Below are 56,408 nucleotides of genomic sequence, written 5' to 3' on the forward strand. Positions count from 1 at the left end.
GAGATCTCGAGTTCAAGGGGACGGAGATCTCGAGTTCAAGGGGACGGAGATCTCGAGTTCAAGGGGACGGAGATCTCGAGTTCAAGGGGACGGAGATCTCGAGTTCAAGGGGACGGAGATCTTGAACGTTTCGATGACGTTCAAGATCTCCGTCCCCTTGAACGGCCGAACGTTTCGATGACGTTCAAGATCTCCGTCCCCTTGAACGCGCTCGACGCGACCCCGGCCGGTCAGCCCGCGCGACGCGCCCGCACTGCGTCCGCCAGCCCGGCCAGCACCGGCGCCGTCTGCGCCCAGCCGAGGCACGCGTCCGTGATCGAGACGCCAGCCGCCAGTGCCCGACCCGGCACGAAGTCCTGGCGCCCCTCCTCGAGGAAACTCTCGAGCATCACGCCCATGATGCGCGCATCCCCGCCCGCGATGCGACGCGACACGTCGGACGCGACATCGAGCTGGCGCCGGTGCTGCTTCTCGCTGTTCGCGTGTGACGCGTCGATCATCACCTGCTCGCGCAGCCCCGCCGCGCGCAGGATGGCGCAGGCTGCCTTCACGTCCGCGTCACAGTAGTTCGGCGCACTGCCGCCGCGGAGGATCACGTGGCAGTCACGGTTCCCGCGTGTCTCGAAGATGGCGGCCTGCCCCATCTTCGTCATGCCCATGAACGCGTGCGCCGAGGCGGCCGCCACGATGGCGTCGGCCGCCACCTTCACGCTGCCATCGGTGCCGTTCTTGAACCCCACCGGACAACTCAGGCCCGAGGCGAGCTGGCGGTGGCTCTGGCTCTCCGTGGTGCGCGCCCCGATCGCACCCCACGCCACCAGGTCGCTCAGGAACTGTGGACTGAGCAGGTCGAGGAACTCGGTGCCCACCGGCAGCCCCAGCTCGACGATCTCGATGAGCAGCCGCCGCGCCCGCGCGAGCCCCTCGTTGATCGCGAAGCTGCCATCCAGGTGCGGGTCGTTGATGTAGCCCTTCCATCCGACCGTGGTGCGTGGCTTCTCGAAGTAGGTGCGCATCACGACGAGCAGCGCGTCGCCCGCATCGTCGGCCGCCTGCTTCAGGCGTCGCGCATACGCCAGCGCGGCCTCGTGGTCGTGGATGGAGCAGGGGCCCACCACCACGAGGAGCCGGTCGTCGTGTCCGTCCAGCACGGCGGCGATGCGGGTGCGTGCCTGCTCCACCAGCGCCAGCGTGAGTTCCGAGCCCGGCAACTCCTCCATCAGCAGCGCCGGCGTGATGAGGGGGCGCACCGCCTCGATCCGCGTGTCGTCGATCCGCGTGCCGTCACGGGTGCCGTGGCGTCGCCCGACTTCACGATCGTGGCGGTGGTCGTCGAGCGTGCTCATGGAGGGACCGTCATGCGGGGCGTGGCCGGTGGAACGGCAGCGGGAGTCGAACGGGATGCCGGGTCCACCGCGCCGACCTCCACGCTACAAATGTTGCCGGGGGTGGAAGGCGCGCCAGCGCGCGGTGCAGGAGCCTGACGGTGCGCCGCCGGCCAGGGGACGCCCGCACGACCGGGCCGGCCGGGCGAACAGCACCGGTGCACCATGGTCGGGAAGCGCCCGCGTCGTGTGCATCGCGGCATGACGATGCGTATCACAACGCACCACTGCACCACGCCACCTGTACCACTTCGCACCAGCGCAACACGCATCGTGCATCACGCACACACCGGCGCAGAACCGGCACACAACCTGCGAATGCCCGGGTGTTCCCGCAGTCCCCGCGATACCGAGTCGCGCACGTGTCAGGTGATCGCCGACGGGCCGGTGCAATCGAAGTGGTGACAGGGCCGGCGTCTGCATCAGCGACAGGTTTTCGATCGGGGAGCGCACGCATGCGCATGCGGCGCGGAACGCCGTCATTCGTCACACTCCCACCCACTCCCCCATGCCACAGAAACGGAACCCGCTGGTGCCGGCGCTGGCCCCGCTGCTGGTCGCCGTCATCGCCACGTCGTGCAGCGATCGCGATGTCACCACACCCGGCGCGCGTGCGGCATCCGATCCGGACGTGCCGCAGCTCGCCGTGCTCGCCGGTGTCACCCACCCCGGTCGTGCGCTCGCGGCGAACTGCTTCCAGTGCCACGGCACGGATGGTGTCGCGTCGGAACTGAAGATCGCCGGCGAAAGCGCGCGTGAGATCGAGGGCGAGCTGAACGAGATGCGCACGAAGACCCCCGGGCGCAACATCATGAACGTCCATGCCCAGGCCTACACTCCCGCGCAGATCGCCCTCATCGCCGACTACTTCGCCAAACAGGGGAAATGACCATGGATCGCCGAATCTTCCTGCAGGGGCTGGGGATGGCCGGGCTTGGCCTCACGGCGTTCCGGTCGGCACTCGGACAGCCGATGGCGCTGCCGCGCGGCGCAACGGGACGCGTCGTGGTGGTCGGCGGCGGCATGGGGGGCACCACCGTCGCGAAGTTCCTGCGCCTCTGGGGTGGGGCAGGGGTCGACGTGACGCTCGTCGAGCCGAATCCGACGTACTACTCCAACATCTTCAGCAACATGGTGCTGACGGGTGAGCGGTCGCTGACGCAGCTGGGCTTCAACTACGCCGCGCTCAGCAGCAGGTACGGCGTGCGGGTGGTGGCCGCGTCGGTCACGTCGATCGATCCCACCGGCCGCAGTGTCGCGCTCTCGAATGGCAGCAGCCTGCCGTACGATCGCCTCGTCCTCTCACCGGGCATCGACTTCGAGCCGCTCGCACTCAGCGGCTCGGCCGCGAACACGGCGAAGATCGTGCACGCCTGGAAAGCGGGGGCACAGACCACGTCGTTGAAGGCGCAGATCCAGTCCATGACGCGGGCGGACACGTTCATCATGACCATCCCGCCGAAGCCCTACCGCTGCCCGCCCGGGCCGTACGAACGCGCGTGCGTCGTGGCCGACTACCTCAAGCGCACCAAGCGCGGTGGCAAGGTCATCATCCTCGATGCCAACCCGGGCATCCAGGCCGAGCCGGTGAACTTCACGCGGGCGTTCACCAGCACCCACAAGGGCACCATCACGTACGTGCCGAATGCGCGGGTCTCGCACATCGATGCGAACACGATGACGGTCACCACCGACACCGCAGGCACCTTCCGCGGCAAGGTCATCAACGCCATCCCGACCCACAAGGCGGGCAGCCTGATCACGGCGTCGGGCATCGGGCTCGCGAATGCCCCCGGCGCGAACGGCGCACCAGGCAAGTACGCGGGTGTGGACGTGCTCACCTACGAGTCCACGGCCGTGCCGTTCGTGCACGTGCTCGGCGATGCGTCGGCCACGACCCAGCCCAAGGCGGGCCATATCGCGAACGCCGAGGCGAAGGTGTGCGCGGATGCCATCATCCAGCTCCTCAGCGGCGGCACCGTCAATCCGTCGCCGGTCACCAACTCGTCGTGCTTCACGCCCATCACGCGCACCACGGCCTCCTGGCTCTCGGTCGTGTTCCGCTACGACCCGGCCACGCGCACGATGGTGCCCACGGGCAGCGGCGTCACGGAGTCGGTCGATGCGAACAGCGAGAACTACGAGGACATGCTGAAGTGGTTCACGAACCTCATGTCGGACACGTTCCGGTAGCCCGTGAGGTGCAGTGGGCCGGCGTCGGGGGACCGGAGCGATCCGGTCCCCCGCGTCGTCCAGGCCCGGCGTGGCCGAAACCGCGCCGCCGGCGCTGCGTACGGGGACCCATGCCTCAGCGTCCCCACACCGCCGTCATGCCACGATCCCGTCCCGTCACCGCGCGCCTTCGCCGGATCGCGCGCGCCAGTGTGCTGCTCATTGCAGCCGCCGTCATCCCGGTGCACCTCGACGCCCAGACGACGCTGCGTGAGCACCTCGACCCGGCCCGCCTCCACGTGGGGCGCGACTCGTTCGTGGTGATGATCCAGGGCCAGCCGCGCGGCTGGCAGCGACTGACGGTGGAGCGCGCCGGCACCGGCTGGACCGTGGGCGACGCCATCACCATCGACTCGCTCGTGACGCAGGGCAGCCGCATCACGCTCGATGCGGCGCTCCACGAGCAGTCGCTGCGCCAGGAGGGGCGGATGCGCGGCCGCGACATGCGGATCGTCCTCGACTTCGCCGGCGGGCGCGTGCGCGGCTCGGCACTCACACCGTCGGCTCCCGCGGCACTCCAGGTCGACACGGTCGTGGCGGCCGGCACGGTGGACGACAACGCCGTCGCCCCGCTGCTGGCTGCCGTGCGCCTGCGCGACAGCCTCGACATCTCGTTTCCCGTGCTCGCGAGCGGCAAGGGTACCGTGTCACTCCAGCGTCTTCGCGTGACCGGCCGCGAGACGGTCACGGTGCCGGCAGGGACGTTCGATGCCTGGCGTGTCGAGCTCACGGCCGAGCGCAGCCGTGTGCTGTTCTTCGTGTCGCAGCAGGCGCCCCATCGTGTCGTGAAGATGAGCAACGGGCCGGCATTCGAGATGTTGCTGTTGCCGTGACGGGCGTGCGGGTCGCGGCCGTGTGTGACCGCCGGCTGGTCGGTGAGGTCGGTCGAGCGCGGTGATCGTGGCCCGTGGCACACGACCAACAGCTCACCCGCGGCGACGCGCTGTCGTGTTGCGCCGACAGAGCGGTGCACGGGAGGCAGGCCATGGCGGTCCCGGGATCCTCCCCTTGAACGCCCTCGCCTGGCCACCCATGATCCCCGGCATCCGTCCTGCGCCGTTGCACGCCTGCCACCCCCCGTCGTGACCGATCCGCCGCCGACACCGCCGCGCCTCGACCCGGACCTGCTCCGGCGCCTCCTGCGCGCCAGGGACCGGATGGATGCCGCCTCGCACGAGGAGTGGCCCGTGCGACGGCTCGCGCAGGTCAGCGGCGCCTCGGCGGCACACTTCGCCCGGGCCTTCCGGGACGCCTTCGGCGCTCCCCCGCATCGCTACCTGCTCACGCGTCGCATCGAACGCGCCACCGCCCTCCTCCGCGACACCGACCTCCCCATCACCGAGATCGCCTTCCAGACTGGGTGGCAGAGCCTCGGCACCTTCGGGCGCACCTTCCGCGACATCACCGGCGAGAGCCCCACCCAGCTCCGCGCCCGCGCGCAATCCGTGCCGAACGCGCTCGCCGTCGCGCCGGCGTGCTTCGTCAGCGCGGCCCAGCGACCGGACCTCAGGTCCGCAGTTTCGGAGAAGCGGCGGCGGGACGCCGCCGGATAGCCTTGGCGCCGGGCCACCCGGGCCCGGTCCACCTGCAACGGAGGCGTCATGAGCCAGGGAGTCGAGGTCGTCGGCGTGTATGTGCGCGACCAGGAGGAGGCCGCGCAGTTCTATGTCGGGAAACTGGGGTTCCGCGTGCACACCGATGTGCGCAACGGCGACTATCGCTGGCTCACGGTGCAGCACCCGGAGCAGCCGTCGTTCCAGCTCGGCCTCTTCCGGCCGTCACCTCCCACGATGGATGAGGCGACCGCGCAGGTGGTGCGCGAGATCGTGGCCAAGGGGGCGATGCCGCCGCTCGTGCTCACGGTCACCGACTGCCGCGCCGAGTACGACCGCCTCGTCGCGCGCGGCGTGGAGTTCACGCAGGAGCCCATCGCGCGCTACGGCAGCGTGGATGCCGGCTTCCGCGACCCGTCGGGCAACGGGTGGAAGATGATCGAGGCGCGACGGGGGGGCGCTTGAGCGGCGCCAGGCGCGCGCGTGCGGTGCACCGCTGGATCTCCGTCGCCTTCACGCTCGGCGTGGTCGCCAACCTCGTCGCCATGGCACTCGAGAGCCAGACGGTGTGGGTGGGCCTGGTGGCCCTGCTGCCCCTGGTCGTGCTGCTGGTCACTGGTCTGTACCTCTTCGTCGTGCCGTATCTGGCGCAATCGCGCCGCGACCTGCATCGTCGAACGTAGGGTCGATCCGGCGCTCCGGCCGGTGCCAGCACGCGATGCCGCGCGCGGCACCGACCGGCGACGCCTTCCTCATCACCGAGCAGGGAATGCCACGCGGCACCGGTCCCCGTGCGCCCGTTTCGAGTCGCATCGCCCTGCGATGGGTGCCGATCTTCACGCTCTTCGAACTGCACAATCTCGAGGAGCTGCTGCTGGACATGCCGGCGTGGGGACGGCAGCACCTTCCCTGGCTGCGCGACTCCCGTCTCGGCGTCGGCACCATGGTCATCGCGATCGCGCTGCTGTCAGCGGTCCTGTTCCTGGTCGCCTGGCGCATCCGCCAGGACGATTCACGCACGCGCTGGCTCCAGCGGCTCTTCCTCGGCGTGATGCTCGCGGTCTTCGGGTGGCACATCGCGATCAGCCTCTGGGCCGGTTCGCTGCAACCCGGCGTGCGGACGGCGGTGCTGTTCCTGCCCGTCTATGCCTGGCTGCTGCGGGCGCGACCGGACACCGGCGGCGACACGCCGGGTCGCTGACCGAAGGGGGGTTGACGAACCGCCCGTGTCGTCTCATCATACAACCATATGGTTGCACGAGCCCAGCTTTCCGATGCGGAACTCGACCGCCTCTTCCGCGCCCTGGCGGACACCACCCGCCGCGACATCGTCGCGCGTGTGATGGCCGGTGAGGAGGCGTCGGTGAGCGTGCTCGCCAGCCGGTACGACATGTCGTTCGCGGCGGTGCAGAAACACGTCGCCGTCCTCGAGGAGGCCCGGCTCGTGACCAAGCACGCCAACGGCCGCGAACGCATCGTCCGCGGCAACCCGGACCAGCTCGCCCGCGCCCGTGAGCTGCTCCTCCGGCTCGAACACCTCTGGGTCGAGCGCTTCAGCCAGCTCGACGCCGTCCTCGCCGATCCCCGTCCACGCAGGAGTTGACCATGCCGATCACGTCCGTGGCGTCCGACGCCAGCACCCTCACGCTCACCGTCACCGGCGAGTATCCCGTCACGGTCGAACGGCTCTGGGATGCCTACGCGGATCCGCGCCAGCTCGAACGGTTCTGGGGACCGGTCGAGTGGCCGGCGACCTTCACGCGTCACGACATGGCCGTCGGCGGCATGTCGCACTATCACATGACCGGGCCCGACGGCACGCAGGCACGCGGGTGGTTCAGGTTCCTCGCCGTCGAGCCGCACCGCCGCTTCGAGGTCGAGGACGGCTTCGCCGACGCAGCGGGTGCCCCCGATCCGCGGATGCCGACGATGCGCATGGTCTACACCTTCGCTGCCACACCCACCGGCTCCCGGTGCACGAGCGTCACGCACTTCACCAGCATCGATGCGATGGAGCAGCTCGTCGGCATGGGGATGCTGGAGGGCATGCAGTCTGCTTTGGGGCAGCTCGACGCACTCCTCGCCGACCTGCGCCGCTTCGCCTTCGATCGCACGACCGAGGCGCAGCTCCTGAGCGACACGCAGGTGCGCGTGAGTCGCGTGGTGCGTGGCACCGTGGCGCAGGTCTGGCACGCCCATCACGACGCCGCACTGATGCAGCGCTGGCTGCTGGGTCCCGACGGCTGGACGATGCCCGTCTGTGAGGTCGCGACGACGGTCGGCTCGTCGTACCGCTACGAGTGGGAGTCGGCCGACGGGTCGCAGCGATTCGGCTTCGAGGGGGAGCTGCTCGAGCGGGCCGCGCCGCACCGCGCCGTCACCACCGAGCGGATGATCGGCATGGAAGGGCCGGGCACCACGAACGAGCTCACCCTCGTCCCGGTGCAGTTGGGGACGCTGCTCAGCATCGTCATCACCTACCCCAGCAAGGAGCTGCGCGACATGATCCTTGGCACCGGCATGACGACCGGCATGGAGGCGAGCTACGCGCGACTCGAGCAGGAGTTGCTGACCGCGGTGTAGGCTGGCCGGCGCCTGGTCACGGCGGGCTCAGGATCGCGGCGCGCAGCCGCCCCGCCGTGGCATCGATCTCGCGATAGGCCAGGACGAGCGGCAGCGTGTTCCCCTCGGACGCCGTGAGCGCCGGCGCGGCGAGGCCGCTGTCGATCGTCTCGTGCGTCCACGATTCGCCCGGCAGCATGGTGGCGTGCCGGATGAGCCCCGCAGTGTTGTCGCCGTAGGCCACCGAGAGCCTGCCGTTCCAGATGCAGGCGCGTGGGCCGATGACGTTGTTGCGCGTGGCGCCGCGCCGGCCGCCGGCACCATCGAGCACACCGAAGCGCCAGGCCTCGAGCGAGTGGTCGCCGAGCGGGCGTTTCGCCCACCGGATGTTCGCATTCGTCATGTCCCCGTAGAACAGATGCACGGCGCCGTCGAAGATGACGGCGCTCGGGAATGAGCCGACGCGGGCCGAGGTGGGTCCCGTGCCGGGAGGCAGCCCCACGCGCGTGCCGCCGCCGTCGATCACGCCGAAGTCACTCGGCACCGTCGCACCCGGACGCATGAGGCAGCGGCGCAGCGCGCCGTTCGTCCGGTCGTAGTAGTACGCCTCGATCGTGCCATCCGGCAGCACGAGTGCGGCGACCTGCGGCTCGATGACCGTGAGCAGCTGGCCGTCCGGCCCGTCCACGTGCCCGTCGGCGGGCTGGTGCACCCAGCCCGTGGTCGGGGTGAACCGCGCATGGCGCAGGTTGTCGCGCAGCGACTGGTCGGTCGAGCCCGCGGTGCCCGTCTCGAGGTAGAACGCATGCAACTCGTCCACACCGCCCACGAAGCGGGTGACGATGGCGCTCGCGGCACCGCAGACGCGCGTGCCGTCACCATCGATCACCACCATGGACCCCGTCGGCGCGGCAAGTGACGACACCGGCAGGCTGCGGTGCAACAGTCGCCCGTCGCAGTAGAGCACGTGGATCAGCGGCCCGGCGCGACAGGCGGAGACCTGGAACGAGATGGGTGTCAGTGGCGCGCGCCGCCCGGCGCTGGCGTCGAGCGTCACGCTGGTGCTGTTGGGCGCGTTGCCGACGAGCGTCATCACCAGCCCCGTGTCCGACGACGTGAACACCGCCGCGCCGGTGCCCGGGAGCGGCACGCTCGTGACGCCCCACGGCGCGCTGCTGCCGGTCATCACCGGCGTGCCGATCACGCCCGCCTGCCAGAATGCGCGCCGGCTGCTGCGTGAGCCCACGTTCACCACCTCGGCCCCGCGGATGAGGGCCACGCGCACCATCAGTTCGCTGCCGTTCCCGAATGCCGCGAGTCCGGCAGAGTATCCGTGGGTGATGGCGAAGCGCTGCACGGCACGCATCACGATCCCGACCGCGTCCGGATTGGCCAGGTCGCCGGGGGTGAGGGTGGGCGCGCGACCGGTGTCGGAAGGGTGGCACGGGATCTGGTCCACCGGCACCAGCGCGACCCGTACATTTGGATTCGCGGTGCCCGCGATCGGGCGGCGCAGCTTGACGATCGCCATCTGCTTCCGCCGCAGCGGGCCCGGCCCCACGCTGATCAGGCAGGTCGGAAACGCACCCCAGTAGACGTCGGTCCACACCGCGCCCGGCGCGAGTTCCGGTGCATTGACATGCAGGCTGGCGGTGGGGTCGAGTGTGAGCCAGCCAGCGCGCGAGAAGAGGAGCGGCAGCGTGTCCGTCTCCACCGCCTGCAACTCGGCGGGCGAATTGCCGAATGGCACCAGCACCACCTCGGCCGCGGACCGGCGCAGCACCACGAGCTGGCGGATCTGCTCGCCCGTTGCCGACACCGAGTCGTCGAAGGTGGGATAGGCGGCGACCGGCGGATCGTTCGGCACGTCCGGGACGAGGGCCGCCAGGCTGCGGTCGTTCGCGTCGGCGAAGCGCGCCTTCTCCACCTCGTTGGCGTAGACGCGGGTGTGGACTTCCGCGCCGTTGCCGGCGCCACCGGTGTCGACGACGATGCGTCCGTCGGCGGTGAGGATGAGCTGCTCGTCGGCACGGTGGATCGCGCCGGGGAACTCGATGTACGGCCCCCAGAAGGAGCCGACCTTGAGCTCCATCTTGAAGGTCGCATCCGGGTGGGTGACGGGGCCTGCCGCACCGGCGGCGATCTCCCCCTGCGCGACGCCGAGTCCGTAGACCGTCTCGCCGCGGTTGAAGGTGCGCCAGAAGACGGCGGTGCTGCGCTGGTTCGTGATCCGCATCGGAGGAGCCCCGGGGGATGGGCGGTGCCAGCGTGAGGGGGAGGTGCATCGCCGGTACGTCCGAAGGACGTGGTCGGCATCTGGTATTTCTCACCGTCCGGCAGGCTCGACCGTCCGGTTCAAGCGGACGCGTTCAAGGCACGTTCAAGGGGACGGGGATCTTGAATTCAAGGGGACGGAGATCTTGAAACCCTCCCGGTTCAAGGGGACGGGGATCCCGAGTTCAAGGGGACGGGGATCCTGAAACCTCTCCGAATCCACGTCCCGTGTCGAACGAGTACCGGCGCTAGCGACGGCTACGGCTCCCACTTGTACACGTACATCATCGTGCACATCACGAAGCGTCCCCCGGCGTGCACCGTGATGAATGCGTGGTCGGCGCCGGAGCCGCGAGACACCTTCCATACCGCCGGTCGGTCTTCCAGGCTCATCGCTTCGCGAGTGGGCAGCCCACGCGACACATCCACCGTCATCCACACGGCGCCGGTCACCGTGAGTGCCAGATCGGTGCCCGGGGTCAGTGTGCCGCCCGGTGCGGTCCAGGACCCACGTTCCGACGTGGGCTCCGGTTGGCGGGGATACAACACCTCCGCCGCGTATGATCCGTCGCTGAACGAGTGACTGCGCACGCGTCCCGGATCGAGCACCGAGTCGACGCGTTCCGTCCTGATCCGCACCCACCGGCCACCGGTGGCTGGCGCGGGCGCCGGTGCGGCGATGGTCGGTGCGCGCACCGGCACCTCGGCCTCGTCCACCACCACCAGGCACCGACCCTCCGACGACTTGGCGCCGAGGCGGTCCACGGCCACCACCGTGAGTACCTCGCCGCGCGTGGCGGTGCGTCGCAGGGTCGCGCCGCTGCCGGGCAGGCGGGCACCGTCTGCGGCCCACTCATACGTGTAGAGGCGGGTTCGTCCCTTCTGTCGCGACGCATTGAACGCCCCGCCGACCGTGGCCGCCGTGACCGTGAAGACCTCGCCCGGCTTCACCACGACGCGATACGGCGAGACGCTCGTCGTGAAGTCCACACGCACGAGGATGCGGTCCAGCTCCGTCGTCCGCTGCGCGTGGGCGGCCGTCACCTCCGCCAGCGTCTTCCCGTCGGCGAACCGCATCGCGCCGAAGTGGTTCCCCGGCAGTTCGTACTCGCTCCGGTACCGCTCGAAGGCGCGCATCAGCTCACGCACACGCGTGGCCGCCTGCTCCCGCTCCCGCTCCGTGGTGGCGTTGCGCAGGATGTTCTCCTCGTGCGCGATGAAGTCCCGGTACGTGTCGAAGCCCACCCGCCACGCCTCGACCTCGCTGGGATGGCCTCCGCCGGCCAGGTTCTGCAGCCGCGACGCGCCCTGCGCGAAGTGCGACTGGCCGAGGTGCACCCGTTCGTGCAGGAGGGTCGCGGCCAGGTCCGCCAGGGCCCGGTGCCGCTGGGTGGCGTCGCGGGTCCGGGTCTGCTCGCCGAGTGCGGCGTTGACGAAGACGCGGTCCTGGCGGTCGATGCCGGTTTCCGACGACGGTGTGAAGTAGATCTTGCCCGCGCGGAACTGCCCGACGATCCAGGCGCTGTCACTCGTGCGACCGTAGCGTCCGAGCAGCGCGCCGACGGAGTCGATGGACTGCCGCTGTTCGAAGGTGGGTTCCTGGGCGCTGAGCAGCACCGGCAGTGCCAGCGCGATCAGCAGGTGTGTGCACCTGCCCGTGGTGAGTCGGGTCATGGTTCGGACCTCCACGTCACGCTGCATGGCTGCGTGACGCGAGCCTATCCGGGAGGAGACTCCATCTGCGTCGGTCTTTGCCGGACAGGCCGGCGTCGGCTCATCGCAGCCGGTGCGCGAGCAGCACGGCGAGGATGGCCGGCACGATCCAGATCGCCGCGTGGAAGAGCAGCGCGCCGTTGGTGTCGGCGCTGTTGAGGCGCGGGAGGGGTGCGAAGTAGCGCACGCGCAGCGTCGAGCCGGGCGCGACCTGCCGCGACGTGGAGCCCCGCCCGCGCCACTCCGCGCCCGCCGCGGTGAATCGCCACGTCGTGGCGAACACGCGGTTCCGGGCGCCCCGGCTGGCGACGACGTTCTCCACCACGGCGGTGGTGGGCGTGCCGGCGGCGAGGAGCAGCAGGGGCCGTGCACCGGCCAGGCAGGCGAGCAGCGCGAGGATCAGGACGATGCGCGACATCCGTCCATGTGGCCTGACGACTGCTGTCCGTGTCGTGGGCATGACCACCTCGGGTGGGCCCGGTCAGATCCGGTCCTCGGGATGGATTCTACACCGGATGGGTCAGAGGGGGAGGGCGCTGCGGATCACGGGGAGAGCCTTTCAAGGGGACGGAGATCTCGAGTTCAAGGGGACGGAGATCTTGAAACTCTCCCGGTTCAAGGGGACGGAGATCTCGAGTTCAAGGGGACGGGGATCTTGAACGCGTATTCATGGGGACGGGAATCGTGCACACACCGACCGGCGCCCCCGCCACGACGGCGGCGCCGGACTCCGGGCGAACCCCTACACCGCGCGCTGCCGCAGCCGCCGCCGTCCGCCCACCAGCGTCACCACCAGGCCGGCGCCGAGCAGGCCGACCGTCGCCGGCTCGGGCACGACGTCCGACACCGGGGTCACGAGCACCGAGATTCCGCCGGCGTTGTCGGGCAGGTAGTAGTCACGCAGCGTGAAATCGATGGTGGTGGTGGTCAGGAGCGTGAAGAAGTCGGTGAAGTCCTGCACCTCCGCCAGCGCCGCCACCTCCGCCTCGGACGAGCCGCGGCCCGCCTCGAAGTACTTGATGACGTTCCGCGTGTCGTCGTTCACGATCAGGAAGGCCCAGCCCCACCCGTTCGTGGTGGTGTTGTAGCTCCAGGCCCGGTGCAGCGCCCCCATCTGACCCCATGCGTTCGTGACGCGATAGGTGCCCGGCCCGAGGGTGAGTTGCTGCAGCGGCGATCCGAGCAGCGTGACGTGCTCGCCCGGTACCGGAGCGGGATTGCTGTTCCCCGCCGCGTTGGTGTAGCCGTACCGGCTGTCGATGTTCACGATCTGGGCCGGCGCCGTCGTGGCGAGCAGCAGGGTGGCGGTGGCGAGCAGGCTGAGACGGTGTCGCATGACGGACGCTCCGAGTCGGGGAGGCGACGCGCACTGCCGGATGCAGGGCGTCACCCCCTGTGACGGAGAAGTGCGGCGGAACCGGAAATCCCCTGGCGGGCGCTGCCGTGCGATTCGCGCATGGCGGCGATGTCCCGCCGGAAACCTGCGAGCCACGGCACTGCGCTGCCGCGCCGCCGCATGTCCGTACCGGTTGCCTCACGACGCCTGCACCGCGCCCGCCTCGCCGGTAGTATCAACGGCGAGCATCATCACCCGGTCGCGACCTCCGCGCCATCGCGCGCGACACGGAACCCTTCCTTCGCCGCACGATGCGCACGTCTGTCCAGCCGAATGCCCGCTGCCGTTGCTTCGCCGCCGTGGCCTCCGTCTCCCTCCTCGCCGCACCGGCCCTCGCGCAGGCGGTGGGCGGGACCGTCCCTGACACCTCGACCCGCGCGACCGCGGACTCGACCGCGCGTGCCCGCGTGCCACTGGCCCAGGTGACCGTGATCGGCACCGTGCCCGGGGCGTTGCGCGGCATTCCCGGTGCGGCTGTGACCGTGCCGCTGGGCCAGCTGCAGGTGCTGGCGCCACTCAGCATCAAGGAAGCGATGCGTACGGTGCCCGGCGTGCACGTCGTGGACGAGGATGCGTTCGGCCTCAACCTGAACATCGGTGTGCGCGGCCTGCCCCCGCGTCGCTCGTCGCGCGTCCTGCTGCTCGAGGACGGCATGCCGATCCACCTTGGTCCGTACGCCGACCCGAGCTCGCACTATCACCCGCCGGTCGATGCGCTCGAACGGGTGGAGGTCGTGAAGGGCTCGGCCCAGATCGCGTTCGGGCCACAGACCACCGGGGGCGTGATCAACTTCGTCCGGCGTGCCCCGCCGGTGCGTCCCGAGGTGCGCCTCGCACTGCAGGGTGGCGCGCGCGACCTCGCCATGGGTCGCCTCAGCGCCGGCGGCACCTGGAACGGCGTCGGCCTGCTCGTGAGCGCGGCACGACGCGAGGGCGATGGCACGCGCGTGGGCCAGCACCACCGCGTGCAGGAGCTGTCGCTGCGTGGCACGATGCCCGTCCCCGGATCGCAGCAGCTCTCGCTCAGCGGCGGGCTCTATCGCGAAGCGTCGCGCTACGGCGAGGCGGGGCTGTCGCAGGAGGAATTCGACGCCGATCCCTACCAGAATCCGCTGCCGAACGACGTCTTCGACCTCACGCGGCAGTCGCTGCAGCTGGTGCACGACGCGGCGTTGCCCGGTGCGGCGGCGCTGCGCACGCAGGTCTACGGCCAGCGCATCGTGCGCACGGCGTGGCGGCAGGGCAGCACCTCGGCCGACCGGTTCGGCACGGGGAGCTACGCCACCACCTTTCGCTGCCAGGCCGGCGCCACGTCGGTGGACCAGTGCGGCAACACGGGACGCCCGCGCGAGTACGCCTTCGCCGGTATCGAGCCACGACTCACCCTGCCGCACGCCGTCGGTGGGTTTCCGGCGACGCTGGAGACCGGCGTCCGGTGGCACGAGGAGCGGATCGAGCGCCGCGAGATCAACGGCACCACGGCGAACGCGCGCAGTGGGACACTCGTGCGTGACAACGGCATCGACCTCCGCGCGTTCTCCGCGTTTGCGCGCGAGCAGATCCGCGCCGGTCGGGTGACGCTGACGCCGGGTGTGCGGATCGAGCAGGTGCGCGCCGTGAACCGCAACGAGATCGCGGACACCCGCAACGCCGACCGCTACACCGAGGTCCTGCCGGGTGTGGGTGCCTCGTGGAGCAGCACACCCTCCGCCACCGACGCACCGCTGACGATCATGGCGGGCCTGCACCGCGGCTTCGCGCCGCCGCGGCCTGCGGACATCCTCAATCCCGTGCCGGGGCAGGGGATCGTGCAGGTGGATGCGGAGGTGTCATGGACATCGGAGTTCGGTGCACGCTGGCGCCCCACCGACGCCGTGCGGTTCGACGCCACGGCCTTCCGCCTCGACTACGACAACCAGATCATCACCGGCTCGCTGGTCGGTTCGGCACAGCGGTTCGTGAACGGCGGTCGCACGCTGCACCAGGGCCTCGAAGTGGGCACCTCGGTGCTGCTCGACCGGCTGTGGTCGCGTCGCCGTGGCGCGGGCACGGTCACGGCCGACGTGGCCTGGACCTGGCTGCCGACGGCGCGCTTCACCGACGATCGCACGAGCACGATCGATGCCACGCAGACGGTGCTCGGCCGTCGCCTGCCGTTCGCACCGAGGCACGTGGTCAACCTGGGAATCGGCGTCGAGTCCGGGTCGGGCGCCTCGGTGCGAATCAACGGTGACGTGGTCGCGTCGCAGTTCGCCGATGACCTGAACACGGTGCTGCCCTCGGCGCAGGGGCGGCGCGGCCGGCTGCCGGGATACGCCGTGTTCAATGCCAGCGCGCGCGTGCCCCTGCGCCCCATCGGGCGCGGCGCCGTCGCCAGCGTCTCGGTCAAGAACATCGCGAACCGCGTCTACATCACGGACCGCCAGGAGGGGATCATGACCGGGATGCCGCGACTGGTGAGCGCCGGGCTCGAGGTGGTGTACTGAGCGCCGGCGGCGGCTGGTGTGGTGTGGCCACCAGCCGTCGCGGGTACCTCAACCCAGGCTGCGCATGGCGTAGAAGCGCTCGTGCGAGCTCGTCCCGGGCCGCTTGATCATCTGCCGGTAAGGCCGGCGGATCCGGTTCGTGTCGAGGCCGCGCCAGAACGCGTGGTCATGGAACGTGCCGGCACTCCCGGTCCGCATGCACTCGGCACGCTCACCGCTCCAGTGCCAGGCGCCGAGCCGGAGCCCGGCCTGGTCCGTGAAGTGCTGGCCCACGAAGCTGGTGTGCGACCAGGTGGGGTGCGCATCCTGGTATCGCAGCTCGACGATGGCACCGCCATCCGAGTCCGCGCGGGCGGTCAGCGCCACCTCATCGAACTCCAGTCGCAGGGATGGCTCGAGCATCACCGGCGCCGCGATGTGCTCGAGATCGGCCGCGACGAACGCCTCGGAGTTCGACCAGACGCTGTGGATCAGGAACGAGAATTTCGCATTGGGCATGGGGAGTGAGAGGTCCGGCGCCACGTGGATCACCGTGAACAGCTCGTCCATCGGTGCCACGCCCGAGGGCCGCGAGTTGTCCGTCATGCGCACCAGCCCCACGCTCACCAGCCCCATGCCGGGCCGGACTTCGACCACGGCCAGCGCGGGTGGCGCCAGGCGCTCCAGTGCGTCGAGGTCGGCCTCGAACGTGAAGAAGCGCTGGTGCGTGATGCGCCAGTCCAGCACCAGCGCACCCCCGCCGAGGATCGTGTACGGTGCCGTCACTGCCGCATCTCCTGCCGGCCGAAGCCGAAGTGCTGCGCCGCAGCCGTCAGGTTCGCGGCGCACTGCCGGATCTGTGCGTCGGAGTGCTCGCTGGTGACGAAGAGTCGCACGCGGGCCTCTCCGATCGGCACCGCCGGGAACTCCATCACGCTGCCATCCTGTCCATGCCGCTGCAGCCAGTCGCCCAGCGGGATGCTGAGCCGTTCGTCGCCGTAGATCACGGGAACCACCCAGCTCTCGCTCGGGCCGAGGCTCACGTGCGGCGCCAGCAGTGTGCGGAGGAGGCGTGCGTTGTCCCGCACACGCTCGCGGCGCGCGCGTCCATCGGGTGTCATGGCCAGCGCCAGTCCCGCGGTCACACCGGCGGTCACCGCCGGGTCGAGCGCGCAGGAGAACATCCGGCAGCGTGCGTACCAGTCCACGTACCGACTCACGTCACGGTGTGCGACGAGGGCACCACCCACGCCGCCGAGTGCCTTGCTGAACGTCAGCACGAGGTAGTCCACGTCGGCCAGCACGCCCTGCTCCTCGGCCACGCCGCGGCCGTTCGGCCCTGCCACGAGGAACGAGTGGGCCTCGTCCACCAGCACCTGCGCGCCGTGCGCCTTCGCGATCGGGACGAGTTCCCCCAGCCGCCCGAAGTCGCCGTCGGCGCTGAAGACCCCCTCGGTGCAGACGAGGGTTCGCGTGGCCGCCGGCAGCCCCGCCAGCACCGCCCGCAGGCTGTCCGGGTCGTTGTGCTCGAAGTAGTGGATGTTGGCCCGCGAGAGCTGCGCGCCCTCGAGGATCGACATGTGGACGGACCGGTCGAGGACGATGTTGTGCCGCCGCTTCATCACTGCCGAGATGGTGCCCGAGTTCACGCCGTAGCCGGCGGAGAAGAGCGAGACGCCGCGATCGGGCAGCCCGATGAACTCGAGGAGCCGCGCCTCGAGCTCGCGATGCAGCTGCAGGGTGCCGGCCTGCACGGGTGAGCTGCATGCCCCGAGTCCGTACTGGTCCAGCGCGCGCTTCGCGGCGGCGATCACCTCGGGATGGTAGCCGTAGCCGAGGTAGTTGTACGAGCAGAAGTTCAGGAGCTGCATCCGCTCCCCGGTGGTGCGCTGGACCTGCACGCTCGGGTGCTGGGCGCCCAGGCGCGCCGTCTCGAAGGCGTAGCGGCCGTCCTGTTCGACGGCACGCACCCACGCGGCGAACCGTGTCGCCTCGGACAGTTCGCCGTCGATGCTGGACAGGAACATGTCGTACGAGTAGTCGAGATAGTCGTCGGTCATGGACCCGCCGGTGCGGTGGTGGCGTGGTGGCGCTCGAAGACGTGCGAGATGCCGTCCGAGAAGACGTTCCCGTGGTCCACCGTCACGGTCTCGCCGGTCACGGCGTCGAGCAGGCCGCTCGCCAGCGCGACCGCGGCCTGCGCGACTTCCTCCGGCGTCACGAACCACGCCGGCGGCACCAGGCTGGCGAGGAAGTCGTGGAAGCCTTCGCCGAAGGTGCTGTCGAATGAGGCGGTGCGGACGGCGCGGGATCGCAGGGTGTTGATCCGCACGCCGTCGTCGCGCAGCCGGTAGGCGAGGTAGCGCACGAGGGTCTCGCCGGCGGCCTTCCCCGCGGCGACGAAGTCGTAGCCCGGCGTGTAGCGATCAGGGCCGTCGCTGGACATGACGATCACATGCCGCGGGTACCGGCCCCACGCATCGTGCATCGCGCGGAGGTACCCGAAGGTCGGCCACGTGGTGGCGCGCATGCTCTTCAGGAAGCCGCGCTCGGTGTAGTCCTCGAGGCCGCCGACCACCAGCGCGTTGCTGGCATTGCTGATGAACACGTCGACGGCCAGCCCGCGTGCCTGCAGCGCGCCGACGAGGGCGCGCGTGTCCGGCTCGCTCGCCGCATCGGCCTGCTGGACCAGCGGCGGGAGCGCGCCGGCCGCAGCGAACTGTGCGCCGATGTCCGCCTCGTCGGCACTGCCCCACGCGTGGGTGAGCACGCACTGCGCACCCAGCCGGCCGAACGCCAGTGCTGCAGCCAGCCCGATGCCGCGCGTGCCGCCGGTGACCAGCACGGTCCGGCCCGCGAAGGGGCGGAACGGAGTCATCCCGCTGCCGCCTTCTGCTGTGCCGACTCGTGGAAGAGCGTGACCAGGCCCTGGATGTCGCGCAACCCGGACAGCTCGCTGCGCGGGACCTTGAGCCGGAGCTCGCGCATCGTGGCCGACACCACCTCCACGATGTCCAGGCTGTTGGCGCCGTAGTCCTTCATGGAGCGCGACGGGTCGATGGTCTCCGGGGAGAGCCCGTCGACGGCGTTGGCGAGGTGCTTGCGCACGACGGTGAGGATCTCGTGCTCGGTCATGACTGGTGCTCCTGGCTGAGGGTGTAGAGCCGGCTGAAGTTGTCGAACACGTGCGCGCCGCCGTCGGCGCGGATGACCTGCCCGCCCATGCCGTCGAGCCAGCCGGAGCAGAGCGCGAGCACCGCATCCGCCACCACCTCGGGCGTGCTGATGATGCCGGGTGCGCGTTCGGTCACGAACGGGATGAAGACCTCGGAGAAGCTCGAGCGCAGCGCCTCGGTGTCGACGAAGCGCGTGCGCACCACGTTCACGCGTGTGCCGCCATCGCGCAGGCGCTGGTGGAGGTACCGGGCCAGCGTCTCCAGCGCCGCCTTGGACACCGCGACGAGGTCGTACCGGAAGTGGAGGGTCTCGGCCCCCTCGGACGACATGCCGATCACGTAGCGCGGGGCATGCCCGAACTGGCGGCGCGCTGCCAGCGTGTGGCTCACCAGCGGCCACGCGCTGTACTCGATGCCGGTGAGCAACCCGCGCAGGGTGTACTCGTCCAGCCCGGCCACCACCGGTGCGAAGGCGACGTTCGACACGAAGGCGTGGAGCGTGGCATGTGTCCGGCCGATCGTCGCCATCACCTGTGCGGTGTCGTCGTCCACGCGGGCGTCGGCATCGAGGAGCACGGGCGCCGCGAGGCCGTCGGCGGCAAAACTCTCGTGCAGCGTGCGCTCGCTGACCGACCCCCACTTGGCGGTGATGAAGACGTCGGCGCCACAGCGGCTGAACGCCTTCGCGGTCGCGAGGCCGATGCCGCGCGTCCCACCGGTCACCAGCACCGCCCGCCCGCGATAGTCAGTCCACATGGTCACCCCGCATAGCCGGACTCGATCCGTGCACGGATCCCCGTGTCGGCGAACGTGACGCGGTGCATGAGGCTCTCGGCCAGGTGGCTCTCCTGGAACGCGATCCGGCGACGCAGCCCGATGGCGCGCTTGAGCAGCCGCAGGGCGTCCGGTGCATGCGCCGCGATCCGCCGTGCGACGTCCAGCGCGCGCGGCAGCACCTCGTGCGACGGCAGCACATGGTTGATGCCACCCGTGCCGCGCAGCGCGCTGCCACGCCGCAGCTCGCCGGTGTAGAGCAGCTCGTGCGCGAGCGCCGGCGAGAGCACGTGTTCCAGCAGGCGCGTGCTGCCCATCCCCGGCGTGAAGCCCATCGACAGGAAGGGCAGGCCGTAGCGCGCGTCTGCGGCCAGGCACACCACGTCCGCGCACAGGCCGAGCGCGAACCCGCCGCCGACACCATGTCCCTGCATCGCGGCGATCACGGGCACGGGAAAGGCAAGCACGTCCTCGGCCAGCCGGATGTCGCCCGGTTCGTGGCGCTGCGCCGCCAGCGCCAGGAGCAGGTCGCGCGGTGCACCGGAGCAGAAGCTGGCGCCGCGGCCCGTCAGCACCAGCGCGGCAAGGTCGTCGCGCCCGCCGAGGTCGCGCAGCGTGGCCGACAGCGCCTGCACCATCGGGACCGACAGCGCGTTCCCGGTGCCCGGGTCATCCAGCGTGAGTGTCGCGACGCCGTCCTCGATCGCGACCTGCAGCAGGGTCATGTCCATGGCGCCTCGCCATCGAGGTAGCGCTGCAGGCGGCGTTGCGTCGACGGCCGGGCCACCAGTGCGGCGGTGATGCTGCCGCCTTCGAGAATGGCCTCGCGAAGCGGGCGCGACGCCTGCCGGCGCCGCCAGGTGCGGAGCGGTGCCAGGCAGGTCGCATCACCACGGGCGACGCTGCGCACGAGTTGCCTGACGGCCTGCTCCAGCGCGTGCACCGGCACGATCCGGTCGATCAGCCCGATGCGGAGTGCCTCCGCCGCATCGATCGAATGGCCCTGCAATGCCAGCGCCTCCAGTGCGCGGCCTGCCACCCGGTCGCTCAGGACCGGCCAGATGGAGGCGGGGAAGAAGCCCCACAGCAGCTCCGGCAGGGCGAACGTCGCGCGTGGCGTGGCCAGCACCACATCACACGCGGCCGCGAAGCCCACACCACCGCCGATGGCGGCGCCATCCACCGCGGCCACCCGCGGGACCGGCAGTTCCGTCAGCAGCACGAGGAGGTCCGCGAAACGCTGCAGGGAGCGGCGCGCCGCGTCGGGATCCGCCGACGCTGCCGCCTGTTCGAGGGACAAGCCGCGGCAGAAGGTGGTGCCCGGGGCATGCCCGCTGAGGACGAGCACCCGGCCGTCCGGCTCGCCGAACGCCACCTCGAGCGCGCGCAGTGAGGTCGCGTCGAACTCGGCGGGCAGTGCGATCACCCTCGCGTGGCTCAGCTCCATGCGTACTCCCGCACGTAGTCCCGGATGCCGCGCAGGACCAGGCGTCCCGTGCCGGCGTAGTGTGTCTCGTACAGGCCTGGGAGCACCGCGCGGACCGGCACGTGCGCGGGCTTGTGCATCGCACCGTGGAGGGCGAGCTCGCAGGCCTCGTACTCGGCGATGGACAACGCTCGCCGTGCGTCGAGGGCGGCGTCGATGTGCAGCGCCTGCGCGACTCGCTGGCTCGAGGCGGTGGTGCGCATACCGTAGAACTCGGCGCACGAGCCGGAGCCGTACGCATAGACGCCAACGCGCGCGCCCGGCGCGGGCGGGTGTTCAGCCAGCAGCGCGGCGAGCGCGACGAAGGTGCTGGCCCCGTAGATGCCGCCAAGTCGCCGGGTGTAGCGCAACGAGGGTGCCGACTTGCGGGCCCAGTGCTCCCGCGCTGCAGTGCGTGACAGCCCCAGCGCCTGCTGCGCCAGGCGCATGTGTGCGCGCTCGGCCAGGCCACCGAACGGCACGTGGTAGATGTGTGCCGCGAAGTGCCGCTCGAAGTCGATCGGCGCGCCCCACTTCCGTTCGTAGTCCGCGTACGTCTCGGCCACGCCATCGAGGTAGGACGCCAGGCTGGTCTCGGCGTCGCCCGTCTCCACCCCCGGCGCCGGGCGGAAGATGTCTGCGGTCTCGTGGGCGAAGACACCGGAGGCTGCCCCCTCGAACTCCGCCAGCTGCACGTGCCGGCTGATCAGCACTGCGGCGGCGCCCGCACCCAGCACCGGCTCCTGCACGCCATGCAGCCCGAGGAGGGCGTGGTCGGCATTGATCACCAGCACGCGGGCGTCCGGGTCCGGGTCGCTCACGACCAGCCGCCGCGCGACCTGCACGGCGGCCGTGGCGCCGTAGCACGCGTGCTTGACCTCGAAGTTGCGGCAGTCGGAGGGAAGGTCGAGCAGCCGGTGCACCCAGGAGCTCACCGGCTTCTCCTGGTCGATGGCGCTTTCCGTCGCCACCATGAGCCACCGGATGTGCGGTCGGGTGACCGGCGTGACGAGCCGGCGTGCGGCGTTCACGGCCAGCGTCACCACGTCGTCGAACGGGCTGAGCACCGTGCGCTCACGGCAGTGCAGCCGCCGCACGAAGTTGTCGGCGTCCAGCCCGCGTGCGTCGCACAACTGGCCGATGTCCAGCGCCAGTGTACCGACGTCGACGCCGAGGCCCTCGATCCCCACCGGACCCGCGCTCAATGAAACCAATCGAGGCCTCCGGTGACGCCCAGCGCCTGGCCGTTCACGAAGGATCCCCCCTCACCGGCCAGGTAGAGCACCGCGGCGCCGACGTCGTCGGGTCGTCCGATGCGACCGACCGGGCAGTGCGCGGCGTAGAAGTCGCGCTTCTGCTGCGACAGCTCGGCCGCCGTCATGTCCGTCTCGAACAGCGAGAGGAGCAGGGCGTTGCTGGTGATGTTCTTGCGGCCATACTCCTTCGCCACCGCGGCCGACAGCCCCAGGAGGCCCGCCTTGCTGGCGCAGTAGGCGACGTCGCCAGCCATGCCATGCGCGGCGATCGACGAGATGTAGATGAACCGGCCGAAGCCACCTGAGAGGAACACCGGCAGGAAGGCGCGCGTGAGGTAGAAGGCACTGGTGAGGTTGGTGTCGATCACGTTCTGCCACTGCTCGTTCCCGAGCGAGAACGTCATGCCTGCACAGGTCACGGCGGCATTCGCGACGACCGCCTGCACGCCGCCGAACTCGTCGCTCACCGTCTCGGCCACCGCATCGACGGCGTCACTGCTGCGGACATCGAGCTGGTAGGCTTCGCAGCGCACGGCCGGATGTGCCACGCGGATCTCGTCGCGCAGGCGTGCTGCCGCGGCGCCGCGCGTGTGCCAGGTGAAGGCCACGTCATGTCCGTGCGCAGCGGCGTGCCGCACCAGCCCGGCGCCGATCCCACGCGATCCGCCCGTGATGAAGAGGACGCTCATGCGTCGTACCGCCGCCAGAGCGCGACGGAGTTGATGCCGCCGAAGCCGAACGAGTTCTTCAGGCAGAGCGGGGTGTCCACCGCCACGTTGCCGTCGCGACACACGTCGAGGTCCACCTCCGGATCGAGCGTGTCGATGTTGATGGACCGGTGCAGCCGCCGTGAGCGGAGTTGCAGGATGGCGGCGACCGTCTCGACGGTGGGCGCGGCCCAGCAGGTGTGGCCAAGCATCGACTTCGGGGCATTGATGTGGAGCGACCTGGCGTGTGCACCGAAGACGCGCTTGATCGAGCGCAATTCGGTGAGGTCGCCGAGTGGCGTGGACGTGGCGTGGGCATTGATGTAGCCGACCTCCGCCGGGTGCACGCCCGCCTGGTGCAACACGTCCCGCATCAGGCGCGCCTGCCCGTCCTCCGAGGGTTGCGGCAAGTGGTTGCCGTCGGCGTTCGCCCCCACTGCCAGCACCTCGGCGTAGATGCGTGCTCCCCGCGCGCGCGCTGCGTCGTGCTCCTCGAGCACGAGCGTCGCCCCGCCGTGGGACGGCACGAACCCTTCGCGGCGCGTGTCGTAGGGCCGGCTCGCGAGCGACGGTGTCTCGTTGAAGCTCTCGTGGGAGATCGCCCCCATCAGCGCCATGGCATGCACGTCGATCGGCGCGAACTCGAGGACGGCGCCGACGACGATCGCCGCCTGCATCCCATGGTGCCGGATCTCGTCGACGGCGCTGCGCAGCGCCACGTTGCCGCTGGCACAGGCGGCCCCCATGGTGTAGATCGGCCCGCCGACCTGCAGCACCTCCGACACCGATCCCGCGTGGTCGGTGTCGAGCGAGTACAGCGACGTCATGCCGTCGAGGAAGTCCGGCTCGTCCTCGAAGCGCAGCCGCGAGTCGTACTGGTACAGGCCGTTGATGTTGTGCCCCGCGACGATGGCGGCGACTCGCATCCGGTCGACGGGGGCATCGAACAGGCCGGCGTCGAGGTAGCCGTCGACGGCCAGCAGGCAGGAGAGGCCGGTGGACCACGGCACCCGTCCCACCAGCCGGCGGAGCCGGCGATGGACATCGTCGGGCACCTGGGTGCGCAGCGCCTCGACGCGGGCGGTGACGTCGTACGCCGACAGGTCACCGCCGACCTTCGAGTAGATCCGGTCAGTGGGGAAGGCACGCCACCGCGTGATCGCGGAGCGGCCGGCGTACAGCGCGTCGCTGAACCCCGCCAGGGTGTCGCCGAGCGGCGTGTTGACGCTCATGCCGGTGAGCACCACGCGCCTAGTCATCGGCGAGCACCTCGGACACGGCGCAGGCCGCGAGCGTGGACCCGAGCCAGGCCTGCGTCGCGGCGACCATGGTGTAGTCCCACTCGACGATCGATGCGAGCAGCGTGACGTGGTGGCCTGGCCGCAGCGGTGCGAGGAAGGCCGCGTCGTGGATCCGGATGGCGCGCACCCGCAGCGGGGGCAGCGCCGCAGGAACGTCGTGTGTGTGGCGGCCGCAGAAGTGGAGCAGGGTGAGCGCCAGCTGCCCCATCGCCTCCACCGTCAGCGCGCCGGGAAACACCGGATCACCGGGGAAGTGACCCGTGAACAGTGGCCAGGTGGGGTCCAGCGTCACCGACCCGCGCACTGCGCGCCGGCCGAGGTCGAGGCGATCGATCCCGTCGACGAAGAGGAACGGCGCGCGATGTGGCAGCAACTGCTCGATGGCCTGCCGGCCGTGGGCGACGGCGACGCCGGCGTCAGCCGTGAGCAGCGGGTCACGCCGCAGCGCGCGGTGCTGTGTCTCAGTGAGCATGGCGAAGTGCTCGCATGGTCGACTCGAAGTGCTCGGTCGGCGTGGTGTCATGGTCGGTGGCATGGCGCGCCACCGGCATCCAGGGCTTGCGGAGCAGGTTGTGCAGCACGCGTCCGGGCCCGACCTCCACGAAGCGGGCGTCGGGATGCATCGCGCGGAGACGCTCCATCGACTGCCGCCAGCACACGGCGTGCGTCACGTGCCGCGTGAGCCGGTCCACCAGGTCCGCCGGTGTTGGGGAGGGCAGGGGCACCGCGTCGACATTCGGCAGGTAGACGCCGGCACCGCTGCGCCACGGTGCCGCGCGCAGGTGCTGCTGCAGCACCGGCGCAACCGGGGCGAAGAGTTCGCAGTGCATCGGCAGGCGCGGCTCGACCAGCACGGCGTCGCCGCACAGATCGTCCCGCACGTGGGCCGCCGCCCACGCGATGGCCGCCGCATCGCCCGCCAGCACGTGCTGGGTCGGCGAGTTGTGGTTGCTGACGAACAGCCGGCCATGCTGGCGCGCGGCCGGCAGCAGTGCCGCCAGCTCCGCCTCGGTCACGGGGAACACCGTGAGCATCTGCCCGCGCGGGCCAGCGTCATAGGCGCGTCCGCGTGCACTGACGAGCCGCAGGGCGTCGGTCCACTGCAGCGCGCCGATGTGCACCAGGTGCGCGTATTCCCCCAGGCTCATGCCGCACGACACGTCGCCCGCGATGCCCCGCTGCTGCACGGCGCGCAGGTGCAACAGGGTGCAGAGGAACACCGACACCTGTGTCTGCCAGTTGCTGCGGGGGGCACCAGCCAGAGGCGATTCGACGCGCTGGCCGAGGACCTCCGCCGCGTCGCGCAGCAGTCGGGCTCCCCCGTCGGCGAGGTGCGTCGCCCGCTCCAGCATGCCTGGAACGAGCGAGCTCTGGCCCGGGAACATGAAGACGGTGACTGGCGGCACGGGGACGGTGTGGCGGTCGGTGACGGCGCGCCAGGCATGCGTCGCCCGGGGCTGTCGTCGTAAGCGCCGGGGGCCTGCGAATCCGGACACCGGCCGTGCCAGGCCCCGTCGCTGACCGGATTCCCCGCCCGGCAACGCTTCTGGTGTCATGACGACCGACACGCAGCCGCCCATCCGCCGGGAGGCCGTTACAGAGTTCGGCAGGCCGCCTCGGACGGCGCGGTGTCTCGATGAGGCCGCTCTCGGGGAGGCGCACGGCCTCCCCGTACGCACGCATCGTGTGCACCTGTATACTCGGGGGGCGCACGCCGATCGGCCGCCGCGCGACCCTTCTCCATGCCCGTCGATGCCAGAGCGAGATGGTCCGATCACCGATCTGCTGAGCCGGTGGCGTGCCGGCGACGCGACCGCGCTCGAACAGCTGCTCCCGATCGTGTACGACGACCTGCGGCGCGGAGCGGCGGGACAGCTCCGCGGCGAGGCGCCGGGCCACACCCTGACCCCGACGGACGTCGTGCACGAGGCCTATCTCCGCCTCGTCCGGGCCGAGGTCGAATGGCAGGATCGGGAGCACTTCTTCGCGATGGCGTCCACCGCCATGCGCCGGATCCTCGTCGAGCATGCGCGCCGGCGACTGTCGGCCAAGCGCGGCGGTGCGCAGGCGACCATCCCGATCGACAGCCTGCAACTTGCGGCGCCGACCACCGACGAACGATTGCTGGCGCTGGACGAGGCGCTGACCACGCTCGCGACGATCGAGCCGCGCCTCGCCCGCGTGATCGAATGCCGCTTCTTCCTCGGCATGACGGAAACCGAGGCGGCGGCGGCGCTCGGCGTCACGGACCGCACCGTCCGCCGCGACTGGATCAAGGCGCGCGGGTGGCTCAAGGTCACGCTCGATGGACCCTGACCGCGGACCGTGGGCGCGTGCCCATGCCATCGTCGACGCCGCGCTCGACCAGCCGGCGGACCGGCTCGACGCATTCCTGAGCGACGCCTGCGCCGGCGATGCCGCGCTCGAGTCACGTGTGCGGCAGTGGCTCTTCGGCATCCAGGCCGCTGCCGCCGATCCCCCGTCGGTGCTGGGCGGGTATCGCCACGCGCCGGCGGAGCCGGTGGGCAGCGCCCCCGACCGGATCGGGCACTACCGCATCGTGCGCATCCTGGGCACCGGGGGCATGGGCACCGTCTTCGAGGGCGAACGCGACGACGGCACCTTCCGGCACCGGGTCGCGATCAAGATGATGCGGCCGGCGATCGCGGGGAGCGGCGAGTTCGTCCAGCGGTTCAACGACGAGCGCCAGATCCTGGCGTCGCTGTCACATCCCAACATCGCCGGCCTGCTGGACGGCGACGTGACCGCCGACGGTGTGCCGTACTGCGTGCTGGAATACGTCGAGGGGCACACGCTGACGGGGTGGTGTGATGCGCGTGGCCTCGACCTGCGGGGGCGGATCGCGCTCGTCCGGCAGGTGTGCGGCGCGGTCGGTCACGCGCACACCCGGCTGGTCGTGCATCGCGACATCAAGCCGAGCAACGTGCTCGTCACGGACGACGGCGTCGTGAAGCTGCTCGACTTCGGCATCGCGCGGCTGATCGACGACTCCGGGGAGCATGCGGCCATCACGCGCCCCGATGGCTGGCCCGCCGCGATGACGCCCGAGTACGCCAGTCCCGAGCAGTTCCGTGGCGCCCCGCTCGGCGTGGCAACCGATGTGTACAGCCTCGGCGTGGTCCTCCACGAGCTCCTCACCGGGGCTCGCCCGTTCCCGGCGGCGCGCGGCTGGCTGGCGCTGCACGATGTCGTGACGCACCAGGAGGCTCCGCTCGTGTCGTCGGCACCGATCACGCCGGACGACGCGCGCCATCGCGGAGCCTCGGTCACCGCGTTGCGGGCGTTGCTGCGTGGTGATCTCGATTGCGTGGTGGCGCGTGCGCTCGCGCGCGACCCGGCGCGGCGCTATCGCTCCGTCGACGAACTCGACGCGGACCTCATGCGCTACCTCGCCGGAGAACCGGTGCAGGCGCGCAACGGCGGGCGCGGGTACCACATCCGGAAGTTCGTCTGGCGCAACCGGGTCGCCGTCGGCGCCGCGGTGATCGCGGCCGTGACGATCCTCACCGCCTCGCTCACGGCGGTGCTGCAGGCGCGCCGGCTGGCAGCGGTGTCGTCGCAGGCGATGCTGGAGCGGAACGCTGCCCTCGACCTGTCGCGCGTGATGCTCGGTTTCCTCGAGCTCTCGTGGCCCTGGGATTCCGGCGGGACGACGCGGGCATTACGGCCCCTCCTCGACAGTGCAGGGTCGCGGCTGCTCGATCCGGCTGGCCAGCTCGGATCCCGCTATCCCTACCTCCTGCAGTCACTTGCCAGCGGGTACCTCGGGCTGGGTGACTACCCGCGTGCGCTGGCCGTGGAACAACGCGTGCTGCAGCTCCTCGAGGCACGTGGCGCGCCGCGGGACACACTCGGCCTGGCACGCATGCGAGTGGCGGAATCGCTGCGGCAGTCCGGCCGGACCGACGAGGGACTCGCGCTCTCGGCGCAGGCGATCGCCGACCTCATGCCGACGCATCCTGTGCTGGTGACCCGACTCCGCATCGCGCGCGCGCGCGGGCTGCGACGTGTCGACCGCGCGCCTGAGGCCAGTGCGTCACTCGACACGGCCATGCGATCGCTCATGCGCGACTCGACCGGGACGCAGTTGACGCAGGCGAGCGTCTGGGAGGTGCGGGCCGAACTGGCGCTCGACGCCGGCGAGCTGGATCGCGCCGCCACCTGTTTCCGCCGCTCGCTCGACCTCCGGCTCACGGCGCGGGCGCCGGCGCTGGAGATCGGCAACGGCTACGGTGACCTCGGCAAGATAGCGCTGCGGCAGGGCGACATCCGCGGCGCGGACTCGCTCGTCACCACCGCCATCGAGCGGAAGAGCGCCGCAGTGGGACGGGCACATCCCGAGGTGGCCGATGAGGTGGCATCGCTGGCGCAGGTCCGGCTGCGACAGCGTCGCGGGGCGGAGGCGCTCCTCCTGCTCGAGGAGGCGCTCACCGTCTACCGTGGCGTTGGACGGCAGTCACGGATCGACGGGATCGTGCCCCTGCGCGACTCGCTCCGCAGCGCGCTCCGCGCGGGACGGTCGTAGGACGGGAAACCCGTGACCGGGCCGCCGATCGCCTGCCGGACGTGCAGGCACCGCGTCGCCGGGCGCGCGGCGCGGAAACCGACGCTGCGCCTCCTGCGCCAGTCGAACGCCGGTTGCGCTTCGTGACACAGCGCACGTATCGTGACTTGCATGCGTTCCCGGCGCCGATGGCCGGAGCGACCCTCCCCGGCCCCGTGAGTGACGCGATGGCAACGCGACGACACTTTGTGCAGAGTGCGGGCATCCTCACGGCCGGACTCCTGGCTGGGTGTGGGGTTGCGCGCAGGGGAGATGGACCGGACATGGCTGCAGCGTGGAGAATGCCCGACGAAGCTGAACGTCATTTGCGCACGTGGATGGCATTCGGTGCCAGCGAAGCCATCTGGGGGAGGGCGCTGCTCCCGGAGGTCCGGCGAAACCTCGCGACGCTGGCCACGACGATTGCCCGCCACGAGCCGGTGTCGATGCTCGTGCGCCCGAACGAGCGCGCGCTGGCGCGGTCACTGGTGGGGGCAGATGTGGAGCTGGTCGATGTGCCGCTGGACGACCTCTGGGTGCGGGACACCGGACCGACGTTCGTCCTGACCGGCGACGGGCAGAAGCAGGCGATCGACTTCAACTTCAATGGCTGGGGTAGGAAGCAGGCGCATGCCAGCGATGCGAAGGTCGCGTCCGTCGTGGCGCGCACGTCTCAGGTTCGCATCATCGGCACCGATCTCGTGCTGGAAGGCGGATGCTTCGAGGTGGACGGCGACGGGACGGCCATCATCACGGAGAGCTGCGTCCTGAACGCCAACCGGAATCCCGGCGTCTCGAAGGCCCTGTTCGAGGATCAGCTGATGCCGTTGCTCGGGCTCCGGAAGATCATCTGGCTGCCGGGCATTCGCGGCAAGGACATCACCGACGGCCACACGGATTTCTACGCCCGCTTCGCCCGGCCTGGTGTCGTGCTCGCAGGCCATGATCCGGATCCGGCGTCGTACGACCATGCGGTCACGGAGCGGCACCTCGAGATGCTGGGATCCGCCACGGACGCACGTGGCCGCAGCCTGGAGGTCATCGTCCTCGACGGGCCGACGACGACCCGGGAGGCCTACCTGACCGATGACTTCGCAGCCGGCTACATCGGATACTACGTCTGCAACGGCGCGGTCATCATGCAGGAGTTCGGCGACGCACGGGCAGACCTCGCCGCGAAGCGTGCCGTGCAGCGCGCATTTCCCGATCGGGTGATCGAACAGATCGCCATCGACGGCATTGCGGCAGGCGGCGGAAGCATTCACTGTGCCACGCAGCAGGAACCGGCGGTGTGATGCGCGCGCGTCTGGCGTCACCGCCTGCGCTGACGTGAATCCGCAGGGACTCGGCCGACACCGTGCGCCCATCCGCCACGCCATCCCATCCGCACATGCCACACACCGCAGGCGCCAGCGTCCCCCGCCGCATCCTCATCGCCGGCGGCGGCTTCAACCGCACCTGGATCCGCCACATGGCGCAGCTCACCGGCAAGCCGCGCCCGCGCATCCTCTACCTCCCTACCGCCGCCGGCGACCACCCCGACGCCATCATCGGCTTCTACGCCGCCTGCGCCACCCTCGACGTCGAGCCGCTCGTCCAGCGCGTCTTCATCGAGAGCCTCTCCCAGGTCCTCGGCTGGGACGAGGTGCTGCTCTCTGCCGACGCCATCGTCTGCAGTGGCGGCAACACCCTCAACCAGCAGGCCATCTGGAAGGCGCAGGGCATCGACACCGTCCTCCGCACGGCCTGGGAACGCGGCATCATCCTCGGCGGATCCAGCGCAGGGTCACTCTGCTGGTTCGAGGAGGGCACCACCGACTCGCGCCCCAGGGCGCTGAGCATCGTGCGCTGCCTGGGCTTCCTGCGCGGCAGCCACTCGCCTCACTATGACGGCGAGCCGGGGCGACGCCCGCTCTATCACCAGCTGATCGGCAGCGGCGAGATGCAGCCGGGGTACGCCTGCGACAACGACGCCGGTCTCTACTTCGAGGACAACACGGTGAAGCGCGTCCTCTCCGCGCGCGACGGAGCGAAGGTCTATCATGTGAGCGTGGTGGACGGCACCGTGACCGAGCGCGTCATGGAGCCCGAACGCCTGACCTGATCGCGCCGGACGGCTGCGCGGTCCGTCATCGCGCGACGGCGCGGCCGCCCGGCGGCGGCGGCGCCGTTCCGCCCTTTCGCCCGGGCGCACCCCACCTCAGTTTCCGCCCATGCAGCCGTCCATCTCACCAGCCGAGCTGCCGGACTTCACCGCCGGCCACCTCGCGCTCACGCCGATCGAGCGTGCGGAGACCATCCCCAGCTCATGGTACGTGGACCCGCGGTTCCACGCGGTGGATCGCGACGCCATCTTCGCGCGCACCTGGCAGGGCGTCGGGCACCTCGGCCAGGTGCGCAACCCGGGTGACTACTTCCTCGCCTCGGTCGCGGACAATTCCATCATCGTGCTGCGCGACCGGGACGGCGCGCTGCGCGCGTTCTACAACGTGTGCCGCCACCGGGGCGGCCCGCTCGCCATCGAGCGCGAGGGGTGCGTCAAGGCCCTCACCTGCAAGTACCACGGCTGGACCTTCATGCTCGACGGCTCGCTGCGCGGCGTGCCGCAGTGGGATCGCGTCGAGCTGTTCGACAAGGGTGACTTCGGGCTGCTGCCGGTGACGGTCGACACGTGGGAGGACTTCGTGTTCGTGCACCTCGACCCCCACCCGGCGCAGCCGCTCGCGACGGTCATGGGTGGTATCCGCGAGCGCATCGCCCCCATCGACCTCACCACCAAGACGTTCGTGCGGCGTGTGGACTACGACGTGCAGGCGAACTGGAAGGTCTACATCGACAACTACCTCGAGGGCTACCACATCCCGCATGTGCACCCCGAGCTGATGACCCTCCTCGACTTCCAGGCCTACGAGACGGAGCTGCACCCGCACTACAGCCTGCAGCACAGCGACCTGGCGGCCGGCGAGAGTGTCTATGCCGCCGACGGCGGCAAGGCGTGGTACTACTGGGTGTTCCCGAACTTCATGCTGAACATCGCGCCCAACCGCGTGCAGGCCAACCTCGTCACGCCACTGGGGCACGACCGCTGCCGCGTCACCTTCTGGTACTACTACGACGACGCCGACAACCCGGCGCAGGTCGCGAAGCTGGCCGAGGACGTGCGCTTCTCCGACGAGGTGCAGGAGGAGGACCGCGAGATCTGCGTGCTGGTGCAGCAGGGGCTCTCGTCGCGCGCCTACGACACGGGCCGCTTCTCGGTGCAGATGGAGACGGGGGTGCACCAGTTCCAGGGGTTCATCAAGGCCGCGTACCGGGAGTGGGCGCAGGCGCAGTCGTGAGCGCCGGCCCCGACGAGCACGGTGACGGGCTGCGTGCCGAGCTCACGCTGCTCGACGCCACCATGATCAACGTCGGCACGATGGTCGGCTCGGCCATCTTCATCGTGCCGGCAGCCATCGCGGCCCACTTCAGCGGCGTCTTCCCCACCATCCTCGTCTGGGTGTGCGGCGCGCTGGTCTCGCTCTGCGGCGCGCTCTGCGTGGCCGAGCTGGGCGCGATGATGCCGGCGGCCGGCGGGCAGTACGTGTACCTCAGCCGCGCCTACGGCCGCGTGTGGGGCTTCCTGTACGGCTGGAGCGCCTCGGTCATCATCAACCCGCTCTCCATCGCGGCCATCGCCGTGGGCTTCGCGACCTACCTCGCGTACTTCATCCCGATCGGCCCGGCGGGGATCAAGGCTGCGGCCTGCCTCTCGATCGCGGCGCTCACACTGCTCAACTGCTTCGGCCTGCGGCTCGGTGCCATCACGCAGAACGTGCTCACGGTGGCCAAGATCGCGGCGGTGGTGGCAGTCATCGCGCTGTGCGTCACGCTGCCCGGGGGCTCCCTCGCACGGCTCACGCCATTCTGGCCGCACGAGTCGTGGTCGGCGCTCGTGGCACCGTTCGGCGTGGCGATGGTCGCGGTGTTGTGGGCGTTCGAGGGCTGGATCGAGGTGACCTACGTCGGCAGCGAGATCCGCAACCCGCAGCGCGACATGCCGCTCTCGATCATCATCTCGACCGTCCTGGTCGGCCTGCTCTACATCGCGCTGGCACTGGCACTCACCTGGGTGCTCGGCCAGCGTGCCGTTGCCGCATCACCGCGGGTGGCGGCCGACGCGATGACGGCCGTCCTCGGCACCGCCGGTGCCACCGTGATCGCGGCCACCGTGCTGGTGGCGACGCTCGGCTCCAACAACGGCATCGTGTTCACCGCCGCGCGGGTGCCGTACGCCATGGCACGGCAGGGCGAGTTCTGGCGCTGGGCGGGACAGGTGAGTGAGCGCCACGCCGTGCCCACGCCGGCGCTGCTGGCGCAGGGAGCGTGGTCGATCCTGCTGGCGCTCAGCGGGCGCTACGACCAGCTCTTCACCTGCATCGTGTTCGTCGCGTTCCTGTTCTACGGCATGTCCTGCGGGGCCGTGCTGCTCCTGCGGCGCCGCGAACCGGCCGCCGGCCGGCCGTACCGCACCTGGGGCTACCCCGTCACCCCGCTGGTCTTCATCGCGTTCGCGCTCTTCCTGGTGGTGAACACCGTGCGCGAGACCCCGGTGGAATCGGCCGTGGGGGTGGGCCTCCTGGTGATAGGGCTCGTCTGCTACCGCACCCTGGGCTGGCATCGCGTGAGACCCGTGCCCCACGCATAGTTTTCCCGCCACGCGCCGGCCATCCGGCTGGCCGCGGACACCCCGCGACACCCACAGGGAGCTGCAACATGAACATCACGGACATCCTCAAGCAGGTCGGTGGCCTCCAGTCGATGGCGAAGGAACTCGGGCTCAGTGAAAGCCAGGTGGCGGCCGGCGCCTCCGCGCTGGCACCGGCGGTGCTGGGCGGGTTTCAGAAGCAGGCGCAGTCCGGCGGGGTCGAGGGCCTCGGCGGCCTCCTCTCGCAGCTCGGTGGCGGCGCCCTGCTCGACAACGTCGTCTCCGCGCAGCCCACCGACACGAGCCTCGGCAACAACGTGCTGGGCCAGATCTTCGGCTCGAAGGACGTGAGCCGCACGGTGGCGCAGTCGGCCGCGGCGACGAGCGGGCTCGATGCCGGTGTGCTGAAGAAGATGCTGCCGATGCTCGCCATGGTTGTCGCCGGCTACATGGCCAAGGGGGGCGGTGCGGCACCGGCGGCGCAGCAGGCCTCCAGCGGCGGTGGGCTGGGCGGGCTGCTCGGCGGACTGCTCGGCGGCATGGGTGGCGGCGGTGGCCAGCGCGCCGGTGGCCTCGCCGGCATGATCGATTCCAACGGCGACGGCAATGCGCTCGATGACATCATGCGCATGGCCGGCAAGATGATCCGGTAACGCTCGTCATGCCGTTCGGCACCGGTCTGCGGCGGGTGGTGAGAGTGGCGGCGAGTCGTGCGCTGCTCGCCGCGACGGTGGTGGCATTCGTTCGGGACGCCGGTGCGCAACCTGCGCACCGGCGTCCCGTTCGCGTGTCGCTCCAGGGTGCCGCCCTCCTCGGCCAGCCCGACCCGATGAGCATCGGGGCCTTCTACTACCCGGAACAGTGGCCGCGCTCGCAGTGGAAGCGTGACATGGAGGGCCAGGCCCGCCTGGGGTTCGACTTCACCCACATGGCGGAGTTCAGCTGGACGTACCTCGAGCCGCGCGAGGGCACCTTCGACTTCACCTGGCTCGACGAGGCGATCGACCTCGCGGCAAAGGCCGGACTGAAGGTCATCCTCGGCACGCCATCTGCGGCGCCCCCGAGCTGGATGGGCGAGCGGTACCCGCAGGTCTATCGCGTGGACGAACGGGGACGGCGCCACGAACACGGCATCCGCGCGGAGGTGTCGCTCGCCGACCCGACCTATCGCCGTTTCGTGGATCGCATCGTCACGCGCATGGCGCAGCGCTACGGCAACGATCCGCGCGTCTGGGGCTGGCAGGTGGACAACGAACCCGGCACCTTCGCCGACTTCAGCCCGGCCGCGCGCATCGCGTTCCAGCGCTGGCTGCGCGCCAGGTACGGCACCATCGCGGCCATGAACGCCGCCTGGGGTGGCAGCTTCTGGAGCTCACGCTACGGCCGCTTCGGCGAGGTGCGCCTGCCGAACACCGTGCTCGCCGCCGAGGATCGCCTCAGCCCGCACGCGGTGCTCGACCTCGCGCGCTTCGATGCCGACGTCACCGCACGGTTTCTCGATGGGCAGGCCGGCATCATCCGGCGATACGCGCGCCATGGCCAGTGGGTGACCACGAACTACACCAACATCACCACCGGCACCGACCCGCGCCGCAGCCGCGCGATGGACTTCACCACCTTCACGCTCTACCCGGTGGCCGGGAACAACATCCTCGGTGGCGAGAGCTACGCCATCGGCGATCCCACGCGATTGATGGAGGCGGCGGCGTACTATCGCCCGATCACGGGCACCTTCGGCATCATGGAAATGCAGCCGGGGCAGGTGAACTGGGGCAGCGTGAATCCGCAGCCTGCACGCGGTGCCGTCGGCATGTGGATGTGGCACGCGTTCGCGAGCGGCGCGTCTCTGCTAGGCACCTACCGCTATCGTCACCCGCTGCGCGGCAGCGAGATGTACCATGAGGGCATCACCGGCACGGATGGTGTGACGCTTTCGCGCACCGGCCGCGAGTTCGTGGCGACGATGCGCGCGATCGACTCACTGACGCCGCTGCTCGACACTGCCGCACGCATGCCGGCGTCGCTGGCCGCGCGGCGCACGGCCATCCTCTGGAGCCACGACAACTTCTGGGACCTGGAGATCCAGCCGCAGACCACGGAATGGAGGACGTGGGCGCACCGCAACACCGTCACCGCCGCGGTGAAGTCCACGGGCGCGCCGATGGACTTCATCGCCGAGGACGCGGACTTCGGTGGGTACCCGTTCCTGGTGGCGCCGGCGTACCAGCTCGTGAGTGACGCGCTGGTGGCGAAATGGACGCAATACGTGGAGCGTGGCGGCCACCTCGTGCTCACGGCGCGCACCGGCCAGAAGGACGAGCGCGGGCACTTCCCCGAGGGACGCTGGGCCGCGCGGCTTTCCAGCCTCACGGGCGTGGACCTCGAGGCGTTCGACATGCTGCCGCCTGGTGCCACCGCGCAGGTGACGGTGCAGGGTGTGCGGCATGTGTGGCACCGCTGGGGCGACATCCTCGCGCCGCGCGCCGGCACGGAGACGCTCGCGACGTACGTCGACCGGTGGTACGACGGAAAGGCGGCGGTCACGACGCACCGCGTCGGTCGGGGCTCGGTCACCGTGATCGGCGTGTCGACCGACGATGGCGCACTCGAGCGCGCCGTGATCCGCGACGCTTATCGCCGCGCCGGCGTGACGATCGATGACCTCCCGCCGGGTGTGTTCATCGAGTGGCGGAGCGGTGTCTTCGTCGCAGTGAACTACGGTACGGCGCCGTTCGCGCCGGTGCTGCCGGCTGGCGCCGCCGTGCTGCGCGGCGTGACGCCGATGCCACCGGCGGGGGTGCTGGTGTGGAAGGTCCGCTGACGCGCGCCACACTGTGACCATCGCGGGTGCGGCGCAGTACACCGGACGTCCGCTTCTCCATGGTGCATACCCGATGCGTAACTCGAGATGGCGTGTGTGTGTCGCCGCCGTTGTGGTCGCGTGCGCCGGGCCGACCGGTCCGGACGCGGGACTGCCCTACGTGTATGCGCTGGCCAGCTGCGGTCCGGCTGACGGGCCGGCGGTGACGCTCACGTTCAGCGGCACCCCGTACTCCGGCGAGCGTGTGAGCCCGCCGTACGTGCTGATGACCGTGTACCGCCCCCCGACGGACCTCGCCGGCCGCACCTACACGTTCGATCGCACGGGCGACACCGCGTCGGGCGTGATGATCGATGCGAGTGGCGCCTACGTGGGTGCCGTGACGGGCACGCTGCAGGTCGACCGCGTCACGGGCGACAACAGCGTGGTGGCGTATGTGAACGCGCAGCTGCCCGACGGGTCGCGGCTCCGGCGCGCGTTCGTGGCACCGTGGCGCATTGCACTGGTGGCCTGCGGCTGACCGGAGCGGCGGAACGGGACGGGATGTGGAACGGGGCAGCCGGCGCGAATGCCGGCTGCCCCGTTCCGTATCCATCCGCCGGCAACTACACCACGGCCGCCATCAGGTCCTGCACGGCCTTGCGCAGCATCTTCGCCTTCTCCGGATCACACGAGCCGCGCGTCTCGGCCTCGAGCGAACCCGCCAGCGCGCGCAGTGCCGCCTGGCGTGCATCACCTGCGGCGCGTTCGGCCGACTGCAGGCCGGCACGGATCTCCGAGATGCGCGACGACGCCAGGCAACCCTTCCGCTCGAGCTGGTCGGTGAAGGCCCGCGCCAGCGCGTAGCTGGGCGGCCATTCCAGCTTCGGCTGGCCCTGCGCGTTCAGGTAGTCGAAGTGCACCGTCTTCGCCGCGTCGATCTCGTTCTGGCTCACGAACCGGCTCGGCGTCATCTCGGTCAGGTCCAGGCCGCGTGCGATCTCGGAGCTGATCATCTGGCCGTTGTACCAGTACACCGACCACGAGCCACCCGTCACGATGCGGGTGGAGTCCACCGGGCCGCGGTCGAACGACGCGATCTCGAACGGGTGCGCGGGGTCGGTGAAGTCGAACATCGAGATGCCGCCCTGGTACCACGACTGGATCATCACGTCGCGGCCCGGGATCGGCACCAGCGAGCCGTTGTGCGCCACACAGTTCTCGGCCGACGTCTGCACGGTCGGGATCTTGTAGTAGCCCTGGAACACCAGCTTCCGGTTCACGATCCGGAAGATCGCATTGGAGCCCCATTCCGGCTTGTCACCGGCGCGGCACTTCGGTGCGGTGCCACCGCCCCACTCGTCCGAGAACAGCAGCTTGGTGCCGTCGTTGTTGAAGGTCGCCGAGTGCCAGTAGGCAAAGTTCGAGTCGGCGGCCGCGTCGAGGCGCGTCGGGTTGGTCGGGTCGCTGATGTCCAGCAGGATGCCGTGGCCCTCGCAGGCGCCGCCGGCCAGGCCCAGCGCCGGGTACACGGTGATGTCGTGGCACTGCGAGCGCTCGGAGACCGGGGCCCCCGGGGCGGCGGCGGTGCCGAAGAGGGTGTTGATCACGCCCTGGATCGAGCCGCGCAGCGCGGTCGAGTCGGCGGCGGTCGGTGCCCCGCTGCCGCCACGCGACTTCACCATGCTGTCCAGCACCTGGCGGACGAGCTGCGGCGGCACGACGAGGTCGAGTCCCGACTGAGGGTTCTTCGCGATGTAGGCGCCCTGGGCGCGCGCCGCGGTGATCTGCCGCGACGAGGCCTCACGGTCGGCGTCCGACGGGCCGTGGCCCGGCGTGTTGGTCAGGCCGGCGAAGATGTTCGCGCGGCTCACGACGGCGGCCTTGGTCGGGTCGGCCAGCGGGACCTTGATGATCTCGATGCGCAGGCGCGCCGAGCTCGCGTCAGCGCTGGTGGTGTTCGTGCAGCCGGCCAGCTCGTTCGGCGAGCGGATGCCGGCCGAGCCCGAGACGTAGATGTAGACGTTCTGCTTGTCCTTCGGGTCCTCGAGCACCGTGTGCGTGTGCGAGCCGCGGCAGGTCTGCACGTTGGCGATCAGCTTCGGCGCCTTGATGTCCGTGATGTCGAAGATGCGCACGCCGCGCATGCGCAGCGCGCTCACCGTGTCCTGCACGCCGCCGCCGAGGCAGTCGGTGCGGCCGTTGTTGGCCTCGACCGACATGAAGAGCAGGTTCCGGTACACCGACACGTCGTTCTGCGAGGCCGGGCACGGGTACGCGGTGGCGAGCACCGGCTTCGCCGGGTCGCTCATGTCCCAGATCACCAGGCCATTGAAGTTGCCCTGGATCGCATACTTGCCGGTGAACGTGATGTCGGAGTTCCAGCCGGTGCCCATCGCGGCGGGCGTCGCCGCGGTGCCGGTCACCTTCATGTTCGACACGGCCACCTGGGCATCACGCAATCCGCCACGCAGGCCGACGCGGCCATCGCGCAGCCACTCGGCGGGCACGGCACCCGAGGCCGACGCCGTCGACGCCGTCGGCGCCGGGGACGCCGCCGGTGAGGGCGTGTTGGCCGCGCAGGCCGCGAGGCCGGCGGCAGCGGTCAGCATGGCGAGGGGGCCTGCCTGCGTGCGGGCGCGGAGCAGGAGGGAACTGGACAGGGACATCGAAAGGCCTCGGGGTTGAGGAACGGGGAACGGCCGGTGGTGCGACGGGATCAGCGCGGCGGCGCGAAGCCCATCTCGAGCAACATCGAGAGCATGCGCTGGATCTCGGTGGACTGATCCACCTCGACGTCCGACGCGAACTTGAAGACGGTCTCGTCCTGCCCCGCGCCCTGGTTGGCGAAGAGCGTGCGCACCATCGTCACCGCGCCACGGTGGTGCTGCATCATGTACACGAGGAACAGCCGGTCGAACTCCGGGCCACGTGCGGCATCGAGTTCCGTGAGCTGCGCATCGGTGAGCATGCCCGGCATGTTCATCGCGTGCGCCATGCCACCCATGTTGTGGCCGCCGTGGTCCATGCCGGCCATTGCGCCGGCGGGCGCGGCCTTCGGCGCCATCGTGACGGTGCCGTTGGTGTCCACCTGCATCGCGTCCTGGTTGCGGTCACGCAGCCAGGTCTGCATCAGCGCGATGTCATCGGTTTGCGCATTGATGATGCGGGCCGTGAGCCGCAGCACCCCCGGCGACGCGCCGTGCGTGGGGGCCCATCGCGACATGTAGATGGCCTGGGCATGATGGTGGATCATGCCGCTCATGAAGTCGATGTCGGCCTGCGTGTACGGCAGGCGGGCCGAATCGGCGCGGGCGCGGGCCATGGCGCCGGCGGCACCGGGCACGAAGCTGTCGGCCGGGGCGGCGCGCTGGCCGGCGCAGGCCGCGATCAGCAGCGCGGTGCCAGCCACGAACAGGGCGGGGCGGAGGTGGATCATCCGTGCACGGTCGGCGAAGGGAGGGGGCGTCAGCAGGGAAGGCCGACACCGCACCGCGGTAAGATACGGCCGGGCAGGCGTACGGGAGTGGACTGCTCGGCGTTGCGGTCGAGGTGGTTAACACGCCGGCAGGATGCACGTCTCATGGCGTGATACCCGCCGCGCGATGGTCGCCTCGCCCGGCTTTCCGGAGATGCCCATGCCCACGATCAAGACCCTGCGCCTGCTGGCACTTGCCGGCGCCCTCACGCTCTCGGCCTGTGCCTCGGCCGGTCGCCCAGGTCCCGGCGCCGTCTACGTCCGCTACGGGCCGCCGCCACGTGTGGTCGAGGTCGTTGGTCTGCGACCCGGGCCCGGCGCCGTGTGGGTGCCCGGCCATCACGCCTGGCGCGGCAACGGCTACGTCTGGATCGGCGGTCGCTACGAGTACCCGGCGCGCGGATTCCGGCGCTGGGAGGCCGGCCGCTGGCGCCACTCCAGGTCGGGGTGGTACTGGAGTGACGGGCGGTGGCGCTGAGCGGGTGACCGCGCGACGTGCGGCGTACCCGATCAGCCCAGCAGGTCGCGCATCGTCACACTGAACCCCGGCAGCACGTCGTCGCCGGACAACAGGTCGTCCACGGTCCGTCTTGCGGCACTCCCGTCGGCGCGATGGACGTGCGCGGCCCGCCGGATCGGATCGATGATCCAGACCAGGCGCGTGCCGGCGGCGATCCAGTCGCGCACCCGACGCCGCACCTCACCGGCGCGGTCGTCAGGCGACAGGATCTCCACGGCGAGGTCCGGTGCGAGCTCCGGAAACCCGTGCCGCATCGCAGCCGTCGGAACGCGCGCCGCGCTCACGTAGGCCACGTCGGGTGCGCGCACCGTGTCGGGGGCGCGGAAGAGCGTGAACCCGGTTTCGGCCGCCAGCACGTGGCCGAGTTGCTGCCGCTGTACGAACGTCGCAATCGCCACCAGCACCCGCGATGCGACGTACCCGTGCTCGTACCCCGCCAGCTCCCGCGCGATCAACCGCCCGCCCACCAGCTCCGCCCGCGCGTGCGGCGCGGACCGGGCCAGGAGGCCCTCTGCCGTCATCAGCCGGTGGGTGGCCATGATCTCGGAGATCCGGCGTGGGGTGCGCGGGGTGCGTGACGGCATGCACCAGCGTACGCAGCTGCGTCACGGCCGCGTCATCGGTGCGGCGGGCGATCCCGACCGGCTCATGTGGGCGTGTCACCGTCTTCACGCTTGCGCGAACCTTCCAGCGTTCAATGGGACCGCGTTCAAGGGGACGGAGATCTTGAAATAGCGTTCAAGGGGACGGAGATCTTGAATTCAAGATCTCCGTCCCCTCGAACCAGGATCCGTTCAAGATCCCCGTCCCCTTGAATCCAAGATCCCCGTCCCCTTGAACCATGATCCGTTCAAGATCCCCGTCCCCTTGAACTCGAGATCCCCGTCCCCTCGAACCCGTCCCCCAGCCCCCTCGATCCGACACTCACCCGGAGCCCCCGCCGCCCAGTCCCATTCCGCGCTATCCTTCCCCCCATGCCGACCATCATCACCGAAGCCGACTTCATCCAGTCGGTCGCCGACGCGCTCCAGCACATCTCGTACTTCCACCCGCTGGACTACATCCACGCCCTCGCCGACGCCTACGAGAAGGAACAGGGTCCTGCGGCGAAGGACGCCATCGCGCAGATCCTCACCAACTCCCGCATGTGCGCCGAGGGCCACCGGCCGATCTGCCAGGACACGGGGATCGTGGTGGTGTTCGTGAAGGTGGGGATGAACGTCCGCTTCGACACCACCCAGTCGCTGCAGGAACTGGTCAACGAGGGTGTCCGCCGCGCCTACCTGCTGCCCGAGAACGTGCTCCGCGCCTCGATCGTCGCTGACCCGGCCTTCGCGCGCAAGAACACCCGCGACAACACGCCGGCAGTGGTGCACGTGGAACTCGTGCCCGGTGACACGGTCGAGGTGAAGCTCGCGGCCAAGGGCGGCGGCTCCGAGAACAAGTCGAAGTTCGCCATGCTCAACCCCAGCGACTCGATCGTGGACTGGGTGATGAAGACGGTGCCCACCATGGGGGCCGGCTGGTGCCCGCCGGGCATGCTCGGCATCGGCATCGGCGGCACTGCCGACAAGGCGATGCTGATGGCGAAGGAATCGCTGATGGAGCACATCGACATGGCCCAGCTCAAGGCGCGCGGGCCACAGAACAGGATCGAGGAACTCCGCATCGAGCTCTGCGACCGGATCAACGCCCTCGGCATCGGCGCGCAGGGACTGGGCGGGCTGAGCACGGTGCTCGACGTGAAGATCTTCGACTTCCCCACGCACGCCGCCTCGAAGCCGATCGCGATGATCCCGAACTGCGCCGCCACCCGGCACGCGCACTTCGTGCTCGACGGATCGGGCGTCGCGCAGCTGCCGGTCCCGAAGCTCAGCGACTGGCCCGACGTGACGTGGAAGCCCGACATCAACGCGAAGCACGTGGACCTGAACACGCTTACGCAGGATGTCGTCGCGACGTGGAAGGCCGGCGACCGGCTGCTGCTCAACGGCAAGCTCCTTACCGGCCGCGACGCCGCCCACAAGCGCATCGCCGACCTGTTCGCGAGCGGTGAAGGACTGCCTGAGGGCGTCGACTTCACCAACCGCGTGATCTACTATGTCGGCCCAGTGGATCCGGTCCGTGACGAGGCCGTCGGCCCCGCCGGCCCGACCACTGCCACCCGCATGGACAAGTTCACCGAGATGATGCTCGCGAAGACCGGCCTGATCTCGATGATCGGCAAGTCCGAGCGCGGACCCATCGGCCTCGAGGCGATCCGCAAGCACAAGGCGGCGTACCTGATGGCCGTCGGTGGCGCAGCATACCTCGTGTCCAAGGCGATCCGCTCGTCACGCGTCGTCGCGTTCGCGGACCTCGGCATGGAGGCGATCTACGAGTTCGACGTCGAGAACATGCCGGTCACCGTCGCGGTCGACTCGGCTGGCTCAAACGTGCACGAGACCGGCCCGCGCGAGTGGGCAGAGCGCATCCGATCGCTTCCGGTGCTGGCGTCATAGCCCCGCGTGTGCCCGTCTGCGTCGTCGTTGAGCCGGCATCGTGAACAGCTTTGACGCAATGCCGCAAAGGACGCAACGGTCGCAAAAGGTTCTCCGCGCGTCGCAACGTCTTGCACGCCCGATGAACCAGAACTCGGAGGGAACTGCGGTGGAAGTTGCAGTTCCCATCGCAATTGCGGGGCGTCATTGCTCACGGGCGCTGGCCTGATACGCAGAATCCCTGTGCGTCCTTCGCGCCCTTTGCGCCGTTGCGTCAAAGCCGTTGCAGTTCACGGACGCAGCGGCGGCGTGGTCGTAGGAGGGCGACGATGGTGGGTGGCCTGCTCGAAGGAGAAGCCGTAGCCCAGCAACTGCGCCTCGCTGAACGGCCGGCCCAGGAACTCCAGCCCCACCGGCAGCGCGTCCACCGTGAAGCCCATCGGCACCGTGAGGGCGGGGAATCCGGTCTGCGGACTGATCCCGCGGTTGTCGCCGCGACCGTATCCATCCGTCGGCCGCGGGTTGCTGAGCACGTCCGCCGCGATCACCGTCGGTGCCGCATCGTACGTGGCATACACGATCGCATCGAGCTGGCGGTCTGCCATGAGCTTGAGCAGCGCCACCCGCAGCGCCTCGCGCTGCTTCAGCACCTGCAGGTAGCCGGGATCGTTGGTGCTCCTGCCGAGATACCCGATCATCGCCCGCGCGCGCCACGGGTTCACCTGGCCGGCCAGCATGATCTCGGCCAGCGTCTTCACCGGTGCGTTCGGGTGCTGCGCGAAGTAGGCGTCGGTCGCCTCCTCGGTCTCGAAGTCGTTCCCCACGCCGCCACGCATCCGCGGGATCGGCAGCGAGTCGAGCACCACCGCGCCCTGCGCGCGCAGCGTGGCAAGCGCGCCGTCGAACACCACCCGCACCTTGGCGTACTCCGCCATCAGCACGCGGTTCGTGGAGTCGCGGGTCGTCGCCGAGTCCGCGCGGGCCACCGAGTCGCGCCGCCCGGCGGCGAGGCCTGCGGCGGTGGTGTCACGCGGGGCGCGTGCGCTGTCCCGCGCGGCACGACGCGGGTCGGCGGTGTCACGCGGGAAGCGCAGCACGCCGATGCGCGCACCGCGCAGCGCATCCGCGCGCAGCGCCGTGGTGTAGGTGGCCGGCACATGCCCCACCGCGTACGCCGTCACGGGGTCATTCGCGTCGTAGCCCGCGATCACGTCCAGCACCCGCGCCGCATCGGCCACCGTGCGCGTCATCGGCCCCATCGTGTCCTGCGTGGGGTTGGCGGGCAGCATGCCGAAACGGCTCACCAGCGGCAGCGTGGGACGCAGCCCCACCAGGCTGCTCACCGCGGCGGGACCGCGGATGGACCCGCCCGTGTCCTCGCCGATCCCCACCAGCCCGAAGTTCGCCGCCACGCCCGACGCCGACCCACCCGACGATCCGCTCGGATTGCGCGTCGGGTCGTACGCGTTGCGGATCACGCCAGCCGCCGAGCCGACATAGCGGCCCGCGAACTCACCCATCGTCGTCTTGGCGAGGATGATCGCACCCGCGCCCTCCAGCCGCTTCACCACCGTCGCATCGCGCAGCGGCGTGAAGCCCTTGTAGATCGCCGAGCCATAGGTGGTCGGCATGTCGCGCGTCTCCACCTGGTCCTTCAGCAGCACCGGCACGCAGTGCAGCGTGCCGCGCTTCCCCTTCGCCCGCAGGACGCCGTCCAGCGAGTCGGCCTCGGCCAGCGCGCGCGTGTTGACGTGCTGGATCGCGTTCAGCGCCGGCCCCCGCTGGTCGTAGGCGGCGATCCGGTCCAGGTACGCCTGTACCAGCCCGCGGCAGGTCAGGCGGCGCGCGTCCATCGCGGCCTGGACGCCGGGAATGGTGGCCTCCATCACGTCGAACTGCTGCGCACCGGCGCGCGTGACGACGAGCGCGGACAGCGCCACGAGGAGCGGGAGCCTGCGCGAGTGGTGCATCGGTGCCTGGGTGACGGGTGGCGCACACGCGCCCGCGGCCGGTGCGGCGGGGCAGGAGACCGGCGCATTCTATGCGGAGGCCGGGGCGCCGGGGGAGAGGCGCGCCCGTGATTCCCCGCCGCCGCCCGATATGTTGGAGCCGTCAGCCGGCAGCTGCCGGTGTCCCCACCCCGCCTGCCCGTCATGCCACCGGTCCACTACGCCATCCCGGTCGTCCGGAACCTCGTCGAGTACGCGGCCATCGTGGCATGGTGGGGCGCGCTGCTCGTGCTGCGCGCCGGCGGCTGGCTCCCGGCAGGCACCGTCGCGGTGCTGGTGGTGCTGGGCTGCTGGGTGAAGGCAGCCTTCTTCGGCGCCGAGAACTTCCGGCAGCTCTTCGATGCGGCGCGCACCAACCTGCCGCACCACCGCTTCCTGCTGCTGATGGGCGTGAACGCTTCGCAGATGGTGCTGGCGTTCGCCCTCGACTTCCACGTGCTGCAACTCTGCAACGCGGGCAGCTTCGACGGCATCGCCGCCGACGCGGGGCAGGGGGAGCTGCTCTTCGACTTCATCTACCTGAGCACGCTCAACTTCTCGTTCTTCGGCTACAGCGACATCCTGCCGCGGACCGTGCCGGCGAAGATCGTGAACCTGACCGAGATCGTCCTCGCCTTCGTGACGGTGATCGTGATGTTGTCCGACTTCATCAGCCTGAAGGACTCGCTGCGCGACCCGCAGAACGACAGCCGGTCCTGAAACGTGGCCGGCCATGCCCGTGGCACGGCCGGCCGCGCTCACCGGTCAGGCACCTGGCTCGACGGCCTTCACGCCCTTCTCGTACGTGGTGTAGACGAACACCGGGATGCCCAGATCGCCGAGATGCTTCTCGACCAGCGGCTTCACGTCACTCCAGTCCAGCCCGCCCGCCCCGGTGGCCAGGCGCGGCAGTGCCACGCTGCGCACACCGCCCTTCTCGATCGCGTGGCGCAGGCGCTTCAGCGCATGGCTCACGTTGCCCACCGTGGCGCGCCCGGATGGCTGTGATGGCAACTCCCCTTCCTGCGTGAGCAGGTTGAAGATCGTGCGCCCCTCGGCGTTCCGGAACGTCCACAACTCGCCCGGTCGCGGGCTCACCTGGTGCGCGTAGTGGCGGAAGTCCTTCGCCAGGGAGGGCCACATCTCACGCAGGGCGAGCGCGAGACCGGCATCGAAGTGGTCGTTCGGCGACACGCCATGTGCAATGGCCTGCGCACCAGTCAGCAGGATGTCGCCCTGGACCTCGTGAATCATTCCGTACTCCGTGAAGCGTGAGGGAGAGTCGTCAGGCGCGTGCCTGAACTGTCGCGTCCCGGCCCAGGCTGGCTGGTGCGGAAGTCACGTGGCGTGCCGTGTGGCGCGTCTGCCCGCTGGTCCAGATGAGGCGATGCCGGCAAGATGCGCCGCTGCCACTACATCGGCTGGCGGGGTTTGCCTCACGGGGCGTAGGGCGTTCGTGCGCCGTGACCGGCGCCGCGGTCGTGAAGCACTGGGCGTCGTCTCCGGGCCCCCGATCGGGCTTGGCCCGATCGCTGTCAGCGCCGTTCGGAGAGCAGCAGTGCCACCGGCAGCACGGCCCACGCCGCCACGGCGCCTGCCCACAGGCAGGCGTCGATGCGAACCCAGCGGGTGAATCGCTCGGGCTCGAGGGCCCGGCGCACCGTGTCCACACGCATGTCACGGATGCGGAACACCCGGTCCACCACGACGACACCGCGCGATCGCAGCCGACGCACGCGCGACCACGCGACCAGCCCCATCGCCATCGGCGAGAGCAGGACGAACGGTGCGTCGACGCCGGTCAAGGCGCGGAGCCCGAGGTCGATGCCGGCCGCCAGGATCCCCACCGGCTGTCCCAGCAGCACGAGCACGGGCCACCAGAGCAGGCGCCCCGCATGCCAGCCGTGATCCTGTATGTATGAGATGGTCGGACGCATCTGGCGCTCTGAGACGGCGGTCTGGTGGCAGTCCTGTGATGACGCGGCGTGGAATCTCCGCGTCACGGCTCGGCGGGCCCTGCCCTCGCACGCGTCGCTGGCCATTCCGTTGGTGGGGATCGCGCGGGGTCCAGGACCGGTCCGGGCACGTCGGCACCCCTCGACGCCGCGTGCGCACCTTCGCAGCTTGAGACGCACCGACCCCGTCCGCCCCGCGCGTCGACCCCTCCGCCCACCCCCGGATGAACCGCACCGCCATCGCCGTCGTGCTCGTGTTGTTCGGCCTCGCCGGCCTGTTCATGGCGGCCTGCGGCGGTCTCTTCACCGTCGGCGGGCTGCTCTCGATGAAAGGCGACCCGTACGCCACGTCCATGCTCGTCATCTCCGTCCCGTCGCTGCTGGTGGGATCGGCGCTGCTCTGGTTCGTCCGACGGCACTGGCTCCGCTGGCGTGCCGAGGGGGGGATGCGGCCACCCTCGCCACCGATGCCGCCGGGCTGAGTCCGGCCCGGACGATCAGCCGGGTGCGGCCGCACAGGGGATGATGCCGCCGCCGCGATACCAGCGGCTGGCCCGCAGCAGCGGGACACTCAGCCCCCGCCAGGTGAAGCCACTCACCCAGTAGGACTCGCTCCGGCCGTGCCACGAAAGCCGCGCCGCCTCGCCCACCGAGCGGCAGTCTGCCGCCGCCAGCCGGTGCGACTGCGACACCAGCACCGGCAGCGCGTCGGCCGACAGCGCCGCGTGGTACGCGACGTCGAACTCCGCTCCGGCCTGCGCCCGCGCGACGTTCGCCCGCACCACCAGCGCCTCGGGGTTCATCAGGTTCAGCACCACCACCCATCCGATCGCCACACCCACCACCGACGGCGCGAAGCGCCCGGGACGGCCACGCAGCGTGGTCAGCCCGCAGGTCACCAGCACCGCCAGCACGAACACGATCGCCGCCATCGCGAACATGCGATCCATGCTGTGCCCGAACAGCCCGACGTAGATCCCGATACGCGTGGCGGCGCTCACGAGCAGCGTCATCACCAGCGCCAGCAGGATCGCGCCGGCGATGTGGAAGTGGCGTCGCGACGGCGCGTCGGTGCGGTTCATCAGCCACTCCGCCACCACCAGCGTGCCAAGCACGATCACCGACGCGAGGATGAGCTGGAAGAAGCCCTCACGCGCATAGTTCGCGACCGTGAGCCCGGCCGTCTCGCGCAGGAAGGCGGCGCCGCCGAACAGCACCCGTGCCTGCGTCAGGAGGAAGAGCGAGAGCAACGCCACCAGCGAGTAGAGCGGCACCGCAACCGACGCGAACCGCAACCCCGGTGATGCCGGCGCCGGCACGCTGGCGCCGAGGGTATTGCCGGTGGCCGCGCGGAACCAGCCCGCGGTGATCCAGGCGACGAGGAGGATCACCAGCAGGTGGCCGATGGTGTCCGCAGCCAGCGACTTCCCGACCGTGTCGAGCAGGTGCTCGAACACCTTGTCCGAGGCGGCGAGAAGCCCGGTCACCACCAGCAGCGGCGGCACCGCCAGCACCACGCCGACGAGCAGTGCCCGCGCGCGGCCGCTGTCGGCGCCGGCACTGCGCTCGGCGGAGGTGCGACTGACCACCCCCACCGCGCCAGCGATGGTGTTCACTGCGGCCAGGATGCCGGCCCGTGCGCCTTCCACCACCGTGAGGTCGGCGAGCCGCCGGCCACTGCCATGCCAGATCGTGAGGATGCCCATCGCGAGCAGCGAGCCGAAGTCCACCGCGTAGAGCAGCTGCGCGTCACGCAGGACGAGGCCGAAGGCCGCCGCGGCGATGCCGGCGAGCAGGAAGCGGCGCTCGCGGCCACCCTCGCGATCGAGCACCATGGCGATCACCACGACGATCGTGATCCAGACGGCGAAGCCGAGTCGCCAGTTGACGTTGCCGCGCAGCAGGTAGTCGCCGCTGATGCCGGCGAGCAGTGCCGCCAGGAGGAGCCGTGTGGCCGGGATCGTCATCAGGCGCTCGCGCGGTCGGGGAGGCAGCCGAAACGGCGGTCGCGCCGGGCGAAGTCGGCGAATGCATCGTCCAGGTGGGTCACGGTCATGTCGGGCCAGAGGGTGTCGATGAAGTGGAGCTCGGCATACGCGCACTCCCAGAGCAGGAAGTCGGAGAGCCGGCGCTCGCCGCCGGTGCGCAGCAGCAGGTCCACGGCGGGCAGCAGCGGCGTGTGTTCGGCAGCGGTGTCACCGTCGCCCTGTGTGTGGGCGATGGCCGCGCGGCTCGAGTAGTCGATCGCCACGCGCAGGTGCATGGTGCGGCCGGCCTCGGTGCGGCGCTCGGCCTCGCGGATCGCCGCGCGCAGGAGCAGGGGGAGCCGGTCGCGCCGTCCGATGACGGTGAGGCGGATGCCGCTGCGCGCGAGTTCGGTGGCGTGGGTGCGGAAGTGTGTGGTGAAGAGTGCGAGCAGGGCGTGCACCTCCGGCGCCGGCCGCTTCCAGTTGTCGCTGGAGAAGGCGTAGAGCGTGAGCTGCTGCACGCCGCGCTGCGCGCAATGCGAGACGACGTCGCGCATGATGCGCGCACCGGCGCGGTGGCCGGCAGCGCGCGGCTGGTCGCGCTGCTCTGCCCAGCGGCCGTTGCCGTCCATGATGATGGCCAGGTGCGCTGGCGGCTGAAGAGCGCTTTGCTGCATAAAGTGCAACTCCGTGGGTTCAGGGTCGTGCGGTGGTGTCGGGTGGGGCGGTGTGCTGTGCTGTGTGTTGTCTGCTGTGTCGCCCGGCGGTGGGCGACGGTGTGCCGGATGCCGCTAGCTGCGTTCGCCGACGCGTCGGATGAGTGCTTCCATGTGGGACAGGTAGCGCTCGAGGGCCTCGCGGCCGGTCGCGGTCAGCCGGTACTCGGTGCGGGGGATGCGGCCGTCGTAGCCCTTGGTGCACTGGATGTAGCGGGCGTCTTCCAGCTTGCGGGCGTGCACCGAGAGGTTGCCGTCGGTGGTGTCGAGCAGCGCCTTGAGCTCGTTGAACGAGAGCATCTCGTGCACGGCGAGCGTGCTGACGATGGCGAGGCGCATCCGTTCGTGGATGAGCCGGTCGAGGGCGAGCGGGCTCGGGTCGTTCCCGTCCACGGCGTCCAGCGGCGGTGCGGCGGGAGTGGAGGCGGTCATGTGCTTCTCCGCGGCGGCGGTGGTGCGCTTAGCCACCGTGCCTCCGGGCGATCCAGGCCCCGAAGCCGATCTGCAGGGCGCCGAAGCCGAGCGCAAGCATGAGGTCGCCTGAAATGGAGGGGACGATCAGGGTGAGGCTGCCGAGTGTCATGAAGGTGGCGCCCATGAGCGGCACGGCGCGGATGGAGAAGGCGCCGGCGGTGGTGATGCCGACGCCGTAGAGGAGCAGCCACATGCCGGGCAGGACGCGCGGGACGGTGCTGTCGGGCTGCCAGACGAGGCGCATGTCCACGAGGGAGACGGTGAGGACGGCGCCGGCGATGATGGCGGGCCAGAAGCCGATGAGGAACTTGCGGGCCGGTGCGCTGAGGAGGGGGGCGCCGGGCTTCACGCCGCGCCGCTGCATCTTGCGCCACATCATGGCGCCGCCCAGGCAGCCGGCGAGGAGTGCCTCGCCGAGCCAGGTGGTGATCCAGCCGCCGGCGGTGCGCTGGGCGCGGGCGAGGGCGGCGGTGGCGATGGCGGTGAGGCCGATGGCGACCAGTCCCCATCCGGGCACGTCGGTGAAGGCGGAGGCCCCTTCGATGGTCTTCCGGATGAACGACAGGTCCTGGATGGCCCGGTCGTGCAGGGCCGGCGGGTCCGGGGAGTCGTCGCGCCGGGACGGTGCGGGGGCGGTCATGGAGGGATGATTGCGGGGGCGCGGTGGCGATGTCAAGTACTTTGTACGGCAAAGACGATCATCGGTTTCAGCCGTCACCGGCCCGGACGCTGCCCTTCCGGGGATCAGAAGCCGATGCGGAGCCCGAGCCGCGTCCGGCCGGCCGCCTGGTCCAGCCGCAAACCGACCCGCGGCGCCGTCTGCAGCGTCTCCCACCGCTCCCGACCCACCAGCGCCCCGATGCCGGCACCCCAGAGCACGCCGCCAAAGGTCACGCCGCTCACGATCTCCGCCCGCGAGACGCTCTGACACCCGCCGTAGTACGCCCCCGAACCGCACGACCCCGAGCCGTACTGGTCGTCGCTCACGGCAGCGAGCACGCCGAGCGCGAGGCCGATCCCGCCGCCCCAGAGGATCCCGCGCACGGCGCCCCGGCTCCGGCTCCGCCCGCGCGAGACTTCCACGCTGGTGAGCGCCGTCAGCGGAACCGCGATCGTCGGGCTCCCGCTGCGCACCAGCCAGAGGGTGTCGGCGGTGCGCGTGCCCACCACGGCGTCGTACCGTCCCCCCAACAGCGGAGGCGCCGTCACGCGGACCTTCGTGCCGGGCTGCAACTCGAGCAGCTGCCCGTCACTGCGGGCCGGCAGCGCCATCGTGCACAGCGCCGCTGCCACCAGCAGGGCGCGCATCGGGGTCGGGCGTCGCGAGGTGTGCATTCCGACAATATGTCGACCCGCGCCGCGCGCGCGGTCAGGCATCGCCCGTCAGCCGGGATTCCGCGGCGCATCCACTCGCCCGGTGACGTCGTGACCCAGCTGCCGTCACGGGCCGGCGCCGGCGCAGCGCCGCATCGCGCGGCGTGATACTCTCTGGCGCAGGCGCCCGTGCCGCGCCACCCGTCGCCACCCGTCGCCACCCGTCGCCACCCGTCGCCACCATCCGCCCCAGCCGCCATGCCGTCCCGCCGCGATTTCGTGCGCACGATGGGCCTCTCCCTCGCCGCCTCCGCCGCCGCGTCGGCCGACCTCGCCGCTCTCCCGCACTCGGCACCGCCGGAAGGCTCGGAGAAGCTGCTGGTGCCCAATCCGCACCACCCGGTGCCGGCGCCCGTCGGCGTGGACCGCCTGCCCCTCGACTGGTACAAGGCCACCTGCCGCCGCCTTCGCGCGGCAGCGAAGGCGCGCGGTGTGGACGCGGTGCTGCTCCAGTCGGACCCGAACCTCGTCTATTTCTCGGGCTGTTTCCGCGGCAGCGGCGAGCGCACCACCTGGGCGCTGTTCATGGTCGACGAACCGGACACGATCCACTGGTTCACACCCGCCATCGACCGCGACCTCATCACGTCGTGGTGGTGCACCTCGAACACCTACTACTTCTGCTACCCGCACGCCGCCGGCGGCTTCCCGAATCGCGGGCAGAACCAGCGCGGCAACCGCGTCGACCTCTGGGCCTGGGCACTGGAACAGCTCCGCGCACGCGGGCTGGACGGCAGGACCATCGGGCTCGATCGCGAGCTGACCCCCAGCAGCCAGCGCACCTTCAGCCAGGTGCTGCCGTCGGCGAAGCAGGTGGACATCAGCGACATCTGCATGGGCATGCGCATGATCCGCACGCCAGAGGAGATCGCGCTCCTGCAGCGGGCGTACCGCTACTTCGACAGGGTCCACGCCTTCGCCCGCGACTACATCCTGGAGCACGGCACGAACACCACCGACTACGAGGTGGGCCAGGCGCTCTCCAGCTACGGCATCAACCTCATGATGCGCGACGTACGGCGCGACGGCCGGCCGCACAGCGCCGTCGGCATCGAGGTCACGGGGAACTACGTGCGCGCCGGTGTCGCCACCGCGTACCCGCATCCCAACCAGTTCTTCCACACGAAGCTGCAGCGCGGCCAGCCGGTGTACGTGAACTGCGACATCCTCCTCGGCGGGTTCGGTGGCGAGGGCTACCGCAACTACATCCTGCTGCCCAGCACCCCGGCCCACGATCGCATGTGGGAGGTGGTGGCCGAGACGGTGCAGATCATGGTGGAGGAGACGAAGCCCGGCGCCGTCTGCTCCGAGATCGCGCAGAAGGTGCATGCGCACCAGATCAAGTCCGGCATGCGTGACTACATCTACCACCGGCCCGGACATGGCCAGGGCACCAACTTCGAGGGGCACCAGGCGCCGTTCCTGGCCCTCGGCGACGACACCGTTGTGGAGGAAGGCATGACGTTCTCGGTGGAGCCCGGCCTCTACGACGCGCAGCGCGGCATCGGCATCAACCCCTCCGACCGGCTCCTCGTCACCAGGGACCGCGGGGTGCTGCTGAGCAGCATCCCCTTCACGAAGGAGTGGAGTTACCTCGCAGTCTAGCGCCTACAGCCGAATGCCCGTCTCGCGCGAGGTCTGGAAGATCAGCACGTCGGCCGGCATCGCCTTCGCCAGGCGCAGCCATTCCAGCCAGTCGATGTTGTTGTCCTTCGGTGACTCCAGCTCGCCCAGGTGGTAGATCGGGACCGTGGGGTGCAGGTGATGCAGGCCGTGGCGCTCGGAGTTGTAGAACAGGAACTTCGCCACGAACCGCGGATAGATCACGTTGCGCGCATAGCGCCCCTGCTCGCTGTACCGGAACGCCTTCACCTCGGCCCCCGCGGCGTAGTTCGCGTCCACGTGCACGTGCTGCGTGAGCAGCACCGGGTCACTGAAGCTCAGGAACAGCAGCAGCGCCGGCACCCAGTGCACCAGCATGAAGCGCGGGGCCAGCACCAGCGCCGGCACGTAGATTATCATCAGGAACAGCACGCTGAACAGGTTGCGCCGGCGGCTGCGCGGGTCGGGGAACAGCTCGTTCACCCGCTTGAGGTTCCAGAAGTTCATCGCCACGAACGTTGCCGCGAACACCGGAATCCAGAAGCGCCAGCAGAAGTTCATCACCCGCGTCAGCGTCGGCGTCGGCTGCCGGAACTGCGAGCTCGGGTCCGACGGATCCTTGTCCTTCCACCCCGACCAGATGTGATGGTGGTGGTGCATCTGCCGCCAGCTGAAGAACGGCATCAGGCAGAACACCGAGCTCACGTGCCCGAGCAGCGCGTTGAGCCAGCGCGTGCGGAAGAAGCCGCCGTGCGCGAAGTCGTGGTGCAGCACGAACCACTGGAACAGGTTCACGGCCAGCAGCACCTGGCCCAGCAGCCAGAGTGGCCACGCATCCTGCACCGACAGCGCGATGGCACAGGCGGTGAACGCGAGCTGCCACGCCACGATCGCGGTCGCCCAGCCGTTGCTGCTCGCGAGCGTCACCTTCTCAGCCATGCTGCCGCTCCCCGGTCACGGTTCCTGCGCGCGGCACACCCACCAGGGTGCGCGGCTTGATGTCGCCCAATCGCATCCGCTCGCGCGCCGGCCGGGCCAGGTGTGGTCCGCCGGAGACGAGGGTCACGCGCAATGATGCCAGCTGCCCGAGCCGCCGCGCCAGTGCGTAGTGCGGGTTCGCGCGCAGCAGGTCGTCCAGCCGTGCGGCGAGTTCCGCCGCCGGCGCCTGACTCGTCCCGGCCGACAGTCGCAGCTCGTACCAGGCCGCGCCCCCCGACTGCATGGCGTGCAGCTCCGCCAGCTCCGGCGCCTCGCCCGTTCCCGTGACGTCCCACAGTGCGCGGAGGCACCCGGCCACGAACGGCTCGGCGAGTTTCTCGCCACGCAGGTCACTCACGTTGCCCGTCCGGCCGAGGAACCGCAGCGACGGCGCAGCGCCAAGGTGTCCGGCACACTCCACGACGTCGCCCAGCCGGTAACGCCAGAGCCCGGCGCCGTTGGTCACCACCACCTCGTACTCCCCGCCATCCTCGAGTTCATGCGCCAGCCGGAAGCTGCCGCCATCGTCCAGGAACTCGAAGAAGTGCGACGTGAGCGCCACCGGGTACGCGCCATGCACCGGCACCGTCACCACCGCCTCGGTGGCGAGCAGCCCCTTCGACTGCACCAGCACGCCGGGCAACCGCCGTTCCAGCGCCGCGTGCCCAGCGGCGGCCGCCTGGTCACCCCAGCAGCTCACCACCTGCAGTGCCGGCCACCACCGCGGCCATTGCTCGGCACCGATGTGGCGGAGCGCCCGTGCGCGCGCGGCGTTCGCGGGCGCACGCCAGGCCGCGCGGCTCGCCGGCGGCAACGCATCACCCCACGGCAGCGTGCCGAACGCGATGGCATCGAGCAGCTGGTCCCAGTGGCGCGGTGCGGCGCTCACCAGCAGTTCCAGGAACGACGGATGCCAGACGGAGATCAGTCGCAGCTCCGCCTGGCGCAGCATCGCCAACAGCGTGAGGCACCGGAACGCCTCCTCGTCACGCACATGCCGCACCGAGGCCGGCACGGCCATCACCTGTCGCACCAGTGTCCCGGCCCAGCCACCGAGGTACTCCGCGTCATCCGCGAAGCCCACCCGCACGCCACCCGGCGCGGGCAGTGCGTCGTCGGCGTCGCTGAGTGGGGACACCGACCAGTACGCCGGCCCGCCGAGCAGTGCCGGCCGGGCGCGCACCAGGTCAGCCATCCAGGCACTCACTGCCGTCGCGAACGACGCCTGCAGCCCTGCCGTGAACGGGACCAGCTTCCGTGCGCCGGACGATCCGCTCGTCGGGGCCAGGTGTGTCACGGGGGCGGCCGTGAGCAGGTTCCGGTCGCCGGCCTGGATGCGCGGAATCCAGCCGGCGAGATCCGACGCATCGGAGAGCGGCACGGTGCGCGCGAAGTCGGCCGGTGTGCGCAGCGCTGCGAATTCGTACCGGCGGCCGTACTCGCACCCCGCGTGACGCGCGAGCGCCGCGGCGAGCCACGCTGCCTGCGCTTCCGCGGGCGCGTGCAATGCGCGAGCGAATCGGCGCGAGGCTGTGATCCCACTCGCCAGCCAGAGTGTGTTCACCAGCGCGCTCTGCGGCCTCATGGCGCCGGACGTCGCAGCATGCGCACACCGGCGGCGGTGAGGTTCGCGTCACTCAGCTCCGTCAGGCACACCAGTTCGTCGCCATCGGCATGGCCGGGATTCGCGGCCAGGAAGTACGCCACGTGTGCATCGGCCCGCCGCCCGTCGTCCACCGCTGCCAGCGCGCCACGCAGGCGCTGCGGTGCGGTCAGCCGCACCACGCCGGCGTGACGGTCGTACCGCGACCCGAATCGCGCCTCCGCGAGCTGGTCCACCACCCGTTGCACCGCCGCCGGCGTGGCCGCGTCGTGGCGCGGCCAGAACTCGCGCCAGAACACGGGCAGGAAACGATAGGTGCGATAGCCGGACGTGAGCAGCAGCCAGTACCATCGTGACGCGGGCGCCTGCCGCTGCAGCTCGCGCACCATCCCGATCCAGGCGCGTGACAGGATCGGCGATCCCCACGCCTCGGGCGACATGATCGTGTCGCCGGAGTAGAGCACGTGCACCACCTCGCCGTCCACCACGGCCTGCCAGAGCTGCACCGTGGTGAAGCCCACCAGCCGCCCGTCGCGGCGTATGCGCAGCACCCAGTCCTTCTCGTCCAGGTCGCGCGCGAACTGCGCCGGCGTCACGCCGTCGAAGTGGGCGGAGAGCAGGCCGAGCATCTCCGCGCGATCGCCGGCCGTGAGGGCCTGTCGCGCCGTCACGACGCTGCGGTCCTCCACGCTGTCGCCTGCAGGCGCGATGCCTGCGTTGGTGGCAATCCGCGGCGCGGTCACAGCAGCCCCACTTCGGGGCGGAACGGCGCGCCGGTCCACGTCTCCCCGAATCGCGGGCTGCCGTCCCAGGCCACCTCGTACAGTCGTGACGCATACCGGCGTGGACGCAGCAGCGCCATGAGTTGCGCCAGCGCGGGATCACGCGCGTCGCGCGCCAGCAGCAGCCACTGGATCCCGCGGGCGGCGGCCGTGCGTCGCAGCAGCGTCCACAAGGCGGGGC

At 70.4% G+C, this 56,408-nt stretch carries 56 protein-coding genes (1 of these 56 running past the window's edge); 24 read left to right on the plus strand and 32 right to left on the minus strand.

Annotation, left to right across the window (positions count from 1 at the left end; genetic code table 11):
* Nucleotides 1–230 precede the first annotated feature (230 nt).
* A complete protein-coding gene (locus tag IT355_20275; GenBank protein MCC7055619.1) occupies nucleotides 231–1,346 on the minus strand; it encodes a 3-deoxy-7-phosphoheptulonate synthase in 1,116 nt (371 codons plus the stop codon).
* A 547-nt stretch (nucleotides 1,347–1,893) separates the two neighbouring features.
* Here IT355_20275 and IT355_20280 point away from each other — a divergent pair.
* The 9 genes from IT355_20280 (at nucleotide 1,894) to IT355_20320 (ending at nucleotide 7,753) form a co-directional block, all read left to right on the plus strand.
* A complete protein-coding gene (locus IT355_20280) occupies nucleotides 1,894–2,274 on the plus strand; it encodes a hypothetical protein (protein ID MCC7055620.1) in 381 nt (126 codons plus the stop codon).
* 2 nt (nucleotides 2,275–2,276) lie between these two features.
* Nucleotides 2,277–3,578, plus strand: coding sequence for an FAD-dependent oxidoreductase (locus IT355_20285; GenBank protein MCC7055621.1), 1,302 nt, complete (start codon nucleotides 2,277–2,279; stop codon nucleotides 3,576–3,578).
* A gap of 137 nt (nucleotides 3,579–3,715) precedes the next feature.
* Nucleotides 3,716–4,450, plus strand: a complete 735-nt coding sequence (locus tag IT355_20290; GenBank protein MCC7055622.1) for a DUF3108 domain-containing protein — start codon at nucleotides 3,716–3,718, stop codon at nucleotides 4,448–4,450.
* Nucleotides 4,451–4,699: 249 nt separating this feature from the next.
* Nucleotides 4,700–5,170: a helix-turn-helix transcriptional regulator gene (locus IT355_20295; protein MCC7055623.1), complete on the plus strand. Its 471-nt coding sequence runs from the start codon at nucleotides 4,700–4,702 to the stop codon at nucleotides 5,168–5,170.
* Nucleotides 5,171–5,218: 48 nt separating this feature from the next.
* Nucleotides 5,219–5,635 (plus strand): VOC family protein, encoded by a 417-nt coding sequence (locus IT355_20300; GenBank protein MCC7055624.1) that lies wholly within the window; start codon nucleotides 5,219–5,221, stop codon nucleotides 5,633–5,635.
* A complete protein-coding gene (locus IT355_20305) occupies nucleotides 5,632–5,853 on the plus strand; it encodes a hypothetical protein (protein MCC7055625.1) in 222 nt (73 codons plus the stop codon). The genes IT355_20300 and IT355_20305 overlap by 4 nt, the downstream gene beginning before the upstream one ends.
* Nucleotides 5,854–5,888: 35 nt before the next feature.
* Nucleotides 5,889–6,371 (plus strand): HXXEE domain-containing protein, encoded by a 483-nt coding sequence (locus tag IT355_20310; protein ID MCC7055626.1) that lies wholly within the window; start codon nucleotides 5,889–5,891, stop codon nucleotides 6,369–6,371.
* Nucleotides 6,372–6,419: 48 nt separating this feature from the next.
* Nucleotides 6,420–6,773 (plus strand): helix-turn-helix transcriptional regulator, encoded by a 354-nt coding sequence (locus IT355_20315; protein ID MCC7055627.1) that lies wholly within the window; start codon nucleotides 6,420–6,422, stop codon nucleotides 6,771–6,773.
* 17 nt (nucleotides 6,774–6,790) lie between these two features.
* Complete coding sequence (locus IT355_20320) at nucleotides 6,791–7,753, plus strand: SRPBCC domain-containing protein (protein MCC7055628.1); 963 nt, start codon at nucleotides 6,791–6,793, stop codon at nucleotides 7,751–7,753.
* A 16-nt stretch (nucleotides 7,754–7,769) separates the two neighbouring features.
* Here the strand turns inward: IT355_20320 and IT355_20325 are convergent, their stop codons facing one another.
* From IT355_20325 to IT355_20340, 4 genes are all read right to left on the minus strand, one after another.
* Complete coding sequence (locus IT355_20325; GenBank protein ID MCC7055629.1) at nucleotides 7,770–9,968, minus strand: hypothetical protein; 2,199 nt, start codon at nucleotides 9,966–9,968, stop codon at nucleotides 7,770–7,772.
* Nucleotides 9,969–10,264: 296 nt separating this feature from the next.
* Nucleotides 10,265–11,680: a hypothetical protein gene (locus tag IT355_20330; protein MCC7055630.1), complete on the minus strand. Its 1,416-nt coding sequence runs from the start codon at nucleotides 11,678–11,680 to the stop codon at nucleotides 10,265–10,267.
* A gap of 100 nt (nucleotides 11,681–11,780) precedes the next feature.
* Nucleotides 11,781–12,137, minus strand: a complete 357-nt coding sequence (locus IT355_20335) for a hypothetical protein (GenBank protein ID MCC7055631.1) — start codon at nucleotides 12,135–12,137, stop codon at nucleotides 11,781–11,783.
* A 324-nt stretch (nucleotides 12,138–12,461) separates the two neighbouring features.
* Nucleotides 12,462–13,055 (minus strand): PEP-CTERM sorting domain-containing protein, encoded by a 594-nt coding sequence (locus IT355_20340; GenBank protein MCC7055632.1) that lies wholly within the window; start codon nucleotides 13,053–13,055, stop codon nucleotides 12,462–12,464.
* A 359-nt stretch (nucleotides 13,056–13,414) separates the two neighbouring features.
* On the opposite strand from IT355_20340, the gene IT355_20345 reads away from it, so the two are divergent.
* Complete coding sequence (locus IT355_20345; protein ID MCC7055633.1) at nucleotides 13,415–15,601, plus strand: TonB-dependent receptor; 2,187 nt, start codon at nucleotides 13,415–13,417, stop codon at nucleotides 15,599–15,601.
* A 48-nt stretch (nucleotides 15,602–15,649) separates the two neighbouring features.
* Here IT355_20345 and IT355_20350 read toward each other — a convergent pair whose 3' ends face one another.
* The 12 genes from IT355_20350 to IT355_20405 are packed head-to-tail and all read right to left on the minus strand — an operon-like array spanning nucleotide 15,650 to nucleotide 25,665.
* Complete coding sequence (locus IT355_20350; protein ID MCC7055634.1) at nucleotides 15,650–16,366, minus strand: hypothetical protein; 717 nt, start codon at nucleotides 16,364–16,366, stop codon at nucleotides 15,650–15,652.
* Nucleotides 16,363–17,640 (minus strand): pyridoxal phosphate-dependent aminotransferase family protein, encoded by a 1,278-nt coding sequence (locus IT355_20355; GenBank protein ID MCC7055635.1) that lies wholly within the window; start codon nucleotides 17,638–17,640, stop codon nucleotides 16,363–16,365. The genes IT355_20350 and IT355_20355 overlap by 4 nt, the downstream gene beginning before the upstream one ends.
* Nucleotides 17,637–18,458, minus strand: a complete 822-nt coding sequence (locus tag IT355_20360; GenBank protein ID MCC7055636.1) for an SDR family oxidoreductase — start codon at nucleotides 18,456–18,458, stop codon at nucleotides 17,637–17,639. The genes IT355_20355 and IT355_20360 overlap by 4 nt, the downstream gene beginning before the upstream one ends.
* Nucleotides 18,455–18,715: a hypothetical protein gene (locus tag IT355_20365; GenBank protein MCC7055637.1), complete on the minus strand. Its 261-nt coding sequence runs from the start codon at nucleotides 18,713–18,715 to the stop codon at nucleotides 18,455–18,457. The genes IT355_20360 and IT355_20365 overlap by 4 nt, the downstream gene beginning before the upstream one ends.
* Nucleotides 18,712–19,518: an SDR family oxidoreductase gene (locus tag IT355_20370; protein MCC7055638.1), complete on the minus strand. Its 807-nt coding sequence runs from the start codon at nucleotides 19,516–19,518 to the stop codon at nucleotides 18,712–18,714. The genes IT355_20365 and IT355_20370 overlap by 4 nt, the downstream gene beginning before the upstream one ends.
* Nucleotides 19,515–20,261 carry an enoyl-CoA hydratase/isomerase family protein gene (locus IT355_20375; protein MCC7055639.1) on the minus strand — a complete coding sequence of 249 codons (747 nt, stop codon included), beginning with the start codon at nucleotides 20,259–20,261 and terminating at the stop codon, nucleotides 19,515–19,517. The genes IT355_20370 and IT355_20375 overlap by 4 nt, the downstream gene beginning before the upstream one ends.
* Complete coding sequence (locus IT355_20380; GenBank protein MCC7055640.1) at nucleotides 20,252–20,977, minus strand: enoyl-CoA hydratase/isomerase family protein; 726 nt, start codon at nucleotides 20,975–20,977, stop codon at nucleotides 20,252–20,254. Before IT355_20380 ends, IT355_20375 begins: the two co-directional genes overlap by 10 nt.
* Nucleotides 20,968–22,200 carry a hydroxymethylglutaryl-CoA synthase family protein gene (locus tag IT355_20385; protein MCC7055641.1) on the minus strand — a complete coding sequence of 411 codons (1,233 nt, stop codon included), beginning with the start codon at nucleotides 22,198–22,200 and terminating at the stop codon, nucleotides 20,968–20,970. Before IT355_20385 ends, IT355_20380 begins: the two co-directional genes overlap by 10 nt.
* Nucleotides 22,197–22,940, minus strand: coding sequence for an SDR family oxidoreductase (locus IT355_20390; GenBank protein ID MCC7055642.1), 744 nt, complete (start codon nucleotides 22,938–22,940; stop codon nucleotides 22,197–22,199). Before IT355_20390 ends, IT355_20385 begins: the two co-directional genes overlap by 4 nt.
* Entirely contained in the window at nucleotides 22,937–24,217 is a 1,281-nt protein-coding gene (locus tag IT355_20395; GenBank protein ID MCC7055643.1) for a beta-ketoacyl-[acyl-carrier-protein] synthase family protein, read from the minus strand. Before IT355_20395 ends, IT355_20390 begins: the two co-directional genes overlap by 4 nt.
* Nucleotides 24,210–24,731, minus strand: a complete 522-nt coding sequence (locus tag IT355_20400; GenBank protein MCC7055644.1) for a beta-hydroxyacyl-ACP dehydratase — start codon at nucleotides 24,729–24,731, stop codon at nucleotides 24,210–24,212. The genes IT355_20395 and IT355_20400 overlap by 8 nt, the downstream gene beginning before the upstream one ends.
* On the minus strand, nucleotides 24,721–25,665 hold the full coding sequence (locus tag IT355_20405; GenBank protein MCC7055645.1) for an ACP S-malonyltransferase: 945 nt from the start codon (nucleotides 25,663–25,665) through the stop codon (nucleotides 24,721–24,723). The genes IT355_20400 and IT355_20405 overlap by 11 nt, the downstream gene beginning before the upstream one ends.
* A gap of 346 nt (nucleotides 25,666–26,011) precedes the next feature.
* Here IT355_20405 and IT355_20410 point away from each other — a divergent pair, with 346 nt between their 5' ends.
* The 9 genes from IT355_20410 to IT355_20450 all read left to right on the plus strand — a co-directional run bounded on the left by IT355_20410 (nucleotide 26,012) and on the right by IT355_20450 (nucleotide 36,851).
* Nucleotides 26,012–26,575 carry a sigma-70 family RNA polymerase sigma factor gene (locus tag IT355_20410; protein ID MCC7055646.1) on the plus strand — a complete coding sequence of 188 codons (564 nt, stop codon included), beginning with the start codon at nucleotides 26,012–26,014 and terminating at the stop codon, nucleotides 26,573–26,575.
* Nucleotides 26,565–28,805: a protein kinase gene (locus IT355_20415; GenBank protein MCC7055647.1), complete on the plus strand. Its 2,241-nt coding sequence runs from the start codon at nucleotides 26,565–26,567 to the stop codon at nucleotides 28,803–28,805. Before IT355_20410 ends, IT355_20415 begins: the two co-directional genes overlap by 11 nt.
* A 356-nt stretch (nucleotides 28,806–29,161) precedes the next feature.
* Nucleotides 29,162–30,118: an agmatine deiminase family protein gene (locus tag IT355_20420; GenBank protein MCC7055648.1), complete on the plus strand. Its 957-nt coding sequence runs from the start codon at nucleotides 29,162–29,164 to the stop codon at nucleotides 30,116–30,118.
* Nucleotides 30,119–30,213: 95 nt separating this feature from the next.
* A complete protein-coding gene (locus IT355_20425) occupies nucleotides 30,214–30,927 on the plus strand; it encodes a peptidase E (GenBank protein MCC7055649.1) in 714 nt (237 codons plus the stop codon).
* A 109-nt stretch (nucleotides 30,928–31,036) separates the two neighbouring features.
* Nucleotides 31,037–32,161 carry an aromatic ring-hydroxylating dioxygenase subunit alpha gene (locus IT355_20430; protein MCC7055650.1) on the plus strand — a complete coding sequence of 375 codons (1,125 nt, stop codon included), beginning with the start codon at nucleotides 31,037–31,039 and terminating at the stop codon, nucleotides 32,159–32,161.
* Nucleotides 32,158–33,510, plus strand: coding sequence for an amino acid permease (locus IT355_20435; GenBank protein ID MCC7055651.1), 1,353 nt, complete (start codon nucleotides 32,158–32,160; stop codon nucleotides 33,508–33,510). Before IT355_20430 ends, IT355_20435 begins: the two co-directional genes overlap by 4 nt.
* Before the next feature lie 68 nt (nucleotides 33,511–33,578).
* Nucleotides 33,579–34,163 (plus strand): DUF937 domain-containing protein, encoded by a 585-nt coding sequence (locus IT355_20440; protein ID MCC7055652.1) that lies wholly within the window; start codon nucleotides 33,579–33,581, stop codon nucleotides 34,161–34,163.
* 44 nt (nucleotides 34,164–34,207) lie between these two features.
* The gene (locus IT355_20445; GenBank protein ID MCC7055653.1) at nucleotides 34,208–36,331 is read left to right on the plus strand and encodes a beta-galactosidase; all 2,124 of its coding nucleotides are present in this window, start codon (nucleotides 34,208–34,210) and stop codon (nucleotides 36,329–36,331) included.
* Between the two features lie 73 nt (nucleotides 36,332–36,404).
* Entirely contained in the window at nucleotides 36,405–36,851 is a 447-nt protein-coding gene (locus IT355_20450) for a hypothetical protein (protein ID MCC7055654.1), read from the plus strand.
* Between the two features lie 85 nt (nucleotides 36,852–36,936).
* Here IT355_20450 and IT355_20455 read toward each other — a convergent pair whose 3' ends face one another.
* Together IT355_20455 and IT355_20460 are read right to left on the minus strand one after the other, a co-directional pair.
* Complete coding sequence (locus IT355_20455; protein MCC7055655.1) at nucleotides 36,937–38,979, minus strand: hypothetical protein; 2,043 nt, start codon at nucleotides 38,977–38,979, stop codon at nucleotides 36,937–36,939.
* 50 nt (nucleotides 38,980–39,029) lie between these two features.
* On the minus strand, nucleotides 39,030–39,749 hold the full coding sequence (locus IT355_20460; protein MCC7055656.1) for a DUF305 domain-containing protein: 720 nt from the start codon (nucleotides 39,747–39,749) through the stop codon (nucleotides 39,030–39,032).
* 199 nt (nucleotides 39,750–39,948) lie between these two features.
* Between IT355_20460 and IT355_20465 the strand changes: the two genes are divergently transcribed.
* Entirely contained in the window at nucleotides 39,949–40,266 is a 318-nt protein-coding gene (locus tag IT355_20465; GenBank protein MCC7055657.1) for a hypothetical protein, read from the plus strand.
* A gap of 32 nt (nucleotides 40,267–40,298) precedes the next feature.
* On the opposite strand, the gene IT355_20470 is transcribed toward IT355_20465, so the two are convergent.
* Nucleotides 40,299–40,892, minus strand: coding sequence for a Uma2 family endonuclease (locus tag IT355_20470; GenBank protein MCC7055658.1), 594 nt, complete (start codon nucleotides 40,890–40,892; stop codon nucleotides 40,299–40,301).
* A gap of 390 nt (nucleotides 40,893–41,282) precedes the next feature.
* On the opposite strand from IT355_20470, the gene IT355_20475 reads away from it, so the two are divergent.
* A complete protein-coding gene (locus IT355_20475; protein MCC7055659.1) occupies nucleotides 41,283–42,809 on the plus strand; it encodes a fumarate hydratase in 1,527 nt (508 codons plus the stop codon).
* Nucleotides 42,810–43,078: 269 nt separating this feature from the next.
* Here the strand turns inward: IT355_20475 and IT355_20480 are convergent, their stop codons facing one another.
* Nucleotides 43,079–44,758, minus strand: coding sequence for a hypothetical protein (locus IT355_20480; GenBank protein MCC7055660.1), 1,680 nt, complete (start codon nucleotides 44,756–44,758; stop codon nucleotides 43,079–43,081).
* Between the two features lie 183 nt (nucleotides 44,759–44,941).
* Here IT355_20480 and IT355_20485 point away from each other — a divergent pair, with 183 nt between their 5' ends.
* A complete protein-coding gene (locus IT355_20485; protein ID MCC7055661.1) occupies nucleotides 44,942–45,496 on the plus strand; it encodes a hypothetical protein in 555 nt (184 codons plus the stop codon).
* Between the two features lie 45 nt (nucleotides 45,497–45,541).
* Here IT355_20485 and IT355_20490 read toward each other — a convergent pair whose 3' ends face one another.
* The gene (locus tag IT355_20490) at nucleotides 45,542–46,030 is read right to left on the minus strand and encodes a hypothetical protein (GenBank protein ID MCC7055662.1); all 489 of its coding nucleotides are present in this window, start codon (nucleotides 46,028–46,030) and stop codon (nucleotides 45,542–45,544) included.
* A 281-nt stretch (nucleotides 46,031–46,311) separates the two neighbouring features.
* Complete coding sequence (locus tag IT355_20495) at nucleotides 46,312–46,713, minus strand: hypothetical protein (GenBank protein ID MCC7055663.1); 402 nt, start codon at nucleotides 46,711–46,713, stop codon at nucleotides 46,312–46,314.
* 242 nt (nucleotides 46,714–46,955) lie between these two features.
* Between IT355_20495 and IT355_20500 the strand changes: the two genes are divergently transcribed.
* Entirely contained in the window at nucleotides 46,956–47,213 is a 258-nt protein-coding gene (locus IT355_20500) for a hypothetical protein (GenBank protein MCC7055664.1), read from the plus strand.
* A gap of 15 nt (nucleotides 47,214–47,228) precedes the next feature.
* Here the strand turns inward: IT355_20500 and IT355_20505 are convergent, their stop codons facing one another.
* From IT355_20505 to IT355_20525, 5 genes are all read right to left on the minus strand, one after another.
* A complete protein-coding gene (locus IT355_20505; GenBank protein ID MCC7055665.1) occupies nucleotides 47,229–48,698 on the minus strand; it encodes a DUF4173 domain-containing protein in 1,470 nt (489 codons plus the stop codon).
* Nucleotides 48,698–49,375, minus strand: a complete 678-nt coding sequence (gene uppS, locus IT355_20510) for a di-trans,poly-cis-decaprenylcistransferase (GenBank protein MCC7055666.1) — start codon at nucleotides 49,373–49,375, stop codon at nucleotides 48,698–48,700. The genes IT355_20505 and uppS overlap by 1 nt, the downstream gene beginning before the upstream one ends.
* A gap of 114 nt (nucleotides 49,376–49,489) precedes the next feature.
* Entirely contained in the window at nucleotides 49,490–49,846 is a 357-nt protein-coding gene (locus IT355_20515; protein ID MCC7055667.1) for a transcriptional regulator, read from the minus strand.
* A gap of 28 nt (nucleotides 49,847–49,874) precedes the next feature.
* Nucleotides 49,875–50,528 (minus strand): hypothetical protein, encoded by a 654-nt coding sequence (locus IT355_20520; protein ID MCC7055668.1) that lies wholly within the window; start codon nucleotides 50,526–50,528, stop codon nucleotides 49,875–49,877.
* A gap of 104 nt (nucleotides 50,529–50,632) precedes the next feature.
* Nucleotides 50,633–51,223, minus strand: coding sequence for a hypothetical protein (locus IT355_20525; protein ID MCC7055669.1), 591 nt, complete (start codon nucleotides 51,221–51,223; stop codon nucleotides 50,633–50,635).
* A 237-nt stretch (nucleotides 51,224–51,460) separates the two neighbouring features.
* Between IT355_20525 and IT355_20530 the strand changes: the two genes are divergently transcribed.
* Nucleotides 51,461–52,867: an aminopeptidase P family protein gene (locus IT355_20530; protein ID MCC7055670.1), complete on the plus strand. Its 1,407-nt coding sequence runs from the start codon at nucleotides 51,461–51,463 to the stop codon at nucleotides 52,865–52,867.
* Between the two features lie 3 nt (nucleotides 52,868–52,870).
* Here IT355_20530 and IT355_20535 read toward each other — a convergent pair whose 3' ends face one another.
* The 4 genes in view from IT355_20535 to IT355_20550 are tightly spaced (each overlapping or abutting the next) and all read right to left on the minus strand, a layout consistent with a single transcriptional unit that may run on beyond the window.
* Nucleotides 52,871–53,803, minus strand: coding sequence for a fatty acid desaturase (locus IT355_20535; GenBank protein MCC7055671.1), 933 nt, complete (start codon nucleotides 53,801–53,803; stop codon nucleotides 52,871–52,873).
* On the minus strand, nucleotides 53,796–55,427 hold the full coding sequence (locus IT355_20540) for a GH3 auxin-responsive promoter family protein (protein ID MCC7055672.1): 1,632 nt from the start codon (nucleotides 55,425–55,427) through the stop codon (nucleotides 53,796–53,798). The genes IT355_20535 and IT355_20540 overlap by 8 nt, the downstream gene beginning before the upstream one ends.
* Entirely contained in the window at nucleotides 55,424–56,188 is a 765-nt protein-coding gene (locus IT355_20545) for a hypothetical protein (GenBank protein MCC7055673.1), read from the minus strand. Before IT355_20545 ends, IT355_20540 begins: the two co-directional genes overlap by 4 nt.
* Nucleotides 56,185–56,408 carry the 3' portion of a hypothetical protein gene (locus tag IT355_20550; GenBank protein ID MCC7055674.1) on the minus strand. 886 nt of this gene lie beyond the right edge of the window, so the window shows 224 of its 1,110 coding nt (coding positions 887–1,110); its start codon lies off the right edge, out of view; the stop codon is at nucleotides 56,185–56,187. The genes IT355_20545 and IT355_20550 overlap by 4 nt, the downstream gene beginning before the upstream one ends.

The sequence above is a fragment of the Gemmatimonadaceae bacterium genome, from assembly GCA_020851035.1.
GTDB lineage: Bacteria > Gemmatimonadota > Gemmatimonadetes > Gemmatimonadales > Gemmatimonadaceae > JACMLX01.

Coding starts and splice junctions, on each gene's coding strand:
- IT355_20365 (MCC7055637.1), bottom strand. CDS start 18,715: ATGACCGAGCACGAGATCCTCACCGTCGTGCGCAAGCACCTCGCCAAC.
- IT355_20455 (MCC7055655.1), bottom strand. CDS start 38,979: ATGTCCCTGTCCAGTTCCCTCCTGCTCCGCGCCCGCACGCAGGCAGGC.
- IT355_20300 (MCC7055624.1), top strand. CDS start 5,219: ATGAGCCAGGGAGTCGAGGTCGTCGGCGTGTATGTGCGCGACCAGGAG.
- uppS (MCC7055666.1), bottom strand. CDS start 49,375: ATGCAGCAAAGCGCTCTTCAGCCGCCAGCGCACCTGGCCATCATCATG.
- IT355_20355 (MCC7055635.1), bottom strand. CDS start 17,640: ATGACCGACGACTATCTCGACTACTCGTACGACATGTTCCTGTCCAGC.
- IT355_20520 (MCC7055668.1), bottom strand. CDS start 50,528: ATGACCGCCCCCGCACCGTCCCGGCGCGACGACTCCCCGGACCCGCCG.
- IT355_20515 (MCC7055667.1), bottom strand. CDS start 49,846: ATGACCGCCTCCACTCCCGCCGCACCGCCGCTGGACGCCGTGGACGGG.
- IT355_20390 (MCC7055642.1), bottom strand. CDS start 22,940: ATGAGCGTCCTCTTCATCACGGGCGGATCGCGTGGGATCGGCGCCGGG.
- IT355_20485 (MCC7055661.1), top strand. CDS start 44,942: ATGCCACCGGTCCACTACGCCATCCCGGTCGTCCGGAACCTCGTCGAG.
- IT355_20325 (MCC7055629.1), bottom strand. CDS start 9,968: ATGCGGATCACGAACCAGCGCAGCACCGCCGTCTTCTGGCGCACCTTC.
- IT355_20505 (MCC7055665.1), bottom strand. CDS start 48,698: ATGACGATCCCGGCCACACGGCTCCTCCTGGCGGCACTGCTCGCCGGC.
- IT355_20460 (MCC7055656.1), bottom strand. CDS start 39,749: ATGATCCACCTCCGCCCCGCCCTGTTCGTGGCTGGCACCGCGCTGCTG.
- IT355_20395 (MCC7055643.1), bottom strand. CDS start 24,217: ATGACTAGGCGCGTGGTGCTCACCGGCATGAGCGTCAACACGCCGCTC.
- IT355_20375 (MCC7055639.1), bottom strand. CDS start 20,261: ATGGACATGACCCTGCTGCAGGTCGCGATCGAGGACGGCGTCGCGACA.
- IT355_20480 (MCC7055660.1), bottom strand. CDS start 44,758: ATGCACCACTCGCGCAGGCTCCCGCTCCTCGTGGCGCTGTCCGCGCTC.
- IT355_20525 (MCC7055669.1), bottom strand. CDS start 51,223: ATGCACACCTCGCGACGCCCGACCCCGATGCGCGCCCTGCTGGTGGCA.
- IT355_20285 (MCC7055621.1), top strand. CDS start 2,277: ATGGATCGCCGAATCTTCCTGCAGGGGCTGGGGATGGCCGGGCTTGGC.
- IT355_20470 (MCC7055658.1), bottom strand. CDS start 40,892: ATGCCGTCACGCACCCCGCGCACCCCACGCCGGATCTCCGAGATCATG.
- IT355_20315 (MCC7055627.1), top strand. CDS start 6,420: ATGGTTGCACGAGCCCAGCTTTCCGATGCGGAACTCGACCGCCTCTTC.
- IT355_20500 (MCC7055664.1), top strand. CDS start 46,956: ATGAACCGCACCGCCATCGCCGTCGTGCTCGTGTTGTTCGGCCTCGCC.
- IT355_20530 (MCC7055670.1), top strand. CDS start 51,461: ATGCCGTCCCGCCGCGATTTCGTGCGCACGATGGGCCTCTCCCTCGCC.
- IT355_20310 (MCC7055626.1), top strand. CDS start 5,889: ATGCCGCGCGCGGCACCGACCGGCGACGCCTTCCTCATCACCGAGCAG.
- IT355_20490 (MCC7055662.1), bottom strand. CDS start 46,030: ATGATTCACGAGGTCCAGGGCGACATCCTGCTGACTGGTGCGCAGGCC.
- IT355_20330 (MCC7055630.1), bottom strand. CDS start 11,680: ATGACCCGACTCACCACGGGCAGGTGCACACACCTGCTGATCGCGCTG.
- IT355_20450 (MCC7055654.1), top strand. CDS start 36,405: ATGCGTAACTCGAGATGGCGTGTGTGTGTCGCCGCCGTTGTGGTCGCG.
- IT355_20430 (MCC7055650.1), top strand. CDS start 31,037: ATGCAGCCGTCCATCTCACCAGCCGAGCTGCCGGACTTCACCGCCGGC.
- IT355_20400 (MCC7055644.1), bottom strand. CDS start 24,731: ATGCTCACTGAGACACAGCACCGCGCGCTGCGGCGTGACCCGCTGCTC.
- IT355_20360 (MCC7055636.1), bottom strand. CDS start 18,458: ATGACTCCGTTCCGCCCCTTCGCGGGCCGGACCGTGCTGGTCACCGGC.
- IT355_20380 (MCC7055640.1), bottom strand. CDS start 20,977: ATGGAGCTGAGCCACGCGAGGGTGATCGCACTGCCCGCCGAGTTCGAC.
- IT355_20540 (MCC7055672.1), bottom strand. CDS start 55,427: ATGAGGCCGCAGAGCGCGCTGGTGAACACACTCTGGCTGGCGAGTGGG.
- IT355_20440 (MCC7055652.1), top strand. CDS start 33,579: ATGAACATCACGGACATCCTCAAGCAGGTCGGTGGCCTCCAGTCGATG.
- IT355_20340 (MCC7055632.1), bottom strand. CDS start 13,055: ATGCGACACCGTCTCAGCCTGCTCGCCACCGCCACCCTGCTGCTCGCC.
- IT355_20280 (MCC7055620.1), top strand. CDS start 1,894: ATGCCACAGAAACGGAACCCGCTGGTGCCGGCGCTGGCCCCGCTGCTG.
- IT355_20425 (MCC7055649.1), top strand. CDS start 30,214: ATGCCACACACCGCAGGCGCCAGCGTCCCCCGCCGCATCCTCATCGCC.
- IT355_20335 (MCC7055631.1), bottom strand. CDS start 12,137: ATGTCGCGCATCGTCCTGATCCTCGCGCTGCTCGCCTGCCTGGCCGGT.
- IT355_20275 (MCC7055619.1), bottom strand. CDS start 1,346: ATGAGCACGCTCGACGACCACCGCCACGATCGTGAAGTCGGGCGACGC.
- IT355_20290 (MCC7055622.1), top strand. CDS start 3,716: ATGCCACGATCCCGTCCCGTCACCGCGCGCCTTCGCCGGATCGCGCGC.
- IT355_20420 (MCC7055648.1), top strand. CDS start 29,162: ATGGCATTCGGTGCCAGCGAAGCCATCTGGGGGAGGGCGCTGCTCCCG.
- IT355_20475 (MCC7055659.1), top strand. CDS start 41,283: ATGCCGACCATCATCACCGAAGCCGACTTCATCCAGTCGGTCGCCGAC.
- IT355_20415 (MCC7055647.1), top strand. CDS start 26,565: ATGGACCCTGACCGCGGACCGTGGGCGCGTGCCCATGCCATCGTCGAC.
- IT355_20495 (MCC7055663.1), bottom strand. CDS start 46,713: ATGCGTCCGACCATCTCATACATACAGGATCACGGCTGGCATGCGGGG.
- IT355_20410 (MCC7055646.1), top strand. CDS start 26,012: ATGCCAGAGCGAGATGGTCCGATCACCGATCTGCTGAGCCGGTGGCGT.
- IT355_20465 (MCC7055657.1), top strand. CDS start 39,949: ATGCCCACGATCAAGACCCTGCGCCTGCTGGCACTTGCCGGCGCCCTC.
- IT355_20535 (MCC7055671.1), bottom strand. CDS start 53,803: ATGGCTGAGAAGGTGACGCTCGCGAGCAGCAACGGCTGGGCGACCGCG.